Genomic DNA, 47,564 nt, shown 5'->3' with positions numbered 1-47,564 from the left:
CACGCCCTGAATTCTTCCCTCTCTGATCATGAGCTCCACAGATTCCAAAGCTAGGTAGGGGTTAACAGCAGCCGCACCATAACCAACAAGAGCGGCAATATGGTGCACCTCGCGAACATCGCCAGCTTCCACCACCAAGCCGACCATTGTGCGTCGACCGGTCCTTATCAAGTGATGATGTACTGCCGAAGTTAAAAGTAGTGAAGGGATTGGAGCTAAATCACGGTTGGAATCACGATCTGAAAGAACCAAGTAGGTGATGCCATCGGCAATTGCCTGATCAACTTCGGCGTAGATCTCAACAAGGCGCTTTTCTAGGCCAACGCTCCCCTCGGATAGCCGATAGAGACCTCTAACGACAAACGCCTCGCCGCCACCAGGCATTTCGTCGATGTGCTTGATTTTTGCAAGCTCGTCATTGCTTAGAGCTGGAAAATCAATAATCACCTGTTGTGCATGATTTGGCCCCGCACTCAAAAGATTTCTTTCTGGACCGATACCGGTAGCAAGCGAAGTAACAACCTGCTCGCGTATCGAATCCAGCGGCGGATTGGTTACCTGCGCAAACTGCTGAACAAAGTAGTCAAAAAGTAACCTTGGTCTATCAGAGATCGCAGCGATTGGCGTGTCAGAGCCCATTGCTCCAAGTGGTTCAGCCCCGTTTTTTGCCATTGGCATCAGTAGCACTCTGAGTTCCTCGTCAGTGAACCCAAAAGTTCTCTGACGACGGTTCACAGACGATGAGGTGTGTGCAATGTGCTCTCGTTCAGGCAGATCACGCAAGTTGATTCGGTTATCCGACAACCAACTATCCCAAGGCTCTGAAGACGCCACTTGGGACTTGATTTCCTCATCTTCAATGATTCGACCTTCAACGGTGTCGACTAAGAACATCTTCCCAGGCTGAAGCTTGCCCTTTCTGACAACCTTGGACGGATCGATGTCAACAACTCCCGCTTCGGATGCCAGAACAACCAATCCGTCTTCGGTGACCAGGTATCGACCTGGTCTAAGGCCGTTGCGATCGAGGGTCGCTCCAACCAGATCACCGTCAGTGAAGATAACTGCTGCTGGACCATCCCAAGGCTCCATCATCAATGAGTGATACTCGTAGAAACTCTTTCTAGCAGGATCAATTACCTGCTGAGACTCCCAAGCTTCAGGAATCATCATCATCATGGCGTGCGGTAGCGATCTTCCTGCCAAATACAAAAGTTCCAGAACCTCATCAAACGATGCGCTGTCGCTTGCTCCCTTGGTGATTACGGGCTTGAGTGATTCGATGTCACCGAGCACATCGGATTGCAATTGGGCTTCACGAGCCTTCATCCAATTGCGATTTCCCCGAATAGTGTTTATCTCACCATTGTGAGCAATCATTCGATATGGATGGGCAAGAGGCCAGGACGGAAAGGTGTTCGTCGAGAATCTGGAGTGAACAAGAGCGAGAGTAGAAACCATCCCTGGATCACTAAGCTCCGGAAAAAAGGGCTCTAGCTGAAGGGTTGTAACCATTCCTTTGTAAACAATTGTCTTACTCGAGAGCGAAGGGTGATAAACGCCAATGCTTTTCTCACTGGCTCTTCTCAGGCGATAGAGCTTTCGCTCTAGGTCCATGCCAGTAAGGCCCGAGACACTTTTTACAAACACTTGACCGATAAACGGCATTGCCTGCCTTGATAGCTCTCCTAGAACATCTGGATTTGTCGGAACATCGCGCCAGAACAAAACCTCTAGATCTTCTTGGTTAGCTAGCTCAGCAAACTTCTGACGTTCAGCGCTGCGTGTATCTACATCCTTGGACTCAAAAACAAGTCCAGCTCCATAGCTACCTGCTGGTGGCAGATTACTTCCAAGTTCCCGCCTAAAAAATGCATCAGGAATTTGAATTAGGATTCCAGCGCCATCACCTGTCCCAGCGTCGGAACCGATTGCACCCCGGTGGTCAAGGTTTCGAAGAGCACCGAGAGCTGTTTGAATAATGTCGTGGCCTGGAGTTCCCCTCAAGGTTGCAACAAGCGCAAGCCCGCAGGCATCCTTTTCGGATTCCTGCTGATACAAACCAGAGCTAGGCCAATTGGCAAAGCGCTCAAAGGGTGAAATGGGCATTGCGCGTTGTCTCCATTCGAAATATTGAAGGGACAACGCTGGCCCGCAAAACAGTTCTAAAACTGGAACCAGGCACTTGTGATGCCAAATTAGCCTTGTGGGGCTACTTCTCAGATACTAGCTTATCCTCTGGCTCTGCAGCAGAGTCATCTTTGCCTTTTGGCTCGCGACCTACAAGGTAGGAGGAGAGTTCAAGACCAGTGTGCTTACGATGAGAGATAACCATAACCGCAAGTCCTACGATGATCCCGACAATGGCTGACCAGATGTTGATTCGCAAACCCAGCACTATCTCGCTTGGGTCTATCCGGATGGCTTCGACCCAGACCCTGCCAACCGAGTAATAGATGAAGTAAAGACCAATCATTCGGCCCCAACGCAGGTTGAACCTCTTGTCAGCGGCGAGCAGGAGTGCCACTCCAATTAGCGACCAAATTGATTCGTATAAAAATGTTGGATGAAACAAGACACCCTCCGGCAAGCCAGCAGGGTATGCGGGGTTGCTGCTCGAAATCTCCAAGCCCCATGGAAGATCGGTCGGTAGCCCAAATAGCTCATTGTTAAAGTAGTTACCCCAGCGACCTATTGCTTGAGCAAGCAAAATGCCAGGAGCCACGGCGTCCAAATATGAAGTGAACTTGATTCCCGACTTTCTTGATCCAATATAGGCACCCACTGCACCAAACACTAAGGCCCCGTAGATTGCCAATCCGCCCTCCCAAATTCGAAATGGTGCAAGCAGGTCAGCGCCCTGATAAAAGTAGTCATTGGGATGAGTGATCACGTGGAAGAATCTTCCTCCCAGAATTCCAAATGGTATCGCCCAGAACGACACATCTAATGCAACTCCAGCCTCGACTCCCCTGGCCTTGAGTCTGGACTCAGTAAGCAAGAGAGCGATAATGATTCCAGTGAGGATAAAAAGTGCATAGAAATGAATCCTTAGAGGACCAAGCTCAATGTAGCTAATATCCGGTGATGCGATTGATGTCACAATGTGGAACAGATTCATCTCAGCTCTTTCCTTTTGCCAATTCTCTAACCTTAGCCGTTAGCCCAACAAGCCCCTTACTTGCGTAAGCGGCTATGAATGCGGAACCGACGATAGCTCCGTCCGCATAACTGTTCACTTGCCGAACCTGGTCCTCTGTTGAGATACCGATGCCAACGGCAGTGAGAGATTTTGGTGCGTTGCTGCGCACTCTAGAAACAACTTCCTTCGCCTTTGCGTCTAGATCCTCACGCGCACCAGTGATACCCATCGTAGAAACCGCATAGACAAAACCACGTGAGCTCTCGCTGGCATTGCCAACTCTCGAGTCGCTGGATGAGGGTGTGGCAAGAAAAACACGATCAAGATTTTGAGCATCGGTAGCGGAAATCCACTTGGTAGCCTCATCGGGTATCAAGTCAGGTGTGATTGCTCCAACCGCACCAGAATCGGCGAGATCGGAAGCAAACCGCTCCACTCCGTAAGCCAGCACTGGGTTCCAGTAGGTCATAACTAATACAGGGGCCTTGACCCTCGAAGTGATCTTTCTGATCGCTTCAAAGGCATTACTGAGTCGAAAACCATTCTCGAGCGCTTCTTCTGTTGCTTTTTGAATAACTATTCCATCCATAACTGGATCGCTATAGGGAATACCCAACTCAAGAACGTCTACCCCAGATTCACACATTGCAACCGCTGCCTCAATCGAGTCATCAAGTGTGGGGTAGCCCAGAGGGAAGTATCCAATCAAGGAGCCACCGCTTTGCTTGTTGGCCCGAAGAGTGTCCTCAGTTCTGCTCATCTAGACCAATCCGAAATACTTGGCCGCTGTTTCCATGTCCTTATCACCGCGGCCGCTGAGGTTCACAAGCACCTTGCTACCTGGTTTCAAAGTTGGCATCAATTGCGAAATACCGGCAAGCGCGTGGGCAGTTTCTATTGCGGGGATGATCCCCTCTGTTCGACTAAGAGTTCTAAGAGCCTCCATAGCCTCTGAATCGGTCACCGGAATATACTCAGCCCTGCCGATGTCCTTCAACCAAGAATGCTCTGGGCCAACGCCTGGATAGTCAAGACCCGCAGATATCGAATGTGATTCAAGAGTTTGACCATCTTCATCTTGCAGCAGGTAGCTCATTGCCCCGTGCAATACACCAGGTCGACCCGCACTTAGCGTAGCCGCATGCCTTCCGGTGGCAACCCCATCTCCAGCGGCTTCCATCCCAACAAGTCGAACGTCATCGTCTAAAAAGGCGTGGAAGATTCCAATTGCATTTGAGCCCCCGCCAACACAAGCAACAACTGCGTCCGGAAGCGAACCAGTTTCGTCAAGCATCTGCTGCCTAGCCTCGATGCCAATCACGGAATGGAAATCACGAACCATGGTTGGGAACGGATGGGGGCCAGCAACCGTACCAAGCAGGTAATGAGTGCCGTCTACGTTTGCCACCCAGTCACGCAAGGCTTCATTTATCGCATCTTTTAGAGTTCTACTACCAGTCTTGACTGCTATTACTTCTGCGCCAAGAAGTCGCATTCTGGCAACATTCAGGGATTGTCTAACAGTGTCGACCTCACCCATGTATACAACACACTCAAGGCCAAGTAATGCCGCCGCAGTTGCACTGGCCACACCGTGCTGGCCGGCTCCTGTTTCTGCAATGATCCTTCGTTTGCCCATTCTTTTTGCAAGCAAAGCTTGCCCAAGAACGTTATTGATCTTGTGTGAGCCGGTGTGGTTTAAATCTTCACGCTTGAGAAAAACTCGAATATCACCAAGGGTGGCAGCAAACTTTGGTGCCTCCGTAATTATCGAAGGACGGCCGGTATAGGTCTTGTGCAAGTGAGCCAACTCTTCGATAAACGAAGGATCCTTCTTGGCCTCTTGGTAGGTTCGGTCAAGCTCATCCAAGGCAGCAATAAGCGATTCAGGAACAAATCTCCCACCAAACTCACCAAAGTATGGTCCAACTTGATCCGCGAGTTTTTCTGACATCTATTAAGCCTACGACTTCTTCACTTCACTGAAAGAGCTAACGAGTTCCGAAGCGTTACCAGTTACTAAGGCCTCTCCCACCAATACGCAGTCCGCTCCATAGGAGGCATACTCTTGAACATCAGCTACGCTACGAACAGCCGATTCAGCAATCTTGATGGATCCATCGGGCACCAGCGAAGCCAATCGACCAAACAAGGATCGGTCGGTTTCAAAGGTGCCTAGATCCCTGGCATTGATTCCTATAAGTCTCGATTCAACTTCGCATGCACGCAGTACTTCTTGCTCTGAGTGAGTTTCAACAAGGGCGGCCATACCCAATTGCTCAGTAAAGACCTTGAGTCTAGACAATGTCTTTTGGTCCAGCCCGGCGACGATAAGCAGAACCATGTCCGCGCCATGAGCGCGAGCTTCGAGCACCTGGTACTCGTTTGCGATGAAATCCTTACGCAAAATAGGAACTCCAACTGCACCTCGAACCTCATCGAGGTCCTCCAGGCTTCCAAGAAAGCTCCTTGCCTCGGTCAAAACACTAACCGCAGCCGCTCCAGCTTCCTCATAAGACTTGGCAAGAGCTGCGGGGTCCTCAATCTTGGCAATGCTTCCGCGGGATGGACTAGCTCGCTTAATCTCTGCAATAACTCGGATGTTCGAAGGACTTAGCAGAAAAAGCTCGGCGTCGATTGCCTCTGGCGCCCTAAGGGCCAGCTTCTCAACTTGCTTAAGTGGAAAAAGTTCTTCGCGTTCAGCGGCGTCTCTAATTGCACCGGCGTAAAGATCAAAAAGCAATTAGTTCTTTGACTTCGATCCGCCAACACCAAAACCTGCACGCTTCAGATACCAACCAGCAATCGGTCCTAGGGCGGCCAGTCCGGCGCTAGCCCAAACTAGAAGAGCCTGGTCAAGCCAAAAAAAGAGCGTGCCGAGGGAAAACGCGACAATGACCACGGACACTGTTACCCACGCGGCAAGTGAATCCCCGTGACCTGGCTCGGCGCTATTTGCAGACATTACTTCTCCTCTTTGGCTTCAACTTTATCAGTTCAATTTTAGTTTTGGCTGCTCCAGAGGTCCTCGGGTAGCTGAGAATTTGACCTTGACGTCTTTGTCTTAAGACTCTTGTGAGGCAACAGAGCTAAAAATGCCAGAAGCACCGAGTTGAGAGCCGCGCATATAAGAAATAGCGTGGTGAAGACTCCTACCGTGCTTGAAACCACGAATTCAGAAGTCGAAAGCTCTTCCAACACACCGGTCTGAGATGCTAGCGCCCTCATAAGTGTCGCTTGGACCCGATCTTCCGAATTCAGCGCGATCTCAAAAATGGTCCAGATCATCAAAGGCAGTGAGGTTGCAGCAAGGACTCTGGTAACCATCGGTTTTACGAGCAGGCTAACCAGAGTTAACACAACTTGCAGCGCGATAAGTGTTCCAACAACTGGGAAAGCCATGAAGCCGTTGATGCTAATTACACCGCCACCAGCACTCTCCGAGACCTCGAAACTTTGCCAACTTTGGCCTGCTGTGATGGCTAGCAAAGCAAGGGAAACTAGCCAGCTAAGCAGAGCTTGCGTTTTTGTCACGAAAGCTTCCTCATAGTGTTTGCTATTGCAATTGCCTTGAGTGGTGCTGAGGCTTTGGAGATTGTCTCCTGGTTTTCAGATTCTGGAACGGAGTCTAGGACGATGCCTGCACCAGCTTGGACATAGCCCTTACCATCACGAAGGACAACAGTGCGAATAGCAATCGCCAAATCGGCATTACCGGAAAAGTCGAAGTAACCAACAACACCGCCAAAGAGTCCTCTATTGATTGGTTCTAGCTCATGGATAACGGAGAGAGCCATTGGTTTCGGGGCCCCTGATAAAGTTCCAGCTGGAAAAGTTGCCCTAACAACATCGACGGCAGAAGAGCCGGCCGAGATCTTTCCCTCAACTGTTGAAACCAAATGCATGATGTGGCTGTATCTTTCGACTGTCATGAACTCGGTGACAGAAACAGAATCTGGAGCACATACCTTCAATAGATCGTTGCGCGCAAGATCAACGAGCATAAGGTGCTCAGCTTGCTCCTTCTTGTCGGCTAGAAGGTCTTCTGCCAGTCTGCTGTCTTCCTCACCTGTTGCCCCTCTAGGTCTTGAGCCGGCAATGGGATGGAGTATGGCCGAATCCTGATTCACCTTCACCAAAGCCTCGGGTGATGATCCGACAACAGAAAATACACCAGTGGAGTCTTCAAGATTTAGTAAGTACATGTATGGGCTTGGATTCAGTGCCCTCAAGCTCCTGTAGACATCAAGCGCTGTTGCAGCAACATCCATCTCAAAACGCTGTGAAACCACTACTTGGAAGACGTCACCTAATTCAACTCGAGCCTTTGCCCTTTCGACCATCGATATGAACTCTTGATCGCTACTGCTCCGCTTGTACTCAAGTGGCGCATTGGTGTCGATTTCAGCAATGAACGGTAGTTGTGTCGAGAGCAGATCAGACTTCAGTTTCTGAATTCGCGCCACTGACTTCTCGTACTCTTGCCCGATGTCGGTAGAGTCCGTCAAGTACAGGTTCGAAATTAGCTTCAAGGTTGAATCAGCGTGATCGACCACCACCAAATCCCTTAGTAATGAAAACGCCATTTCTGGAATCTGGTAGGACCCTGACTTTGGTGCTGGAAGAATCTCAATCTCATTGACAACACCCCAACTCAGAAAGCCCACCATTCCAGACACCAGTGGCGGTAGCCCTGGCGTCGGAGCTGCTCTAAAGAATTTCTGGATTGACTCGATTGCATCCAAGCCGCTGTTATCTGAAACCAAAGATGCAACCAAAGAGCTGATCTGACTTGGCTCTGCTTCAATCCAGCGAACAGCTGATCCTTCTTTTAGTAGCATCCCTAGATTTGAAACACCAATAAACGAATACCTTGACCAGACGCCTTGCTCCGCTGACTCAAGCAGAAATGTCCCGGTAGAGTCGCCAGCGAGTTTCTCGAAAATCGAAAGTGGGGTCTCACTGCCTGAAAACAGTGTGGTAACAAGTGGAATAACGCGGAATTGTTCCGAAAGCCTTTTTGCCTCTTCAAGCGAAATCATGCAATGTCTCCGATGGCGGCACCTAGGTAACTAGGTATAAAACTTGGCAACACTAGATCGACTCAGCAAGTAACCGGAGCGCACCAATACGGTCATTTCTTTCTAACTCGGAAAACACAGCACTGCCAGCAACGAAAGTGTCGGCACCGGCTCGTGCTAGATCGGCTATGTTAGCTAACCCAACTCCCCCATCAATTTGTAGTGATACCTCAAGGCTGTGAGCATCTATGAAATCGCGGGCTTGCGTGATCTTAGGTATTACCGAGGCAATCAAACCCTGTCCTCCAAAGCCTGGTTCAACGGTCATGATAAGCAACATGTCGGACAATTCAACTAGCCCAGATACATCCTCAAACGCGGTTCCAGGCTTGATAGCGATGCCAACTTTTGAGCCAGAGCTTCTGATTTGCGATATGGCTTCTTTAGGGTTCGTGGCAGCTTCGAGGTGAAAGGTAACTGAAGACGCTCCAGTTTCTGCATATTTTCCAGCCCAATTCTCCGGATTTTCAATCATGAGATGAACATCTAGCGGAACCGTTGTAATCTCCTGCAAGCGCGCGACCACGGGAACACCAATGGTTAGATTGGGTACGAAATGACCGTCCATCACATCGACGTGAATAAGGTCGGAGCCTGATATTGTCCTTAGCTCAGCTTCAAGGTTTGCAAAATCAGCACTCAAAATGCTGGGCGCGATTCTCATCTTCACCCTACGAGTTTACCTTTTTGCGAAACAAGGCAATGAACATGGCGTCAGTTCCATGGATGTGTGGCCACAGCTGTGCAGTCCTAAACGAGACATCAAGACCCAGAGTCTGATTGATTTCATTCAGAATCACGTTTGCGGGCAGCAACTCTATGTCGCCCCCATACGCTGACTCTGCCCAGGACACCAGGGCGGTGGTTTCAGAAAGGTGGGGCGAGCAGGTCACGTAACCGAGCACGCCACCGGGCAACAGTGCATCCCAAGAAGCTTTGAAGAGATCTCTTTGCAGCTTTGAAAGCTCTGGGATGTCAGTTGCCCTTTTGCGCCAACGCGATTCTGGCCTTCTTCTGAGAGCGCCTAGTCCCGTGCAGGGGGCATCAAGCAGAATTCTCGAAAACCTTGCTCCCTCTTGGGCTACGTTGCGACCGTCCCCAATAGTGACCTTTACGTCTGAAATTGGATCCAGTGCTTGCTGCACAAGCTTGGCTCGATGTGCCGATACTTCGTTTGCTTCAAAAGCAACAAATCTTTGTTTTGCAACAGCTAACATCAGCGCGGCTTTTCCGCCTGGACCTGCGCAAAGATCTAACCACCTCGAGTCCTCAACTTTTACCTCGGCTGCTAATAGTGCAAGAACTGCAAGCTGAGAACCTTGGTCTTGGACCCTTACGTAACCGTTTTGTAGTTGCGGAACTCTAGATGGCGGCACGTTCAGCTCCAACCCAATCGGGCTCGCGGTACCCAGAGTTCCGTAATCCAATAAATCAGCCACGTTAGCAAATCCTGGAAGCGCGGCGACCGATACCTTGGCCGGAGTGTTATCCGCTATTAAGAGATTCTCAAGTGAATCAGCCAATCCTCGACCCTCAAGAGCGGCCTTCAATGACTTCACAATCCAAAGAGGATGAGAATGTTCAAATGAGAGCCTCTCTTCGCCTGAATTAGCAAGATGGCAAACCTTAGAAATCCACTCATCGCGAGATCTCTCCGATATTCGACGAAGAACTGCGTTCACGAATCCAACTGAAGACTTTGACGCTTTCACCTTGGCGAGATTGACCGACTCATTAATGGCTGCGTGGACAGGAACACGCATTCCAAGAATCTGGTGAGCCCCTAAGAGCAAAACAATTAGCGCATCTGCGTCGATGGTTCGGATTTCTCGGGAAGACGCTAACTCAATGATTTTTTCATAAAGCAACCTGTTTCTGAGTGTGCCAAAAGCTAGCTCTTGGATAAATCCTGCATCTCTTGAGTCCACTTTCGCATCGCCAAGTAACTTCGGTAACAAAAGGTTCGCATAAGAGTCATCTTCACTCACACGCCTTAGTAGCTCAAAAGCTATTGCACGCATTAGGGGAGTATCAGTTTCTCAACCCGCAAGCCTCTAAACCAATCTGCCCCTGACATCTGCTGCTTTCCCGCTGGTTGCACCAGCTCAAGAACCAACGATCCATGGTTGCAATCAACTAATAGCTCCTTTTCCACGATTCTCATTGTGGAAGGATCTGTGTTCGAATCTTGAAACTTCGCACGAATAATTCGGATTGTTGATCCGTTGAGCTCGAACCACGCCATCGGTTCTGGGTTCATGCCTCTAATCTTGTTCAGCTGCGTGAGTGCGTCACCGTTGAAATCTACTCTTGCAAGCTCTCGAGTAGGTTTTTTGGCAGTTGGATGCGATTCAGTAAAAATTTGTTGTTTCGCTTTCGACAGTTGGCTTTCATCGCCGAGAAGAACATCAGAGAGCAAATTGGAGCCGATTGCAGTTAGCTTGATAAGCAATGACCCCGCGGTATCAGCATCATCAATAACCTGTTCCACGCTTGTGAGAATCGGACCAGTGTCGATACCTGTGTCAAGACGAAACACGGTCACACCAGTTACCTTCTTTCCTTGCAGGATCGCGTGCTGAACCGGTGCCGGGCCAGGAAGTTCCGGAAGCAGTGAGTAATGAAGGTTCAACCATCCAAGCCTCGGAATCTCAAGTACGGGTTGCTGGAAAATCGCCCCATAGGCAACAACAACGCCAATGTCAGCGTTGAGACCACTTAGCCACTTAAGTGCATGCTCATCAATCGAGTTTGACTTTAAAGTTTCTAGTCCAAGCTCGCGCGCTTTCTGAGCAACGGCAGAAGGCGTAAGTTCACTGGATCGTCCAACGCGTGCATCTTTTCTGGTCAGGACGCCAATAATATGAACTCCCTCACTCACAAGGCGCTCTAATGTTTCAGCGGCATTTGGCGGGGTGCCTGCAAAAACCACTCTCGCTTTGGCAATCATGCTAAACAACATCTCCGTCACTCATCCGGACCTTCAAAGCCCTGACTGCTCTGCCCGAGGAGGCAACAACTGATTTACCGCGAGACAAACGAATTGCTTCGCCGCGAAGGTGCTTCGCTACCTCAACGGTATCCGAATAGTTGTACTTAACAATAAGACGCCACTCACTAGAATCATTTCCCTTAGCGTGTGGAGCTGGCCCCAGTACCTTAACTTTCCCAAAATCCGATAGGGATTCTGCCAGTTCAACAAGCATCGCCTGGGAGCCTGCGATACTGCCAAGTCGAAGAGCTGGAGGAAGCATAAGCTCCCTTCGCGATGCAAGCTCGTCTGACGAAATCTCAACCTGCTGCCACAGACAGAACTTCTGTGAAAGAGATCCAGAGACCCCAACAAGGACAGCTTCACCGTCGATGGCCAGTTTGGAAATCGCGTTTGACCAAAGTCTCACTGCATCTTCGGTTGCCCTTAGATTTTGTCTGGATAGGAGTGTTTGGGCATCAAGTATGACAACGGCTTGATAACCATCGGAAACAAATGGTTCGGCGCCAGCCGTTGCGACAACGAGATTCTTGCCAGGGGAAATTCGCAGAAGTCTATTGTCGCCAGTTGACTCAACCACCTTCGAGTTTGGAAACGAGCGGCCTAGCTCGGCAGCTGTTCTCGAGGAACCAGCTCTTCCCTTGCTGATTTCGAAAGAACCACATTCACAGGCACCTGCAGGGGAAAAGGCATTGCACCAGCGGCACTTTCTCACTCCACCGCCGTCGACCCAAACCGGACCAGCACAAATATGGCACGAGAGTTTTTTGTCGCAGGCCGCACAGAATAGAGCCGTCGACTCTCCCCTAGACGCCACTTGCACTAAAACTGAACCCGTTTCCAAGCCCTTTTTGATTGCTTTGAAAGCATGGGAGTCGACCCTAAATCCGGGTTCTGAAACCGAGATCTTTGGCCGCGGAAATGATTCCGAAGCTTCATTCAGGTAACCGGTTTCTACAAGTCTTTGTATGTCCGTGGATCTCGCGTGCGACAGGAAAACAAGTGAGCACTCCTGAATGCTCTGTCTCAACAGGGCGCTATCGCGGGTGTTGAGATACGGTGCCGATTGATCAGTAAAGCTACGGTCGCCATCATCAAAAATCACTATGGTGCCTAGGTGATGCGCTGGCGCGAGGATCACAGATCTAGAACCCACGATCACACGGGGTGTTTCATCCAACGCTCGAAGGTAAGCTTCATAAATCTTGGACTTTGGTTGCTCTTGAGAGAAGTTCGCTACAAATTCGTTCAGTTCGCAACATCCAAGCGCTTCCAGGAGTACTTCCTGATCTCGAAAGTCCGGGACAGCAAGAATTGTAGATTTCCCTGCACGCAGATTTTGAGCCGCTATTGAACACATGGAAACTACCCAGCTTGGGAAGCTACGGTTATCGGGGGCCACTCCAAGTGATGAGATTACGGGCCTTGCAAGAACCGCATGCTTGGAGCCCTGCCGCACAAGCTCTTGAGCCTGAACTTGTTTTAGTAGTGCGGCCGATTGCTCAGGGAACGGTGGCGCCTCAGTGGGCACGATGTGGGCTTTGAAGGCTCTGGGCATGTGCGGCGGAACAGCAAGTTTTAACATCTCCCCTATCGAAGATGCCGAACGCACCGCAAGCTCATGTAGAAAATCAAACAGCTCTGGTGAAAGTGCGGGCTTTGAACCAATTACTTCATGGACGCTTGATAGCTGTCCAGGGAAATCTGACGAGGTTTCGATCTGGAAAACAAAACCTTCGTAAGCCTTCGCAGCCTTGCCAAATGGTACTTTCACTCTTGAGCCAACCTGCATTACAGATACAAACTGGTCTGGGACTAGGTAATCAAACAGTTTGTCCAGCTGCGGAAGATTCGAAACTACGGCAACCTTCGCAATTACTGGCATAGCTATAGCTTCAGTGCAGAACGAAGTTCCTCTACTCGATTCAACTTCTCCCAAGTGAATTCAGGCAGTTCGCGTCCAAAGTGTCCGTATGCGGCAGTCATTTTGTAAATTGGCCTTAGTAAATCTAGTGACTCAACAATTGGACGGGGTCTCAAGTCAAAAATGTCCCTGATCGCCTTCTCGATTAGTTGAGTGTCAACCTTCTCGGTGCCGAAGGTTTCCAAGTAGATTCCAACTGGATTAGCAACACCAATTGCGTAGGCAACCTGCACTTCGGCACGATCGGCAGCTCCGGAAGCGACAACGTTCTTAGCGACCCACCTCATTGCATAAGCGGCAGAACGGTCAACCTTAGAGGGGTCTTTACCGCTGAAAGCACCACCACCGTGTCGAGACGCTCCACCATAGGTGTCTACGATGATTTTGCGGCCAGTTAGACCAGCATCTCCTTGCGGTCCACCGATAACGAACTTTCCGGTTGGGTTGATGAAAAGCTTTGCGTTTGCAAAATCAAGTCCAGATTCCGAAAGAATTGGATTCACTACCTGTTCGCGGATCGCAGCGTGTATCTCGGCTTGAGTTACCTTATCGTTGTGCTGTGAAGAGACAACTATGGCTTCGACTGTGCGAGGTGTTGAGCCTTCATAGCCGATTGTGACCTGGGTTTTTCCATCCGGTCTTAGAAAGTCAACTTGACCACTTTTTCTTACAGCGGCCAGTTTCTCCGAAAGCCTGTGGGCCAAAGCTATTGCGGTTGGCATGAAAGTGCTGGTCTCATTGCTTGCGTAACCAAACATTAGACCCTGGTCACCAGCACCCTGTAACTCATATGGGTCGGATGAACCGCCATCGCGAACTTCCAACCCGGAATCAACGCCCTGGGCGATGTCTGGAGACTGCTGACCGATCGAAACTGAAACACCACAGCTTGCACCATCAAAACCAATGCTCGAAGAGTTATACCCAATGTCAAGCACGGTCTTACGAACTATGGCAGGAATCTCAACGTATCCAGAGGTTGAAACTTCGCCGGCAACGTGCACCAAACCTGTTGTCACCATTGTCTCTACAGCGACCCGGGCATTAGGGTCCTCTGTCAGCATTGCATCAAGAATCGCATCTGAGATTTGATCACAGATTTTATCTGGATGGCCTTCAGTAACTGACTCAGACGTGAACTGACGCAAATTGCTCATTTGGATTCCCCTCTTGGTGACCTAACAACTTTACTGGAAACAATCTCCAAAACAGCCCTTGCAATCTCTAGCTTCGAACCCGAGAACCTAGTCGAATCGCTCTCAGAAACCAACAAAACCGAGTTCTGATCCGAGCCGAATACTTCGCCTGAGCTGATGCTGTTAGCAACAACAAAGTCGCACTTTTTTGAGAGGAGCTTTGTCTTGGCCAGAGACTCTAGATCATCTCCTGACTCCGCAGCAAAGGCGACAATCACCGCGTCTGATCCCGTGCTTCTGGTCCTGCCCGAGACAGCCGCGACGATGTCAGGATTTGCAGTCAGCGAGATTTCTATGTTCTCCCCAGTGACAGCCCTCTTTATTTTCTCGTCAGAGACAATGGTTGGGCTGTAATCGGCAACCGCTGCAGCCATAACCAGCAAATCAAAGCTGCCAATTGCATCATCAATGCTTTCGCTTAGATCAGATGCGCTGACCACATTCAAGTGATCCATTCCCTGAAGTAATGACTTATCGACGTTTGCTGCGATGACTTTAACGCTGGCACCCATTTCCAGTGCTGCTCTTGCGAAAGCAAGACCCTGCTTTCCAGAAGAGAAATTTCCAACAAAACGAGCAGGGTCAATTCGTTCTCTGGTTCCTCCAGTTGTAACAAGAACGCGAACGCCATCAAGTTTTTTCTCGCCTAGCAATGCGCTGGCCGTGGCTAGTATGCTTTCTGGCTCTGCGAGTCGACCAACACCAGTGTCTTCTCCTGTGAGCCTTCCAACACCAGGATCTACGATGTGCACGCCTCGATCTCTAAGGGTAGAGATGTTTTGCTGAGTGGCTGGGTTTTCCCACATCTCAGTATGCATGGCCGGGGCAAGAATCACTGGGCAGGATGCGGTGAGCACCGTTGTTGTCAAAAGATCATCCGCAATACCTGCCGTCACTTTTGCTAAAAAGGAGGCTGTTGCCGGAGCTACAACAATAAGATCCGCTGATTTTGCAAGAGCTACATGTTTTACACTCTCAACGTCAGTGAAAAGATCCGGATCTACAATTTGGACTTTGTTGTGAGATAGTGCTTCTAGGGTTGTCGTTCCGATGAACCGCGTGGCGTTAACTGTTGCTACCACTTGGACGCTGTGACCGGCCTCAGAGAAAAGCCGAACAAGAGCGGCGGATTTGTAGGCTGCGATACCGCCTGTTACACCAACGACTACGTTAGCCAATTGAGATTTGCCGTTTAGTCTAGATTTTTCTTGGTGAGAAGTCCCTGATCAACTTCATTGAGAGCAATCGTTAGAGGCTTCTCGTCGATTGTTACATCAACTAGCGGGCCAACGTTGCTAAAAAGAGATCCTTCGTGCAGTGAAGAGTAGTAATCGTTAATCTGACGTGCTCGCTTGGCGGCAAACATTACAAGCTCATACTTTGAATCAACACGGTCCATTAGGTTATCGATGGACGGAGACACAATACCTTCAAGCTTTTCTGACATGACAAACTTCCCTGCAATTAGTTGGATTTAACTAAGTCTACGACTTCTTTGGCGCATCTGGCTACCTCGTCATTTATTACCTGGAAATCAAAGGAATCCGCTTGGGAAAGCTCGGATTTAGCAGTTTCGAGCCTGCGTAGCTTATCTTCTGGGCTTTCTGTTCCCCTCTTGTGCATCCTCACCTCAAGCTCTTCAAAACTAGGCGGGTTTACAAAAAACAATAGCGCCTCCGGAAAAGACTTCTTGACTTGAAAAGCCCCCTGAACATCAATCTCAAGAACCACATTCTTCCCCTCAGCAAGGGCTTTTTCTACCGGCGACCGGGGAGTACCGTACCTGTGCTGCCCATGAACGGTGGCCCACTCCAATAGCTCATTTGATTGCTGCATCCTTGAAAACTCGTCTTCGCTTACGAATCGATATGATTGTCCTTCTATTTCACCAGGACGCGCACTTCTCGTGGTGGCTGAAACCGAAAGCTCAAAATTATCGTTTTGCTCAATGATGTGACTAGCAATTGTTCCCTTACCCACAGCAGACGGACCGGAAAGTACAACTAACTTTGCGTTCATCTTGCAAGTCCAATCTCTAATTCTGCTTTCGCACTCTGCACTCTTTCTCGCAGGCCAATCCTTGACTCCCCCGCCACAGATCTTGACACGCTGAAAATGGTTACGTCAGTGAGTTCACCAAAAATTGACCGTGCATTTGAAAGCCTTGCACCCTGAGCACCAAAACCTGGTGCGAGTATAGGGGTGTGAACCAGTTTCTCAGTGTAGACAGCCATATCAATTAGATTAGCCTGCGCCCCGATGACCAAACCAATAGAGCCCAGAGACTCCTTATTGAAGCCAGCCGCATATGAGGCTATGTTGCTTGCCACGGTTCGTTGATTATCAGAGATTGAAGACTGTAAAGCTTTTGCCTCGGGATTAGAAGTTGCCGCCAGAATAAACACACCCTTTGAATTGCTGGATGCAGATGCAATCGTGGCGTTAAGGGATTCTGAACCCAAGTATGGGGAAACGGTTATCGCGTCAGATACAAATGGTCCTTGGGACGAAAGCCATGCTCTTGCGTAGCCATCCATGGTGCTTCCAATGTCTCCGCGTTTGGCATCAGCTATAACAATTAGGCCACTTTCCGAGGCTCGAACTAGCACCCGCTCTAAAGCTGCATAGCCTTCAGAACCAAATTGTTCAAAGAATGAAACCTGGGGTTTCAAAATTCCAATCTCGTCATGGCAGCTATCCATGATCTCGATGCAGAACTGCTCGGCACCTGCAGCGTTCACGCTAAGTCCCCATTTTTTTAGCTGTTCGGCACTGGGGTCCATTCCCACGCAAAGCTGGCCACGGCTAGCAAATGTTTGAGCAAGGCGCGCTCCGAAGCTATTTGCCAAGAGCGTTCTTTCTATCCTGGGCATACTCTTGCAACGATCGAACTGCGAACGGACCTGCTATTACAGACTCAAAAGATCCGATAGCGGAGCTCAATTGTGCGATTGTCGTAAAGATTGGTTTGTCGGCCGCTGTAGTGGCCGCCCGAATTTCATAACCATCTCGTCTTGCCGCAGCACCGGTTGGAGTGTTCACTACAACATCTACTTGCCCAGCAGTAATCAGTTCAACAATTGTTGGACCGAGAGTTTCGGAAGGGCCTTGGCTGTGCTTGCGAACGGAAGTTGCCGTAACCCCATGCCTTTCAAGAATTCGCGCAGTTCCCTCTGTCGCGAGAATCTCAAAACCTAACTGAGCCAGTCTTCTAATCGCTAGAAGCATCTGTGGCTTGTCTCTGTCGGCAACCGACACAAAGATTTTGCCGGACTTGGGCAGGGCGCTACCAGCGGCAGCCTGTGACTTTGCGAATGCTGTAGGGAAATCAACATCGATACCCATAACCTCCCCGGTTGAACGCATCTCCGGACCAAGCAGAGAGTCAACATACTTACCCTCTGGAGTTGCAAACCGCTTGAAGGGAAGAACTGCTTCCTTGACCGAGATTGGATCCCCGGGCAACGAAACAACGCCGTCAACTGCTGGAAGATGACCTTCCGCACGCAGCTCCTTAATGGTTTTGCCAACCATGACTAAGGACGCCGCTTTGGCCAGAGTTATACCAAGAGCCTTGGAGACAAATGGCACTGTACGCGAGGCTCTAGGGTTCGCCTCCAAAACATAAAGCACATCCGCAGCGAGCCCAAACTGAACGTTAATCAATCCCTTTACGCCTACGCCCTTGGCAATCAACTCAGTTGCGTCCCGGACGCGCTTGATCTGAGATTCACTAAGTGTTATCGGAGGAAGTGTGCAACTCGAGTCACCAGAATGAATTCCAGCTTCCTCGATGTGCTCCATCACGCCACCAACATACAATTCCACACCGTCATACAAAGCATCAATATCTATCTCAATTGCATCATCGAGAAAGCGATCAACAAGTAGGGGGTGCTCCAAACCAACTATTGCCTGCCCCTCAATTCGCCCAAAGTATCCCGTCATGCCCTCGGCCTCGTAGACAATCTCCATTCCGCGACCTCCCAGAACATGAGATGGTCTAACCAACACCGGATAGCCGATATTCTGCGCAACGGCCTTAGCCTCTTCAAGGTTTGTTGCAGTTCCATTTGCTGGAGATAGCAAACCAGCTTGATCAAGAATCTTGGAGAATGCTCCCCTGTCTTCAGCCAAATCCAGGGATTCGGGTGTGGTGCCAAGAATTGGAACGCCTGCGTCTTTCAGTCCTTGAGCTAACCCGAGAGCAGTCTGACCTCCGAGCTGCACAATGACACCTACTATTTCTCCAGACTGCGATTCAGCGTGGATAACTTCCAGCACATCCTCAAGTGTCATTGGCTCAAAGTACAGCCGATCCGAAGTGTCGTAGTCAGTAGAAACGGTTTCCGGGTTGCAGTTGATCATTACAGTTTCATACCCTGCATCTGACAAAGCGAAACAAGCATGCACGCACGAGTAGTCAAACTCGACACCCTGGCCGATCCTGTTTGGACCAGAACCCAGGATGATCACTTTTCTTCTATCGCTTGCAACGACTTCTGTTTCTTGTTCATAGGTTGAGTAGTGATATGGCGTTAGCGCGGGAAATTCCCCTGCACAAGTGTCAACAGTCTTGAATACCGGCCTAAGACCTAGCCCATGGCGGATACTTCTAACGTCAAACTCACTCAATCTTCTGAGTTGAGCTATTTGCTGATCACTGAAGCCATGCATTTTTGCATTGCGAAGAGTCCCAAAGTCAAGGTCCTTAGCCGACCTAACAATCTCGGCAACTTCATTGATCAGTACAATCTGATCTAAAAACCATGGGTCGATTTTTGTTGCCTCAAACACTTCATCAATGGAAGCGCCCTTTAACAGTGCTTGTTGAACATCGACAATTCGACCATCAGTTGGCTTACTAATGATCTCGACAAGATCCTTAAGCGGTGTGGTGTTCTGGCCCCAATGGAAGGAAGATCCTCTCTTCTCAAGAGAACGAAGGGCCTTCTGAAGAGCCTGGCTAAAAGTTCGTCCAATAGCCATGGCCTCACCGACGGATTTCATGGTCGTTGTGAGAATGGAGTCAGCTGCGGGGAACTTCTCGAAAGCGAACCTTGGAACCTTTACTGCAACATAATCAAGTGTTGGCTCAAAACTAGCCGGTGTTACTCCGGTAATGTCGTTTGGAATCTCATCGAGCGTGTAACCAAGCGCTAGCTTTGCCGCTATCTTTGCAATCGGAAATCCTGTTGCCTTAGAGGCAAGTGCGGAAGATCTGGAGACTCTAGGGTTCATTTCGATAACAATTACACGCCCATCGACGGGGTTGACAGCAAACTGAATGTTGCATCCCCCGGTATCAACACCCACGGCTCGGATAATCTGAATTGAAATGTCTCTTAGGTTCTGAAATTCTCTGTCCGTCAAGGTAAGGGCGGGAGCTACCGTGATGGAATCTCCAGTATGCACCCCGACTGGATCAACGTTCTCAATCGAACAAACCACAACTGCGTTGTCGTTTTTATCTCGCATCAGTTCAAGTTCGTACTCTTTCCAACCGAGAATGGACTCCTCGAGCAATACCTCGCTGGTGGGGCTGGCCTGTAAACCAGCACCAGCGATTCTGACTAAATCTTCCTTGTTATATGCAAAACCGGAACCTAAGCCACCCATGGTAAACGAGGGACGCACAACCACCGGATAACCTAATTTCTTGGCAGCAGCTAAGGCTTCATCGATGCCATGGGCGATAAACGACTTGGCGACATCGGCTCCAGAGTCTAGAACGATTTGCTTGAACTCACTTCGATCCTCACCAGCACGAATAGCTGCAACGTTCGCCCCAATAAGCTCAACGGAGTACTTTTCCAACACTCCCAGCTCATGAAGTTTCATGGCTGCATTCAGAGCAGTTTGTCCGCCAAGTGTTGGCAAAATGGCGTCCGGTCGCTCTTTAGCGATAATCGCTTCAATTACTTCTGGCGTGATTGGCTCTACATAAGTCGCGTCTGCAAAATCCGGATCGGTCATAATTGTCGCTGGATTCGAGTTGACGAGAATTACCCTCACTCCTTCTTCTCGCAGCACACGACACGCCTGAGTCCCCGAGTAGTCAAATTCACAGGCTTGACCTATGACAATGGGCCCGCTACCGATAACTAGAACGCTCTTTAGATCCTCCCTTTTTGGCATTAGCTCAACGCCTTCCGGCTAGAGATCATGTCAACCAAGCGATCAAAAAGATGATGGGAGTCATGTGGCCCCGCTGCTGCTTCTGGATGGAACTGGACGGAATAAGCGCTTAGCTCTAGGCACTCAAGACCCTCAACGCAGTCGTCGTTTAGGTTCACATGTGAAACTCTAACTTTTCCAAAACCTGCAGGAGATTCAACAATTTCTCCATTCTCACCACCGGGAACCGAAACGGCGAAGCCGTGGTTGTGAGAAGAAACCTCAACCTTGCCAGTAGTTCTATCAAGAATGGGTTGGTTAATCCCTCGATGGCCAAAAGAAAGCTTGTAGGTATCAAAGCCAAGTGCCCGTCCAAGTAGTTGGTTTCCAAAGCAGATTCCAAAAAAAGGAATCCTTCGCTTGAGAATTTCTTGCAGTAGAGCTACCTGAGTGGCAGATGCTCTCGGATCTCCAGGCCCATTGGAGTAAAAAACAGCATCCGGGCTTGTTGCTAAAACTTGATCGAGATTGGTCGTAGCTGGCAACACCGACACCACAAGCCCACGATTAATCATCTGGGATATTGTGGTGCGCTTAATTCCAAGGTCGAGAATCGTGACTCGACCGACGTACTGACCCATGTGGGGCACCTCGTACGCATCTGGTGTTGTCACCACAGAGCTAAGCGATAGACCCTTCATCTCAGGGGCTTCCCGAACAATCTCAAGAAGCCTCTCGATGGATTGCTCCGACCTAGGACCCGAAAAAATTCCAGCGCGCATCGCGCCAAGTGAGCGAATGTGTCTAGTTAGAGCCCTTGTGTCGATGCCGCTAATTCCAACGATGAAATTGCCTTCAAGTTCTTCATCTAGGGATTTTTCTGAGCGGTAATTCGAGACAATCCTTGATGGTTCGCGCACCACGTATCCGGACACCCATATACGGTTTGATTCCTCGTCCATGCTGTTGACGCCGGTATTGCCTATATGCGGAGCTGTTTGGACAACAATCTGGCCAGCGTATGAAGGGTCAGTGAGAGTCTCCTGATATCCGGTCATGCCAGTAGCAAAGACAATTTCACCCAATGCCTGGCCAACAGCCCCATAAGAGTTTCCGTGGAAGACTTTCCCGTCCTCGAGAACCAACTTGGCTGGAATCATTTGACACCAACAATCAGTTTCGAGACTTTCAGGGCAATCTCATCTCTAGATTGAGAATTCGCAAACCTAAAATGTGTCTCAAGTTCCGTTGTGCCAAGCACCCAACGAAGTGAAAGAAGTCCATCTTTTTCAACAACTTTGTCAATAACACCCGAAGTTCTGGCAAGATCTACCAAGGCTGAAGAATCGATTCTGAAACTTCGCTCGCCGATTCGATAAACCTCAATCCCATGATCTGAAACATCTACGCGGGCCTTTCCAGCAAAACCGAGACCATGAGCAGATAAGCGATTCAGTGGTCGCCCAGCAAAAGTTGTTGCGACATAGAAGCCGTTTGCTCCAACGTTGCTGAACTCGGTGTACTCAGGAGTCGCTAGTACTAGGTCTTGCGCCCTCGATTTCTTGCGCCAAGTCACTCCTGCCCAAGAAATGACTCCTACAAGAACCGCGATGAATGTAAGGCCAACCTGATACAACTCAAACATCGGCCTCAGTCCCCCTTAGCGTCTGGTTCCTCAAAGTAAATTCTCCGTCATAAATTGTGTGGACCACACGACCCTTGAAATCCAGGCCCTGATATGGGTTGTTAGAGCTCTTGGAGTAAGTTCTTGCTTCTCCTACCCAAGCTTGCCCCAGATCAACCAGTGTGAGATTCGCAAGACTTCCTGGCAGCAAGTATTTTCCCTGACCATCCAGCCCCGAGATTCTTGCGGCATCAGTTGACATCACTTCTGCTAGACGCTCAAGATTGGAGGCCCCGGAATCAATCAGAACCTGTTGGGCTACCGAGTAGGCAAACTCGAGACCGATCATTCCAAAAGCGGCGCTGGCCCAATCGGTGTCCTTGGATTCTTTGGGGTGTGGAGCGTGATCGGTAGCGATCACGTCTATCGTTCCATCAACCAAGCCCTCCCGCAAAGCCAATACGTCATCTGCTTTTCTCAGAGGTGGATTAACTTTGTAGAGCGGATCGTAACTTTCCGCGAGCTCCTCGGTAAGTAACAAATGGTGAGCAGTGACCTCAGCTGTAACCTGGATGCCTTTGGACTTTGCCTCTCGAATCAACTCAACCGATCTTCTAGTAGACACGTGGCAAACATGCAATCCTGATTCGGTCAGCTCAGTAAGCATGATATCTCTGGCGATGATCGACTCCTCGGCTAGAGCTGGCCAGCCGGCCAAGCCAAGGCGAGAAGATATTGCACCCTCGTTCATCTGGGCGTTCTTGGTGAGTCTAGGGTCCTGAGCGTGCTGCGCAATTATTCCGCCAAAACCCTTGACGTATTCGAGTGCCCTGCGCATCAACAGTGGATCGTGAACACAATTACCATCATCACTGAAGATTCGAACACGAGCCGCCGAGTCGTGCATAGCACCAAGTTCAGCCAGTTGCTCTCCGGCAAGCCCCACGGTGACTGCACCAATTGGTTGGACATGTACTAGGCCGACTTGCTTACCGATTCGTAGCACTTGCTCAACTACACCGGCCGTATCGGCAACTGGAAATGTGTTGGCCATCGCATGAACCGCGGTATAGCCCCCGGCCGCGGCTGACATCGAACCAGTTCTTATCGTTTCGCTATTTTCGAACCCCGGTTCGCGAAGGTGAGTATGTAAATCAACGAACCCTGGCAGAACATGAAGCCCGGAGCAATCCACTAACTCGTGATCGATACCCTTGGTTATTGACGAGACTATTCGACCGCTTTCAACAACAACCTCAACCGAGTTCCCCTTTGTGTCTAGGGCATTTTGTAGAATGAAATTCATCGCTTCTCCCCTTTGTCGCCAGCCAGCAAATGAAACAAAACTGCCATCCTCACTGCGACCCCATTTTGAACTTGGTCTAGAATTCTTGACTTTGAACTATCAGCACTGGCTGCGTCTATCTCAAGTCCACGATTCATTGGTCCTGGGTGCAAGACAATTGATGAATCTGCAAGCCTTGAAAGCCTTTCGCTATTCATACCCCAAACCCTTGAGTACTCGCGCTCGGTGGGAAAGAATGAAGCTTCCATGCGCTCGGACTGAATTCTCAGCATCAAGACTGCATCAGGTACAAACTCATCAATCGCCTTATCTAGCGAATAAAAGATTCCGCCGCTTGGCTCCAAAGATCGGGGCACTAGGGTAGCTGGACCGCAAGTTGCTACTGTCGCACCAAGCGCTCTTAGCAGAATCAAATTCGAGCGAGCCACTCTCGAGTGGGAAATGTCGCCCACAATGAGAACCTTCTTTCCAGAAAGATCTGTTCCGATTGGTTTCTTTACTAGTGCTTGCCTTATGGTCATTGCATCCAAAAGGGCCTGTGTTGGGTGCTCGTGTGAACCGTCACCAGCATTGATCACAGCCGATCGAACCCAACCCGAGTGTGCCAATCTATGTGCTGATCCACTTGATCCGTGGCGAAGAACAATTGCGTCTGCCCCCATCGCCTCTAGAGTCTGAGCGGTGTCCTTCAAAGACTCGCCCTTGGAAACCGATGATCCTTTGGCGGCAAAGTTAATTACGTCTGCTGATAGGCGCTTTGCCGCTAGCTCGAAAGAAATTCTGGTTCGCGTTGAGTCTTCAAAGAACAGATTCACTACTGTCTTCCCCCGAAGAGTCGGTAGCTTCTTGATCTCGCGTTCGTTTACATCTGACATTTCATGCGCTAAATCAAGAACTTCGATGATCTGTGGCTTTGACAAATCTGAAGCTGAGAGTAAATTCTTCAATCTTCAATCACCACTTCGTCCACTCCATCTACCTCTTGAAGCTTCACAGAAATTCGCTCGGTCAACGCCGTTGGTAGGTTCTTGCCAACGTAATCGGCCCTAATCGGTAACTGGCGATGGCCCCGGTCCACCAGAACGGCAAGCCGGACCGCTGCTGGGCGGCCGTGATCATTGAGAGCGTCGAGGGCTGCGCGGATAGTTCTCCCGCTAAATAAGACATCATCGACCAAGACAACGGCTTTGCCAGAAACCCCGGAGGTGGGAATGTTGGTAATGCCGACCACCCGTGTTGGCTGATCTGATAGATCGTCTCGATACATGGTGACGTCGAGGGAGCCGACGGATACTTCGGTGGCAGAGTGCTCTTTAATGACTTGAGCAATACGTGTGGCTAGCTGAATACCTCTGGTTGGAATACCTAGCAACAATAGGTTTTCTACACCGCGATTTTGCTCAAGAATCTCGTGAGAGATGCGAGTGATAGCCCGACGAATGTCGTCAGAGCTCAAGACAGTGCGTTTTGACAACGCCCACCTCCTTCTTCGCCTCACAGGACGATCTTTAAAGGATGTTTACGGAAATCAGACTACATCATCTTGCGGTTTTTGTGCCAGCAATGGCGCCCAGCAAACCATTCACGAAAGCGCTGGAATCCTCTGTTGACAGCTCGGCGGCTAACTGGACAGCCTCGGAGATTGCCACACCGTCTGGCACATCTTCGTTGAACAAAATCTCCCAACAAGCCACCCGAAGAATTGCCCGATCGACAGCTGGCATACGCTCAACTGACCATTTATGAGAAAACGCTTCAATTCGATCGTCAATCTCGGCGAAATTGGAGGCAACTCCTTCGACAATTTGTCTCGCATAGCCAACAATTTCTTCCTGATTCTGCCGATCTAGCTGTTCACCAGCTGACACATCAAGAAGTAGTTCAGGATTGATTTTTCTTAGATCGGCTGCAAAAACGGCATCTAGTGCCATCTTGCGAGATTTTGTCCGGGAGCTCACTTGCTAGTCGGTAACTCGACCGAGGTACTCGCCGGTTCGGGTGTCTACTCTCACCTTGGTGTTCTGCTCAATAAACAGCGGAACCTGAATCTGCAGGCCTGTTTCAACCGTTGCGGGTTTGGTTCCACCGCTTGAACGATCACCCTGTAATCCAGGCTCAGTGAAAGTTATCTCTAAGACAACGGAGGCTGGTAGCTCAACGTAAATCGGATTACCCTCGTAGACAGCGACGATAGCCCCTTGGTTCTCGAGTAGGTAGTCCTTGGCCTCGCCAACGATTTCATTGGTCAAGCTCATCTGCTCGTAATTCTGATTGTCCATGAACACGTATCCGGAGCCGTCGTTATACAAATAATTCATTTCGCGCTTGTCAACATTTGCTGTCTCAACTTTTACACCAGCATTGAATGTTCTTTCAACAACCTTGCCAGTCAAGACATTTTTAAGCTTCGAACGCACGAATGCAGGTCCTTTGCCCGGTTTGACGTGCTGAAACTCGATAACGGTCCACAATTGTCCGTCGATGTTTAGAACTAGGCCGTTTTTCAGATCATTTGATGTTGCCATGGTCGTGCTCGCTCAATCCTTGTTTTGTTGGTTTACCTATGGAGTCTAGCGTTTAGGAAGTGAGCTGTCTAAGCGCCAACAGATATGAGTCAAAACCAAATCCGGCTATGACCCCTGTTGCTGCTGGCGAAACAACGCTGGTTTTACGAAACTCTTCTCTGGAATGTGGATTTGAGATGTGAACCTCAATTAGCTTCGCACCAGATTCGGTGTGGATTTTACAAGCATCGCCAATTGCATAGGAATAGTGCGTGAAAGCGGCGGGATTGAAAATAATGTCGGCCCCGGAATCTGTGGCCTCATGAAGCCAGGAAATTAATTCACTCTCACTATCGGACTGCTTCACGGTCAAGGAAACGCCAAGTTCGGATGCGTGTTTTTCTAACATGCTCACAAGAGTCGTGTAATCAAGAGTCCCGTAAATATCTGGCTCTCTGGATCCGAGGCGCTGCAGATTCGGCCCGTTAAGTACAACTATGGATTTCATGGGACTAGCCTACTGAGCAATCTCTTGAAAGGCAGTGAACAGAATCTCATCCGTCGGCGCGTGCATAACTCTTGGCTTTCCTAACTCGTCCAAAACTATAAAGCGCAAGTTTCCCGCTCGGGCCTTCTTGTCAATTCGCATGTTGGCAAGTAGTTGAGGCCACTTATCAGCCGGGTAGGAAACTGGAAGACCGAGACTGGTAAGAATTTCCCGGTGCCTTTGAACGTCGCCGCTTGATAGGCGACCGTTTAGCCTGGCCAGCTCCGCGGCAAACACCATTCCAATTGAGACTGCTGCACCGTGACGCCACTTATAGCGCTCCGCCAATTCAATGGCATGTCCTAGAGTATGTCCGTAGTTGAGGGTCTCGCGCAGACCCTGCTCGCGGAAGTCTTCCGCCACAACCATTGCCTTAACCTTGATAGCACGAGTGACAAGCTCGAGAAATAGGTCAGACGATGGATCGGTTGCCTCAGCGGAATCTTTTTCAATAAGTTCGAGAATTTGAGTGTCACTAATGAACCCGCACTTTACAACCTCTGCGAATCCAGCAATCAACTCATTTCGCGCCAGGGTAGCTAGGGTTTCTAGGTCTACCAAAACACCTTTCGGCGAATGAAAAACACCAACCAGGTTTTTTCCCTCGGCAGTGTTTACTCCTGTCTTGCCACCAATCGATGCGTCAACCATTGCAAGAACAGTGGTAGGAATTTGAATAATTCCAACACCTCTTAGCCAAGTCGCCGCAACGAAGCCGGCGAGGTCGGTGATGGCGCCGCCTCCAAAGCCAATGATCATGTCCGTTCTAGAAAATTCAGATTTTCCAAGGATTCCCCAGCAAAAAGCTGCAACCTCGATTCGCTTGGCATCCTCGCTATCGGGAACGCCCGCTAGTACAACTTCGAAGTCAGCTTCCATAAGAGAGTCTCTAAGAGCTTCAGCACTAACGGATAATCCGACTGGATGGACAATCAAGACTTTCTTTGCGCCAACAAGCATTGAGGGAACTTGATCGAGTAAATTCCTACCAATTACTACCTCGTAAGGCTCAGCTGCTCCAACCGAAATTCTTCTTAGCTCAGTCACTTTTGCCCCACGAGTGTTGAAATCTCGGAGACGATGGTTGCAAGAGATTTGCCACTGGTATCGACCTCATGGGTAGCCACTTCCTGATAAAACGGTTTCCTAGCTTCGTAAATACTTTTCCAACTATTCTCGCCGTCGCTTAGAAGCGGTCGGTTTCTTGTGCTTATTCGTGAAGCAATATGCTTACCGTCGGTCGCAAGGTAAACCACGTTGTGGGTTTTTAGTAGCTTGCGGTTTGATTCCATTGTTACAACACCGCCGCCAGTTGCCACAACCCCCGAGCCCTCTAGGCACTGAGCCAATACAGTGCTCTCGATCTCTCTGAAGCCAGGCTCGCCAAGGCGGTCAAAGAGCGAGGAGATAGAACCGTGTTCAGAAGCGATGATCTTGTCGGTATCTGCGAAGGATGTGTTTAGCTCCTTGGCAAGTTTCTTTCCGACGGTTGTCTTTCCCACACCCATCGGTCCAACCAGAACCAAAGGTTGCTTCATCAGCTACCAGCTGATTTCAAGACATCAGGAATGGATTCAAGATAAGAAACCATGTTCCGCTTAGTCTCTCTAACAGAGTCCCCTCCAAATTTTTCCAAGACAGCGTTTGCAACCACGAGCGCAACCATGGCCTCAGCTACTATTCCTGCCGCGGGAACTGCGCAGACATCCGAGCGCTGATGGTGAGCCTTGGCTGCCTCACCTGTTTGTACATCTATTGTTGCCAAGGCTTTGGGTACCGTTGAAATAGGTTTCATCGCGGCTCGCACACGGAGCACTTCACCGGTTGACATGCCGCCTTCGATGCCCCCGGCTCTACCGGTTGATCTTTTCACCAGGCCATCGGTGTCTCTTGATATTTCATCGTGAGCAACGGATCCTCTGCGACTGGCGGTAGTAAAGCCATCGCCAATCTCGACGCCCTTTATCGCCTGAATTCCCATAAGCGCGCCAGCAAGTTGAGAATCCAACTTGCGATCCCAATGAACATAACTTCCCAATCCAGGAGGTAATCCATACACAAGGGTTTCAACTACTCCCCCGAGAGTGTCTCCGCTTTTCTGGCAGTCTTCTATCTCTGAAACCATGGCCTCGGTGACCTGCTTACTAAAACAACGCACCGGGTTCTCATCAAGAGTAGATACGTCAGCTGGTGTTGGAAGCTGCTCATCCTCATATTTAACTGATCCGATAGCCACAGTGTGAGTAACTAGTTTGATTCCCAGCTGGGAAAGAAATCTCGCAGCGACTTCTCCCAAAGCAACTCTCGCGGCCGTCTCTCTCGCAGATGCGCGCTCTAGTACCGGACGAGAGTCCAAGAAGCCATATTTTTGCATACCAGTGAAGTCGGCGTGGCCTGGACGAGGTCTAGTCAGTGGCTCAGCGCGTGCACCCGATAGATCTTGTTCAGACACTGGATCTGCAGACATCACCTGTTCCCACTTGGGCCACTCAGTGTTTTGAATGGTGATAGCAATTGGCCCGCCCTGCGACAAACCATGCCTCACACCGCCGCTTAGTTGAACTTGATCCTGTTCAAACTTCATGCGGGCACCTCGACCAAAGCCAAGTCTTCGCCTAGCTAGTGCATCCTGCACATCGCTGGTAGTAATTTCAATTCCTGCGGGCATTCCTTCAACAATCGCAACTAGCTCAGGGCCATGCGATTCTCCAGCGGTTAACCAGCGCAACATACTTTAGATTCTCTCACAGTTGGTCTATTTGAACCCAGATTGTTCTGCTGCAGCCGAGATCATTGATTCGTAGAGATCTTGCTCGATAACCGGAACCGAATGTCCCCTTGATTCAGCAAAGAGTCTCACCTGTTCAATCGCTTGCCAAACAAGCAACTCGAGGCCGGAAATGGTCTTTCCTCCCCAGGCCCTAGAGGCCAGGGATGGCCAAGGATCGTAGGCTACGTCAAACAGAATCCCGCGATTAGCTGTCGTAACAGCTCCGAGCTGATCCCAGAGTTCAGTGAAGGCCGCTGCTGGGACAGTCGAAACAACCAAGTCAGCGCCAACTAAAGAAGAAGGTTCAGGATCCACTATTTCAGAAGTAAGGCCAAGGCTATCTAGATATAGGGTGAAATCAAGAATCGAGATTGGAGTTCTTCCAACAACCGAAAGCTTCGCTGCGGGGAACACCCTTGAAATCGCTAGAGCTGCCGATCTTGCTGTTGCACCTGAGCCAAGAATTGTTATGGATTGGGCTTTTGGAACCTGATTGAAGCACTTTACGAATCCGATTACATCGGTGTTGTGCCCAACCCAACCATTCGAAGATCTAACCAGGGTGTTCACAACACCTGTTTTCTCGGCTTCAGGCGAATGGGAATCTGCCAAATCAAACGCTTCGTACTTCAGTGGCATGGTGACACTCAGTCCAGAAAAAGTTTGCTCCGCCATCACAGCCCTGAGTCCGCCTAGCGAAACCTCAATTCTTTCGTAGCTAAAATCCAAACCCAGGAGTGAGTATGCGGCTTTGTGAATAACAGGGGAAAGACTGTGCTTGATTGGAGACCCAACAACACAGAATTTACTCGTCATACCAGTCCGGATTCTCTGTCTCCCACTTTCGAAGCAACGGAATCCATGACTCGTGCTCAGCTAGAGTCTCCGAGAACTTAGTCTCACCGGTAGCAAGATTAATAGTCACGAAGAACAGCCAGTCTCCAGCGGCGGGATTCAAGGTTGCGTCAATAGCTAGCTCACCTGGGGAGCTGATTGGTCCAGGCGGCAAACCGCGCACCAAATAAGTGTTGTATCCATAGGAAATCTGCTCTTGCGTAGAAGCTTCTGACATATCTGTTCCGTCATAGCTATAAGTAATAGTCGGATCGGTTTCCAAGCGCATGTCGATGGCGACCCGGTTGGCAAAGACCCTAGCCACCTTATAAAAGTCTGGCTCCTGCTTTGCCTCACGCTGCGTTATTGAAGCAAGAGTTAGCAATTCGTGCCAATCCTCTTTGACAACCCCTGCTTCCGTGAGAGCAGTCTCCATCCGCGTAACCATTATTGATATGACATCTACAGCAGTCACCCTTAAATCAAAGCTGTACGTGTCCGGAAACAAGTAGCCCTCTATTGTTGGGGCTTCTTCTGGGATTCCGTACGCAGACAAATCTTCGGCTGCCAACCAAAGTTCCTCAACTGGAATGTTGGTGATTCTGGATACCTCATTGAAAATCTGGGCCGCGCGATAGCCTTCTGGGATTGTCACCTGAAAACTGAGAATGTTCGACTGATCGGTAACCGCAGTCAAAGCTGACTCATTACTCATTTGAAGCTTCAGAGTGAAGCTACCGGGATAGAAAATTGGATTTCGCTCGAGAAGTACTCGGTAAAACGAGTCAACATCTCTGATAACCCCGGCTTCGAAAAGTTTGTTGGCTACGATAAGACCATCCTCACCAGCTTCTATTCGTACGATTACTTCACCCACACCGGTTCCTTGATAATCCAAAGCTGTTAATTTCTGATACTGACCTCGTATCCAATCAAAATTTGCGACTACAGCAATGCCACCAACCAGAGCTAGAACTAAAGCGCCAATAAGAAGTTTTGAACCCCTTGATATACCAACAGACACCGATCTACGCCCCAACAGAATCACTGACCAAATGTCCTGGAGCCAAGCCTGAACTCTTTTCGAAACTAAGCGCAGTTTCTAGAATTTCAACAGCACTTGCGCTGTCGATAATCGACTTGCTGTCTTTTGCGCTGACGCCAGAAGCTCGAAGTTTAGCGGTAGCAGTGACAGTGGTGAGCCTCTCGTCAATCATTCGAACCGGAACCGCTATGGCTTTAGAAAGCTCCGAAGCGATTAGCCTCGCATCATTGGTTGAAGCGGTCTCCTTGCCACTTAGCGAAAGCGGGTCGCCCACATAAACTTCAATAACACCGTGTACATCTGCAAGTTCCGCAATCGAGGCAACAGTGTCCGATGCGCTGGATAATCTTGCAACCGCTGCTAAAGGTGAGGACAAAATTGCTTCACTATCGCAAATCGCGAGGCCGATTCGCACCTTGCCGACATCGACTGCTAACCTCCGGCCAGTTCGCATTTAGGAGCCCAACTCCTTTTCGATAGCAGCAATTGCTTCTTTGAGCTTTGAAGTTTCAGGGCCCCCGCCTTGAGCGATGTTGTCTTTGCCACCACCGCCACCACCCAAAATTCCAGAGGCCACCTTTACTAGGGTCCCGCTGGAAACGCCAAGCTCTCTTGCTTTACTGGATGTTGCAACAATTAAGGCAATCTTGCTATCTACTAGAGCCGTAACCGCAACGATCGAAGCCTTACTCTCTAGCGCTTGAGAAAGACCTGTCGCGATCTCGCGAACTTGATCGACGGAGAGATCTTCACCGGCCGCGTAATGCAAGAAGTCAAACTTTCCGACCGTTTTTACAGATTTGACCACTTCTGGAATCCGAGAACGGAAACTATCAAGTGCTAGAGATGCTAGCTTCTTCTCAGCTTTTTTGAGCTGCTCAAGAGTTTGTCTAACCTTGGCTACCAATTCTTGTTTAGGGACTTTAAGGGACTCAAGAATTTGCCCAACTATTTGAGCCTCGGCGGACAGAGCTTGAAAAGCTTCAAATCCAACAAGCGCTTCGAGTCGGCGTGAACCAGATCCAACCGATGCCTCGCCGAGAATTGACACTAACCCCACTTGAGACGATCGAGACACGTGAGTACCACCACAAAGCTCCCTTGACCAAGGACCGCCAATTTGAATCACTCGAACTAGTTCGTCATAGGTTTCTCCGAAAAGGGCGATGGCCCCACTGGCTTTTGCTTCCTCTACGCTCATGAACTCCGCCTGGACCGCAAGGTCTTGACGAATAGCTAGATTTGCAACCTCTTCGATTTCAGTTATTGAAGATTGGCTTAATGACTCGTTCCAGGAAAAATCAAGACGCATATAACCTGGCTTGTTGTAAGAGCCAGACTGAAGTGCGCTTGGGCCCAGCACTTGACGTAAAGCGGCGTGCATAACGTGTGTTGCCGAGTGCGCCTGCGCTGCTCCTAGTCTCCAGTCAGCCGAAACTTGCGCCGAGACTTTAGATCCAACACCGACTTCACCACTTCGGACTGTAACGCTGTGAGAAACAAGTCCCTTTACTGGTTTCTGAACATCCAGAACCTCGAGAGATAGGCCCTCTGCGAAAATGAATCCGGAGTCACTGTCCTGGCCACCAGACTCTGCATAAAAAGAAGTTTCGTCGAGAATCACCTCAGCAACGTCGCCTTGCTTGATGCTCGAAACTACCGCCCCGTCGCGAATAAGGCCCACAACTTTTGCGCTAGTTACTAGCTCCTCGTAACCGGTGAATTTTGTGGATCCAAGGGCGCGGAATTCTCCGTAAACCGAAAGATCGGCATTACCCGAACGCTTTGTCTTTGCGTCGTCCTTCGCGCGCTGGCGTTGAACATTCATAAGAACATTAAACTCCTCGCGATCTAGAGATAAACCTTGTTCCTCGGCGATTTCAAAGGTTAGATCAACAGGAAAACCGTATGTGTCATGCAGTAGAAATGAGCTTTCTCCACTGATGTTGCTCTTGCCTGCTTTCTTAGCTTTGGCAATTTCTTCGTCCAACACTAGGAGTCCGGCGTTTAGGGTGCGAAGGAAGGCTTCTTCCTCAGCTACGGCAATTCGTAAGATGCGAGCAAAGTCCGTGTCTAGCTCAGGGTAGCTAGCCTTCATCGAGTCTTTGGATCGGGTGAATAGCTCCGCGAACACAGGTTTTTCAACGCCCAATAAGCGCATTGCACGAACAACTCTTCTGAGTAATCGGCGGACGACGTAGCCGCGTGCATCATTTGCTGGAACTACCCCATCACCAATAAGCATTAACGCGGAGCGAACGTGATCTGCAACCACCCTGAGGCGAACATCATCGGATTCATTAGCGCCGTAGGTTTTACCCGCGAGCTTTGCTGCCAGATCTAGAACTGGCTTGACCTCATCAATCTCGTACAAGTTGTCAACGCCTTGCATGATGAATGCAACTCGCTCGAGCCCCATACCCGTGTCGATGTTCTTTGAAGGTAATTCACCAAGAATTTCGAAACCATCTTTGCCATCGCCTGCACCTCGTTGGTACTGCATGAAAACTAGGTTCCAGATTTCTATAAAGCGATTCTCGTCGGCTTCAGGTCCACCATCAACGCCATAGTCTGGTCCACGATCAAAATAGATTTCGGAACATGGTCCTGCAGGCCCAGGTTGCCCAGTCGACCAGTAGTTGTCCTTCATTCCACGTTTTTGAATACGCTCCAATGGAATGTCAGCTTCTTCGCGCCATAGCTTGATGGACTCGTCGTCATCTTTGTAAACAGTTACCCAGAGCTTCTCTGGGTCAAAACCCAATCCCCCTTTCGACTGCGGGGATGTTAGAAACTCCCAAGCGTAAGATATAGCCTCACGTTTGAAGTAATCGCCGAAAGAGAAGTTTCCATTCATCTGGAAGAACGTTCCGTGCCTAGTTGTCTTACCAACCTCATCGATGTCGAGGGTGCGAACGCACTTTTGCACGCTTGTAGCTCTCTTGTATGGAGCTGGAACTAAACCAGTCATGTAAGGGATAAATGGCACCATCCCGGCAACGGTGAACATGAGAGTCGGGTCTTCAGATATCAGAGAAGCCGACGGCACAATCTCATGATCTTTACTGGCGAAGTAATCGAGCCAGCGGCGACGTATCTCGGCCGTAAGCAAAGTTACCTACTTGCCAGCGGGCTTTGATTTAGCTGCGGGCTTCTTCGCAGATGAGCGCGAGGTTTTCTTCGCACGTGGCTTTGCTGTCGACTTGGAAGAACCCTTGCCTGCAGTCTTTGTTAGTTCGGTCTCGCGATCCTTGTAGCCTTCTGCTACGGCGTCCGCAAATTCTTGCAAAGAAGCCTTTGCTTCTTCATAAGCTTTGCGAGCCTGAGGATTCTCCTCGATTTGCTTAGCAACGACGACACCAATAGCGACACCAGCTATTAACCAGAAAAGTTTGTTCATTTCTACTTCCTCTTTCCGACTAATTTGCGCACAATATCAGCAAAGCCTGCAATCTTTGCCATTGGTCCACCTATTGAAGATGAGAAAATTGCAACCATTGAGGCAAAGCTCTTGGTGACCTGCGCAACGTCGGAGGAAATCCCATCAAACTTCTTAAGCTGTCGATTCGTCTCTTCCAAAGTTACGGTAAGTTCACTAACTAGAGGCGTTAGCTCATCGGTCATTTGAACCAAAGATTCACCGCTTCTATCAATCAGCTTTCCAAGCTTCAAAATCGGAACTGCCAGAAAAAGCACAAGTAAAACAAATCCACCCGCGGCTATTAGGCTCGCAATTTCTGATGGTGACATGGCGACCTCCCTAAGCGATTCAACTATCTTGCGGCGTAGTACTCAACAACGAGCTGAACTTCACAAGTGACAGGCACTTCTGAACGCAATGGTCGTCTGTTAAGTGTGATCTGAAGCTTCTCTAGCTCAACGGCTAGGTAACCAGGAAGTGGTGGAAGAACATCCACGTGTCCACCAGCAGCTGCCACCTGGAACGGTTCAGTCTTCTCACTCTTCTCGGCAACGTGAACTAGTTGACCGGGCTTGACGCGGAATGAAGGCCTGTCGACTCGCTGGCCGTCTACAAGAATATGTCTGTGCACGACCAACTGACGCGACTGAGCAATTGTGCGGGCAAAGCCTGCACGAAGAAGAATTGCGTCGAGTCTCATCTCTAGAAGCTCTACAAGGTTTTCACCGGTCAATCCAGTGGCACGCTTAGCCTCTTCAAAAGTCTTTTTAAGCTGAGCCTCACGAATGCCGTATTGAGCCCTTAGTCTCTGCTTTTCACGCAGACGAACGGCGAAGTCGCTGTCGGCTTTTCTTTTGGTGCGTCCGTGCTCACCTGGAGCGTAAGGGCGCTTTTCAAGATACTTGGCGGCTTTTGGTGTTAGCGCTAGTCCTAGTGCTCGGGACAGACGAGTTTTACTGCGGGTACGCGATGTCTTAGACACAGCTTCCTTTCAAGTTAGGCAAACAAAGAATGAAACGACAGAGGTTCGTTCCCGTGTGCCCAGAAAGGTCTGCTAAATGACTCTTGTCTATTTGGTTAATCCCTTGCAGCCGCGCTCAGGATTCAAATTGGCAACCTTGGTAGTTTAGCACCGCAACTAGCGGCCCATCAAGCCCTATTGCCTCGAATAATTCGCTTCAGCGCTGTCCAGCGATCCACGAGACCCTTCTCGAAGCCTGAGCTCTTTGGGGTGAAATACTCTGGTACACCCTGAACATAGACCTGGTTCACTACCGAATTCGGGTCATCGTGGGGATACCTATACTCCTCTTCCGTCTCCCCCTTAGATAGGTAATTACTTCGAAGGCTGGCAGGAATAGTCGGGGCAAAGCCATTTTTTACATCAGCGATGGCTTGGTTGATTGCCAAATATGCAGAGTTCGACTTTGGGGCTAGAGCGAGATACACAGTTGCCTCCGCCAAAGGAATTCTGCCCTCTGGCATTCCAATTAACGCGACGCTCTCGTGGGCCGCCACTGCAATAGAAAGTGCTGTGGGGTCGGCTAGGCCGATGTCTTCAGAGGCCAGCAAGATAAGCCTTCTAGCAATAAACCTGGGATCCTCTCCGCCTTCGAGCATGCGAGCTAGATAGTGAATCGCGGCATCCGCGTCAGAGCCACGGACACTTTTAATAAACGCACTTATGGTGTCGTAGTGCTGATCGCCATCACGGTCGTAGCGAACCAGAGCTGATTCCAAGCTCGCACCCACATCTTCCAATCCGATCCCCGCAGGGGTGGAATCTGATAACTCCAGAACCCTAGAAGCCGCAGCCTCTAAAACGGTAAGAGCCCTTCTAGCGTCACCGCCAGAAACCTCGACAATTCTTTTTAGGGCAGCATCTTCAATTTCCACTTTGGAGCCAAGTCCACGGGGTTCGACTATCGCCTTCTTTATAAGGTCGGCGACGGCATCCTGCGATAGCGGCTCCAATCGCACCAGCAATGATCTGGAGAGTAGCGGTGCTATTACGGCGAAGGAAGGGTTTTCAGTGGTAGCTGCAATGAGCAAAATCCCACCGCTTTCAACCGACGGCAACAAAGCGTCCTGTTGAGCTTTGGAGAATCTATGAATTTCGTCAAGAAATACAATCGTTGTTACACCGTAAGTTTCTTGGTCTAGGCGAGCTTTCTCAATTACTTCGCGAAGTTCTTTCACCCCAGTAGACACCGCCGATAGCTCAACAAACCTTCGCCCGGATGAAGTCGCGACTGCTTTGGCGATTGAGGTTTTACCTGTGCCGGGTGGACCCCAAATCAGGATTGATGTGTGAGAAGAGTTAGCGGATTCAGCCTTAGCAAGAATTTGCAAGGGAGATCCAGATAATAAAGCCTTTTCCTGACCGATAACTTCAGCTAGAGTCCTGGGACGCATCCTGGCAGCTAACGGGGCTCCCCCCGAAAACAGTGATTGGCTCATAAGCACAAGGCTATTAGAAAGCCCTTGAAAAGCTTTGTAAACTCTCTAATGAACCCAAATAGGAAGTTGAACAACCTTGACTAAAACGCCAATCGGGAAATCTTCAGACCGAGAAAGACTTGCAAGATTTTCCGCCAAGCAAGAACTGGAAGCCAGTAAGGCGACTCGAAGAAAAATAGATAACCGTCTTGCCGTTGTTGTTTCAGTTCTAGCCATCGCTCTAGCAGTGGGTTCCCAGCTGACTTACACTGCGCTCAAGCCTGAGCCAGAAGCAATAATTCCGGAGGTAACTCCTACCGAACCATCGGCTCCGATTCCTGATCTTTCGATTGCTGAGGGCAGAACGTGGACAGGCACCATGCAAGTTGGCGATGCAAACCTGGAAATTGAACTCGACGGTGCACTAGCACCGCAGGCCGTTGCGAGCTTTATAGATCTTGCGGGTAAGGATTTCTTTAGCGGGATAACTTGCCATCGGCTAACTACCGGTGGCATTTTCGTGCTCCAATGCGGACAATCGAGCAATACCCCAGATGGTGGTCCTGGCTACAATTTTGGTCCGATTGAGAATGCTCCAGCGGATAACTTGTACGTAAAAGGAACCCTTGCGATGGCCCGAGTTGGTTCCTCGGCACTGGGGGCAGAGGAAGCGGCTGCCAGCATGGGTAGTCAATTCTTCATTGTCTATCAGGACTCGACAATAGGTGCAGATGAGGCAGGCGGATACACAGTATTTGGCAAGATCAATGGCGGACTAGAAGATCTGCAGTCAGTTATTGATGCCGGCGTCGATGGAGGCGGGGTCGATGGCCCTCCAGCCCTGGAAACTAAGCTTGGCGCAATCGAACTAAGATAATTACTTACCACTAGCCCGCAGGAGCAAACCGGTGACACAAACAGTAAACAGCCACGGCCGAGTAGACGAAGACAACAACGTCTACGTGTTCGACAATGGCTCGGAGCGCAAGGTTGGTCAATATCCGGGTGTCCCAATGCAGGAGGCGCTGGCCTACTTCGAGCGCAAGTTTGCTGAGCTAGAAGGCAACGTAAGAATTCTCGAGCAACGAGTAAAAGGTAAAGCCGACGCAGCCAGCATCTCAAAAGCCGCTCAAAAACTATCCTCGGATCTAGCCGAGCCTGCCGCAGTCGGCAATATTCAAGAACTGCGAGAGCGGGTCGCTAGCATCACTCCAAGCATCGAACAGATGAAAAAAGACAAGACTGAAGCTTCCGGGAAAGCTATTGCGCAGACACTTGCTACCAGACGAGAAATTGCTGCCAAAGCTCAGGCGCTTGCCGACAAAGACCCGAAGAAGACACAGTGGAAAGCCGCTTCTGCGCAGATGAATGAGCTGTTCGAGAAGTGGCAGCAATCCCAGAAGGCCGCGCCAAAAATCTCACGCAAGGACTCGGAGCCGATCTGGAAGAGCTTCTCTCAGGCGAGAACCAAGTTTGAAGCCAACAAGCGCGCATTCTTCTCTGCTCTTTCAGCTGAGAGTAAGAATGTTCGCGTCAAGAAAACAGCCCTTGTCACACAAGCAGAAGCACTGGTTGCCAAAGGTGCTGACTCAGCGACGGAGTATCGCAAGCTTTTGGATCAGTGGAAGCTAGCCGGGCGATCTCAAGGAACACAAGATGACCTGCTCTGGGACAAATTCAAAGCTGCTGGCGACAGTATCTACGCAGTTCGCAAGGAAGTTATTGCTAAAGAGTCAGGCGAATTCAAGGCGAACTACGAAGCCAAGCTGCTAATAATTGCGGAGGCAGAGAAGCTTGACCCAATAGCGAACCTTTCAGAAGCTAAAAAGCAGCTGCTATTGATTCAAGCTCGTTATGAGAAAGCCGGCAAGGTTCCAAAGGACAAGATTCGCGAGACCGATGACCGAATGCGTGCGGTTGAGAAGAAAATCAAGGAAGCGGAACAAGAGAATTGGCGTAAATCGGATCCGGCTGCAATTGAGCGAACTAGCGGAGTTCTTTCTCAGCTTGAACAGTCAATTGCAAAACTAGAGAAGGAATTGGAAGCCGCCGAGCTGGCAGGCGATAGCTCAAAGATTCAACAGGCTAAGGACGCACTAGAGGCTAGAAGAAGCTGGCTCACAGTAGTCAAGCAAAACTAAAACTAGCTACTGCGAAACTCGATATACGTCGTAAACTGCTTCAATTCGCTTCACTGCAGCTAGTAAATGATCCAGCGCAGCGGGGTCACCCATCTCAAACACAAATCTACTGAGCGCAACCCGGTCGGTTCTGGTAGATACCGAGGCCGACAAGATGTTCACGTGGTGCTCACTGAGCACCCTTGTTACGTCACTGAGTAGTCCAGAGCGGTCGAGTGCCTCAACTTGGATTTGCACCAGGAACATTCTCTTAGACGATGGTGCCCAAGAAACATCAACCAGTCGCTCTGACTCAAGCTTAAGAGAGGTTGCGTTTTTGCAATCATCACGATGGACTGAAACACCACTACCTCGGGTGACAAATCCCATAATCTTGTCCCCAGGAACCGGCGTGCAGCAACGAGCCAGCTTCACCATCACGTCAGCATCACCCTTGACCAAAACACCCGAGTCGCCCTCGTTTACGCGTCGCGGGGATTTGGTTGCAACTGGCAACTCAAATTCACTGTCGCTTTCTTGGTCGGAACTCGAACTTACCGTCAAGCGATCGATTATCGATTGAGCAGATAGATGACCTTCGCCAAGGGCGGCATACAAAGCACTTACGTCCTGTAAACCTAGGTCGCCAACTAACTTGGCGAGCGAGTCCAAAGACATTAGCTGCTGTAATGGCAGTCCAAGCTTTCGCATTGCCTTGGTGAGATTTTCCTTGCCTAGCTCAATTGCGTCCTCGCGCCGTTCCTGGGAAAAGTGGTGCTTTATCTTTGCGCGAGCTCGTGGTGAGGCAACAAAATTCAGCCAGTCCTTAGAAGGCGAAGCGTCTAATGACTTAGAGGTAAGTACCTCTACGACGTCCCCAGAATTTAGAGTGCTATCTAGAGGGCTGATTCGTCCGTTTACCTTTGCACCGACAGTCCTATCTCCAACTTCGGTGTGCACTGCGTACGCAAAGTCAACTGCCGTCGCTCCAGAGGGCAACCCGATGACTTTACCCTTTGGCGTAAAGACATAGACCTCTTTGGCTCCGATTTCAAACCTGAGTGCGTCTAGAAACTCCCCCGGGTCTTGCGTTTCGGCTTGCCAGTCGGATAGGTGCTTGAGCCAAACCAAATCGTCTTGTGTTGTAGTTTGAGACTTCCCCGCCTGCTCTTTATACATCCAGTGGGCGGCAACACCGTACTGAGCCCGCTGATCCATTTCAGCGGTTCTAATTTGTATCTCAACGGTACGTCCCTCGGGACCGATGACTGTCGTATGAAGTGATTGATAAAGATTGAACTTGGGCATTGCAATGTAATCCTTGAAACGTCCTGGAACCGGATTCCATCTGGCGTGAATAGCACCTAGCACGGCGTAGCAATCTCTAACAGACTGAACGAGAACGCGAATACCAACCAGATCGTAGATTTCATCGAACTCGCGACCGCGAACCACCATTTTTTGGTAAATGCTGTAGTACTGCTTTGGTCGTCCAGCTACCTTGCCTTTGACTTTTTCAGCCTTAAGGTCTGCTTCTATCGCGCCAATTACTTCTTCTAAGTACTGCTCGCGCATTGGGGTCCGCTGGGTCACTAGGTTTACTATTTCCTCATAAACCTTCGGGTACAAAATCTCAAAGGACAGATCCTCTAGTTCGAGCTTGACTGTGCTTATACCTAAACGGTGGGCTAAGGGCGCGTAAATCTCAAGCGTTTCCTGCGCCTTGCGCTTGGCGGAATCCTCGGAAACGAACTTCCAAGTTCTGGCATTGTGTAATCTATCGGCAAGTTTGATCACCAAAACCCTGATGTCCTTAGACATTGCGACAACCATCTTGCGAACTGTCTCTGCTTGGGCGCTATCTCCGAACTTGATCCTGTCCAGCTTTGTGACGCCATCAACCAACATGGCTACCTCATCGCCGAAATCACTTCGAAGTTTTTCCAGAGAATAGGGAGTGTCTTCGACGGTGTCATGCAGTAAAGCCGCGGCAATTGTGGTGGCACCAATTCCAAGATCGGCAAGAATTTGGGCTACCGCAACAGGGTGAGAAATGTAGGGCTCACCTGATTTTCTCAGCTGCTCCGAATGCGCCTTTTCAGCGGCAACGAATGCCTTCTCGACCAAGCCAAGATCGGCCTTTGGGTGATTGGCTTTGAGTGACTTGATAACCTGCTGGAGCTCTTGGGTATAGGAAGGCTGTTTTGAGAAAATGCGCGGCAGACGCGACCTGATTGAACTGGAGTCTAAGTCAGTCATGCTCTTGCCCTTCCAGGCTCAAGCCTACTCTTGCGAACGGAATAGCTCTATTTTTTTGTTTTGAACCTAGGTTCGCTCTCGCGCAGGTGAACATAAACCGGAGAAGCTATAAAGATCGAAGAGTATGTACCAACAATCATTCCGATGAACAACGCCAGTGCGATATCGCGCAAGGTGCCAACTCCTAGGACGAATGCTCCAATGAACAAAATGGCTGCCACTGGCAAAATCGCAACCACAGACGTGTTGATCGACCTAACCAGAGTCTGGTTGACCGCAAGATTCACCTGAGAGGCGAAAGTTGTGTCCTCTGAGAACTCCACACCAAGGGTATTCTCACGAACCTTGTCAAAAACCACCACAGTGTCATACAGCGAGTAACCGAGAATTGTGAGAAGTCCGATAACAGCGGCGGGAGTAACTTCAAATCCGGTGAGGGCATAGATTCCGGCGGTGATTACAACGTCGTGGGCTAAGGCTGCCAGGGCCGCAATTGACATCTTGAACGTCCGGAAGTAAAAAGCCATAAGGACTGATACCAGTATCAGAAACACAATCAGGCCATTTAGGGCCTTGGATGTCACATCAGCTCCCCAGTTAGCCCCAATAAATGATGAGGTTACAGACCCGGAAGAAAGTCCATAGGCATTCGCCAAAGCAATTCGAATCTCTTCGGTAGTCACATCATCTAGCTGCTCGGTTTGTATTCTTACCGAATCAACACCAACAGAAGTAACAATAGGCTGCGTCTCTGGATCAACTGATTGGACTGCGTCTCTTGCCACCTGCTGAGAAGTGTCCCCCACTCCATCGATACGGAACTCGCTGCCGCCTCGAAACTCAATACCAAAATTGAATCCGCCACGGGCTACCGGAGCAACGATTGCAACAATCACCAGAACAATGGCAATCCCATACCAAAGCTTTCGACGGCCTACAACGTCGATTGAAACTCTTCCACTGTAAAGATCGTTACCGAATTCTCTGAACTTTGACATTAGTTGCCACCTGACTTGTCTGCTTCTTCGAGTGCGGCCTGTGCTTTTCGTTCGGCAATGGTTTGCCTCGTGGCGGCTTCTTTGGAAACCTTCAAGGCTTTTCCTTGGCTCAACGTTGGAGTTACTCTAAATTGACCTCGGCCAACGTATCCCGAAGCCTTCAACGCCTTGGAGTCAAAGCCTGACCAAGGATGACCCGAGCTAAAGAACTTGGTGCGCGCAAGTAGCCGCAGAAGTGGGTGCGTGAAGAAAAACACGACAATCAAGTCAACAATTGTTGTGAGTCCCAAAGTGAACGCAAAACCACGAACGTTACCGACAGTCAAAAGAAACAGAGTTGTGGCAGCTGTGAAGCTAACTGCATCTGAAGCCAGAATTGTTCGAATTGACCTCTTCCAAGCGTTTTCAACCGCAACCTCAAGGTTTCTTCCTTCACGAATCTCATCACGGACTCGCTCGAAGTAAACGATAAAGGAGTCAACCGTAATACCGATGGCGACAATGAGTCCAGCGACACCAGCCATCGACAATCGGTATCCCTGTCTCCAGGAAAGGAATGCAATCAACAAATACACCAAGACGGCGGCAACCAGAAGCGATCCAACGGTGACAATCGCCAATCCTCGATACTGGAACGCGGAATAGATGACTACGAGAATCAAACCAACCAAACCGGCCAGCAGACCGCTGGTTAATTGATCTTGACCTAAGGTTGCCGAAATGTTCTCCTGGCTTTGAACCTCAAATCCAATTGGCAGAGATCCATATTTCAGCTGATCAGCAAGAACTTTAGAGGAATCGCGATCGAAGCTCCCGGTGATCTGGGCCGAGCCATTAGTAATGACTGCCTGGGTGGTAGGGGCGGTGATGACAAATCCATCCAATGTGATCGCGAATTGGTTCCTCGGCTGCTCTAGTGGGAACAATCTTTGAGTTACTGTCGAGAAACCCACGGTTCCAACTTCATCGAACTCAAGGTTCACAGCCCAGGTGTTGGTCGAAGCACCAGTAGAGGATGTGACCGTTCCGTTTGATGCGTCGGAGATGTTTGCTCCATCGACTTCAACAGGACCAAGAATGAACTTCGACAATCCGTTTACGTCACAGGTAACCAAGGGAACAGTTGGATCATCGATCTGGCCTGGCTCTCTGAATACGGAGGCACAATCAAGATCATCAAATTCTTTTTGGATTTCTGGTGTGATCCAATTTAAATCACTGCCGTCAGTTGGCGCAGCGGATGGCGCTTCTGCTGCTGGTGTTTCTTCTGGCGCAGGCGACTCTGTTGCGTCTGGGTCAGAAGTCTCCGAACCATCAACCGCGGCAGTTGGTGTGCCGGCACTAGTAACCAAAACAGGTCGAAACTCCAATTTGGCGGAAGCCTTGATTAGCGCGAGTGTGTTCTCGTCAGGGATTCCTGGGATGGAAACGATGATGTTTGTATCACCCTGGGTAATCACCTGAGATTCGCTAACACCACTGGCATCAACACGCTGGCGAATAATTGAAACCGCTTGATCTAATTGCTCGGTCGTTACAGCTTGGCCATCCAGCAACAGCGGAGAAAGAATGATTTGAGTTCCACCCTGAAGATCAAGGGCCAACTTAGGAGTGAAGCTAGCGTTCTCGTCGGTAGTTGACCCGAAGCCGATAAGTCCGGCGAGTCCGAAAATGATTACTAGTAACCAAATCAGGGATTTGCGTGCCGATTTTACGGTGTTGCTAGCTGCCAACTGTGTGCTCCCCTATTACTTTCCGGAATTGGCTTTAGGGGCCTTTGGCTTTTTTGCAGCTGTACTAGAAGTCTTAGTAGCCGATGTGGCCTTCGGAGCTTGATCTATTCTGCTCACTGCCCCAATTGCAACAGTTAACTTCTGGCCTGGAGCTGTTTCGAGTTCGACTCGATCATCTTTAACGCTCAAAATCTTTCCAAAAATGCCACTGGTTAGCATTACCGCCGCACCCTTCGCAACTTCCGAGCGGAGCTTTTCAGCAGTCTTCTTGCGGTTACGTCCAGAGATAAAAATCCAAACACCCAAGAAAGTCAGGGCAAGGAAGAAAAATAAGGTGTCCGACATGAGGGCCTAACGTCAAAAAACGCGCTTTTGCGCGTGGCTAATTATAACTTAACCCTTAGTGGGCCAGTTAACTGAATTCACTGGCTCCCAGGTGCCGATAGGCCAAAGAAGTCGCTTGGCGACCCTTGCTGGTCCTTTGAATTAGGCCTTCCCGAAGGAGGTAGGGTTCAACAACCGATTCGATGGTGTCAGGCTCTTCTCCAATGGCCACAGCAAGTGTGGATAGCCCAACGGGCTTACCTTGAAACTTCACAATTAGCGCCTCGAGTATTTGCTTATCCAACCGATCCAAACCAAGTGAATCTACTTCGTAAAGCTCAAGTGCCTTTTTGGCAACGTCGGCTGTAATTACACCGGCGCCATCAACCAAAGCAAAATCACGAACCCTCCGAAGAAGCCTGTTGGCGACTCGTGGGGTACCTCTAGATCTAGAGGCAATCAACTCGATGGCCTCAGTCTCAGCTGAAAGTGTTAGCTGCTTGGCTGCGCGAACCAAAACCGTAGCCAAATCCTCGTGGCCGTAAAACTCAAGGTTGGCGGTGTATCCAAAACGGTCACGCAATGGATTTGGCAACATCCCAGACCTTGTCGTTGCTCCCACCAGAGTAAACGGTTCCAAATCTAGAGAAATAGAAGATGCACCAACACCTTTTCCAACCATCACGTCGACCCGAAAATCTTCCATCGCGAGATATAGCAATTCCTCTGCAGGTCTAGCCATTCTGTGAATCTCGTCAATAAACAACACCTCACCAGCGGAAAGCGAAGAAAGAATTGCCGCGAGGTCCCCCGCATGCTGGATTGTTGGACCGCTGGTAATTCGAAGTCCTGATCCAATCTCGGAAGCGACAATCATCGCAAGAGTTGTTTTACCTAGCCCTGGAGGACCAGCCAGCAAGATGTGATCTGGTGCACGATTTTGTAACGACGCAGCTTTTAGAAGAAGCCCCAGTTGCTTTGAGACATTATCTTGGCCTACAAACTCCGCAAGAGTTGTCGGCCTTAGTGCAGACTCAAACGCCAAATCACTTTCTGAAAGAGCAGGGCTCAAGATATCGTTCACTTGGAGCCAGACTTTGCAAGATGCTGAAGTGCAAGCTTCAAAATGTCTTGGTCCGACATATTTGGACTCGAAACCTTGCGGACTGTAATTGTTGCTTCTTTCTCGCTGTAACCAAGTCCTACAAGAGCGTCCACGCTTGCCCTAGCTTTTCCAGAGCTAGCTGACGTGCTCGAGCCACCAGAAATCTTTCCAGCTAATGAGAGGGCTATTAGCTTCGCAGTTTTTACTCCTACTCCGGACACTGACCTGAAAACCGCATCGGATTCACTGGCAACTGCGTCGGCAATCTCCGCGACGGAGAGTGAAGTCAGAATGGAAAGTGCTGATTTCGGACCAACTCCATTTACGGATCTGAGAAGATCGAAAGTCTCCAGCTCCATAGCATCTAGAAATCCATAGAGTGTGAGGGAGTCCTCGCGGACCACAAGCACCGTCTGGAGAGTCGCGTTCTGACCGATAGCTATTGTTGAAGCGATTCGATTGGTGGTGTGCACGAGCAGCCCAACGCCACCAACTTCTAGGGTGACCGCGCCAAGCGTGCTTGCTAACACTTTTCCTGACACTGAGGCAATCACGAACTTAGCCTAACTAGCGATTGGATTTGCCTCTTGCTGATTTCACTGCGGAGTGCCACTTCTGTTGAGCTTTGGTGTAGCTCGCGGAGCTATTTGATCCTCTGTAGCCCTGACAGATGGCGATAGCCAGAGCGTCCGCGGCGTCCGCCGGCTTGGGGACCTCATCAAGGCCGAGAAGCTTTGCAACCATCGCACCTACCTGAACTTTGCCCGCTCGACCAGACCCCGTAACCGCGGCCTTGACCTCGGTAGGGGTATGCATGGCCATCGGAATCTTGTACTTATGAGCCAAGAAGATAGCGACCCCGGCAACTTGGGCAGTACCCATAACTGAAGACAGGTTCTGTTGCGAAAAGACTCGTTCAATGGCAATCACATCGGGCTTGAACTTAGAAATCAAAGTCTCGAGCTCGGTTCCAATCGCGCCAATTCTTGAGTCAAGCTCTGCAGTTTTTGGAGACTGAATCACTCCTACGAATACCAATGTGGTCTTTCGGGACTTGCCAAGATCAATAACGCCAACACCACAGCGAGTAAGGCCAGGGTCAACTCCCAGGATTCTGGTCACGCTTAGGCTTCTAGCTCCGCTAGCACTTCTGGGGACATATCGAAGTTTGAATAAACGCTTTGAACTTCGTCGGAGTCTTCTAGTGCCTCAATTAGTTTGATTACAGTTCGGGCAGTATCGACGTCTACTTGGATTGAAGCGGCCGGGACGAACTCAACATCCGCGCTGTCATAGTCCAGACCCGCGCTCTGTAACGCGGACCGAACGGAGACCATTTTGGAAGGGTCAGTTGTTAGTACAAAACTGGAGTCTCTAGCTTCGATGTCTTCCAGTCCGTGCTCCAAACCCGCCTCCAGGATTTGATCTTCGCTAACTGAATCCGAGCGCTCAATCGTGATTACTCCCTTACGGCTAAAAAGATAGGAAACGCTTCCTGGATCAGCCATTGTTCCACCGTTACGGCTTACGGCCAATCGCACATCGGCTGCTGCGCGATTCTTATTGTCGGTCAAACACTCGATGAGAATCGCAATTCCATTTGGGCCATAGCCTTCGTAGAAAATTGTCTGATATTCAACAGCGTCAGCATCTTGACCTGATCCGCGCTTGATTGCGCGCTCGATGTTGTCGTTAGGCAGGGAGCTCTTTCGCCCCTTCTGCACAGCGTCATACAGAGTGGGGTTACCGTCCATGTCCGGACCACCGGTTCGAGTGGCAACCTCAATGTTCTTGATCAGCTTGGCGAAAAGTTTTGCACGGCGCGAGTCAATGATCGCCTTTTTGTGCTTGGTGGTGGCCCACTTGGAATGACCGGACATTTTTCTCCTTGAATACTTTCGCTATGAATTCTAAATCAGAACTATTGGGGTGAACTTGCCATCTTCAAAAAGTACTCGTGGACAAAGGTTTCGCCAGTGATCTCGGGGTGAAACGATGTTGCCAACATGTTCTGCTGCCTAACTGCAACCACTCTCCCATCGCTTAGCTTCGAGAGGACCTTTACAGCCTCCCCCACTCTTTC

General features: G+C 49.8%; 48 protein-coding genes. 2 read left to right on the top strand and 46 right to left on the bottom strand.

Annotation, left to right across the window (positions count from 1 at the left end):
* The 37 genes from AC9UES_RS02275 to AC9UES_RS02095 form a co-directional block, all read right to left on the bottom strand.
* The coding region (locus AC9UES_RS02275; RefSeq protein WP_509526385.1) for a glutamate synthase central domain-containing protein at positions 1-2,109 on the bottom strand (2,109 nt) is incomplete at its 3' end.
* A gap of 103 nt (positions 2,110-2,212) precedes the next feature.
* Complete coding sequence (gene lgt / locus AC9UES_RS02270) at positions 2,213-3,121, bottom strand: prolipoprotein diacylglyceryl transferase (RefSeq protein ID WP_509526383.1); 909 nt, start codon at positions 3,119-3,121, stop codon at positions 2,213-2,215.
* Between the two features lies 1 nt (position 3,122).
* Positions 3,123-3,902 carry a tryptophan synthase subunit alpha gene (gene trpA / locus AC9UES_RS02265; RefSeq protein WP_509526380.1) on the bottom strand — a complete coding sequence of 260 codons (780 nt, stop codon included), beginning with the start codon at positions 3,900-3,902 and terminating at the stop codon, positions 3,123-3,125.
* The gene (gene trpB, locus AC9UES_RS02260) at positions 3,903-5,096 is read right to left on the bottom strand and encodes a tryptophan synthase subunit beta (RefSeq protein ID WP_509526377.1); all 1,194 of its coding nucleotides are present in this window, start codon (positions 5,094-5,096) and stop codon (positions 3,903-3,905) included. It lies immediately after the preceding gene.
* Between the two features lie 9 nt (positions 5,097-5,105).
* Positions 5,106-5,885: an indole-3-glycerol phosphate synthase TrpC gene (gene trpC, locus AC9UES_RS02255; protein WP_509526374.1), complete on the bottom strand. Its 780-nt coding sequence runs from the start codon at positions 5,883-5,885 to the stop codon at positions 5,106-5,108.
* Positions 5,886-6,107 (bottom strand): DUF6704 family protein, encoded by a 222-nt coding sequence (locus tag AC9UES_RS02250; protein ID WP_509526371.1) that lies wholly within the window; start codon positions 6,105-6,107, stop codon positions 5,886-5,888.
* 38 nt (positions 6,108-6,145) lie between these two features.
* Positions 6,146-6,676 carry a hypothetical protein gene (locus AC9UES_RS02245; RefSeq protein ID WP_509526368.1) on the bottom strand — a complete coding sequence of 177 codons (531 nt, stop codon included), beginning with the start codon at positions 6,674-6,676 and terminating at the stop codon, positions 6,146-6,148.
* Positions 6,673-8,184, bottom strand: coding sequence for a chorismate-binding protein (locus AC9UES_RS02240; RefSeq protein WP_509526365.1), 1,512 nt, complete (start codon positions 8,182-8,184; stop codon positions 6,673-6,675). The genes AC9UES_RS02245 and AC9UES_RS02240 overlap by 4 nt, the downstream gene beginning before the upstream one ends.
* Before the next feature lie 52 nt (positions 8,185-8,236).
* Complete coding sequence (gene rpe / locus AC9UES_RS02235) at positions 8,237-8,887, bottom strand: ribulose-phosphate 3-epimerase (RefSeq protein ID WP_509526363.1); 651 nt, start codon at positions 8,885-8,887, stop codon at positions 8,237-8,239.
* A gap of 7 nt (positions 8,888-8,894) precedes the next feature.
* The gene (locus AC9UES_RS02230; RefSeq protein WP_509526361.1) at positions 8,895-10,244 is read right to left on the bottom strand and encodes an RsmB/NOP family class I SAM-dependent RNA methyltransferase; all 1,350 of its coding nucleotides are present in this window, start codon (positions 10,242-10,244) and stop codon (positions 8,895-8,897) included.
* Complete coding sequence (fmt, locus tag AC9UES_RS02225) at positions 10,244-11,173, bottom strand: methionyl-tRNA formyltransferase (protein WP_509526358.1); 930 nt, start codon at positions 11,171-11,173, stop codon at positions 10,244-10,246. The genes AC9UES_RS02230 and fmt overlap by 1 nt, the downstream gene beginning before the upstream one ends.
* Position 11,174: 1 nt before the next feature.
* Positions 11,175-13,100, bottom strand: a complete 1,926-nt coding sequence (locus AC9UES_RS02220; protein ID WP_509526355.1) for a primosomal protein N' family DNA-binding protein — start codon at positions 13,098-13,100, stop codon at positions 11,175-11,177.
* Positions 13,101-13,102: 2 nt separating this feature from the next.
* Complete coding sequence (gene metK, locus AC9UES_RS02215) at positions 13,103-14,296, bottom strand: methionine adenosyltransferase (protein WP_509526352.1); 1,194 nt, start codon at positions 14,294-14,296, stop codon at positions 13,103-13,105.
* Positions 14,293-15,513, bottom strand: a complete 1,221-nt coding sequence (coaBC, locus tag AC9UES_RS02210) for a bifunctional phosphopantothenoylcysteine decarboxylase/phosphopantothenate--cysteine ligase CoaBC (protein WP_509526349.1) — start codon at positions 15,511-15,513, stop codon at positions 14,293-14,295. The genes metK and coaBC overlap by 4 nt, the downstream gene beginning before the upstream one ends.
* Before the next feature lie 14 nt (positions 15,514-15,527).
* Positions 15,528-15,782 carry a DNA-directed RNA polymerase subunit omega gene (rpoZ, locus tag AC9UES_RS02205; RefSeq protein WP_509524188.1) on the bottom strand — a complete coding sequence of 85 codons (255 nt, stop codon included), beginning with the start codon at positions 15,780-15,782 and terminating at the stop codon, positions 15,528-15,530.
* A 17-nt stretch (positions 15,783-15,799) separates the two neighbouring features.
* Positions 15,800-16,354 (bottom strand): guanylate kinase, encoded by a 555-nt coding sequence (gene gmk, locus AC9UES_RS02200; protein ID WP_509526346.1) that lies wholly within the window; start codon positions 16,352-16,354, stop codon positions 15,800-15,802.
* Positions 16,351-17,184: an orotidine-5'-phosphate decarboxylase gene (pyrF, locus tag AC9UES_RS02195; protein WP_509526343.1), complete on the bottom strand. Its 834-nt coding sequence runs from the start codon at positions 17,182-17,184 to the stop codon at positions 16,351-16,353. The genes gmk and pyrF overlap by 4 nt, the downstream gene beginning before the upstream one ends.
* The gene (gene carB / locus AC9UES_RS02190; protein ID WP_509526341.1) at positions 17,174-20,473 is read right to left on the bottom strand and encodes a carbamoyl-phosphate synthase large subunit; all 3,300 of its coding nucleotides are present in this window, start codon (positions 20,471-20,473) and stop codon (positions 17,174-17,176) included. The genes pyrF and carB overlap by 11 nt, the downstream gene beginning before the upstream one ends.
* A complete protein-coding gene (carA, locus tag AC9UES_RS02185; protein ID WP_509526338.1) occupies positions 20,473-21,612 on the bottom strand; it encodes a glutamine-hydrolyzing carbamoyl-phosphate synthase small subunit in 1,140 nt (379 codons plus the stop codon). The genes carB and carA overlap by 1 nt, the downstream gene beginning before the upstream one ends.
* Positions 21,609-22,097 (bottom strand): PH-like domain-containing protein, encoded by a 489-nt coding sequence (locus AC9UES_RS02180; protein WP_509526336.1) that lies wholly within the window; start codon positions 22,095-22,097, stop codon positions 21,609-21,611. The genes carA and AC9UES_RS02180 overlap by 4 nt, the downstream gene beginning before the upstream one ends.
* The gene (locus AC9UES_RS02175) at positions 22,090-23,382 is read right to left on the bottom strand and encodes a dihydroorotase (protein ID WP_509526334.1); all 1,293 of its coding nucleotides are present in this window, start codon (positions 23,380-23,382) and stop codon (positions 22,090-22,092) included. The genes AC9UES_RS02180 and AC9UES_RS02175 overlap by 8 nt, the downstream gene beginning before the upstream one ends.
* Entirely contained in the window at positions 23,379-24,329 is a 951-nt protein-coding gene (locus AC9UES_RS02170) for an aspartate carbamoyltransferase catalytic subunit (RefSeq protein ID WP_509526331.1), read from the bottom strand. Before AC9UES_RS02170 ends, AC9UES_RS02175 begins: the two co-directional genes overlap by 4 nt.
* A complete protein-coding gene (gene pyrR / locus AC9UES_RS02165) occupies positions 24,326-24,880 on the bottom strand; it encodes a bifunctional pyr operon transcriptional regulator/uracil phosphoribosyltransferase PyrR (protein ID WP_509526329.1) in 555 nt (184 codons plus the stop codon). The genes AC9UES_RS02170 and pyrR overlap by 4 nt, the downstream gene beginning before the upstream one ends.
* A gap of 40 nt (positions 24,881-24,920) precedes the next feature.
* A complete protein-coding gene (gene nusB / locus AC9UES_RS02160; protein WP_509526327.1) occupies positions 24,921-25,340 on the bottom strand; it encodes a transcription antitermination factor NusB in 420 nt (139 codons plus the stop codon).
* A 3-nt stretch (positions 25,341-25,343) separates the two neighbouring features.
* Positions 25,344-25,907, bottom strand: coding sequence for an elongation factor P (gene efp, locus AC9UES_RS02155; RefSeq protein WP_509526324.1), 564 nt, complete (start codon positions 25,905-25,907; stop codon positions 25,344-25,346).
* A gap of 52 nt (positions 25,908-25,959) precedes the next feature.
* A complete protein-coding gene (locus tag AC9UES_RS02150) occupies positions 25,960-26,394 on the bottom strand; it encodes a type II 3-dehydroquinate dehydratase (RefSeq protein WP_509526322.1) in 435 nt (144 codons plus the stop codon).
* Between the two features lie 9 nt (positions 26,395-26,403).
* A complete protein-coding gene (aroB, locus tag AC9UES_RS02145; RefSeq protein ID WP_509526319.1) occupies positions 26,404-27,480 on the bottom strand; it encodes a 3-dehydroquinate synthase in 1,077 nt (358 codons plus the stop codon).
* Positions 27,477-27,971 (bottom strand): shikimate kinase, encoded by a 495-nt coding sequence (locus tag AC9UES_RS02140; protein ID WP_509526317.1) that lies wholly within the window; start codon positions 27,969-27,971, stop codon positions 27,477-27,479. The genes aroB and AC9UES_RS02140 overlap by 4 nt, the downstream gene beginning before the upstream one ends.
* Positions 27,971-29,164 carry a chorismate synthase gene (gene aroC / locus AC9UES_RS02135; RefSeq protein ID WP_509526314.1) on the bottom strand — a complete coding sequence of 398 codons (1,194 nt, stop codon included), beginning with the start codon at positions 29,162-29,164 and terminating at the stop codon, positions 27,971-27,973. Before aroC ends, AC9UES_RS02140 begins: the two co-directional genes overlap by 1 nt.
* Before the next feature lie 24 nt (positions 29,165-29,188).
* On the bottom strand, positions 29,189-30,019 hold the full coding sequence (locus AC9UES_RS02130; RefSeq protein ID WP_509526312.1) for a shikimate dehydrogenase: 831 nt from the start codon (positions 30,017-30,019) through the stop codon (positions 29,189-29,191).
* A complete protein-coding gene (mltG, locus tag AC9UES_RS02125; protein WP_509526310.1) occupies positions 30,009-31,061 on the bottom strand; it encodes an endolytic transglycosylase MltG in 1,053 nt (350 codons plus the stop codon). The genes AC9UES_RS02130 and mltG overlap by 11 nt, the downstream gene beginning before the upstream one ends.
* Positions 31,062-31,065: 4 nt before the next feature.
* On the bottom strand, positions 31,066-31,536 hold the full coding sequence (gene ruvX, locus AC9UES_RS02120; RefSeq protein WP_509526307.1) for a Holliday junction resolvase RuvX: 471 nt from the start codon (positions 31,534-31,536) through the stop codon (positions 31,066-31,068).
* Positions 31,537-34,194 (bottom strand): alanine--tRNA ligase, encoded by a 2,658-nt coding sequence (alaS, locus tag AC9UES_RS02115; protein ID WP_509526305.1) that lies wholly within the window; start codon positions 34,192-34,194, stop codon positions 31,537-31,539.
* Between the two features lie 6 nt (positions 34,195-34,200).
* The gene (locus AC9UES_RS02110) at positions 34,201-34,482 is read right to left on the bottom strand and encodes a hypothetical protein (protein WP_509526303.1); all 282 of its coding nucleotides are present in this window, start codon (positions 34,480-34,482) and stop codon (positions 34,201-34,203) included.
* A gap of 2 nt (positions 34,483-34,484) precedes the next feature.
* Positions 34,485-34,832: a DUF948 domain-containing protein gene (locus AC9UES_RS02105; protein ID WP_509526301.1), complete on the bottom strand. Its 348-nt coding sequence runs from the start codon at positions 34,830-34,832 to the stop codon at positions 34,485-34,487.
* 23 nt (positions 34,833-34,855) lie between these two features.
* The gene (gene rpsD, locus AC9UES_RS02100; RefSeq protein ID WP_509526299.1) at positions 34,856-35,485 is read right to left on the bottom strand and encodes a 30S ribosomal protein S4; all 630 of its coding nucleotides are present in this window, start codon (positions 35,483-35,485) and stop codon (positions 34,856-34,858) included.
* A gap of 167 nt (positions 35,486-35,652) precedes the next feature.
* A complete protein-coding gene (locus AC9UES_RS02095; RefSeq protein ID WP_509526296.1) occupies positions 35,653-36,963 on the bottom strand; it encodes a replication-associated recombination protein A in 1,311 nt (436 codons plus the stop codon).
* Between the two features lie 76 nt (positions 36,964-37,039).
* On the opposite strand from AC9UES_RS02095, the gene AC9UES_RS02090 reads away from it, so the two are divergent.
* Both AC9UES_RS02090 and AC9UES_RS02085 read left to right on the top strand, forming a co-directional pair.
* Entirely contained in the window at positions 37,040-37,819 is a 780-nt protein-coding gene (locus AC9UES_RS02090) for a peptidylprolyl isomerase (RefSeq protein ID WP_509526293.1), read from the top strand.
* 31 nt (positions 37,820-37,850) lie between these two features.
* A complete protein-coding gene (locus tag AC9UES_RS02085; protein ID WP_509526291.1) occupies positions 37,851-39,083 on the top strand; it encodes a DUF349 domain-containing protein in 1,233 nt (410 codons plus the stop codon).
* A 6-nt stretch (positions 39,084-39,089) separates the two neighbouring features.
* Here AC9UES_RS02085 and AC9UES_RS02080 read toward each other — a convergent pair whose 3' ends face one another.
* The 9 genes from AC9UES_RS02080 to AC9UES_RS02040 form a co-directional block, all read right to left on the bottom strand.
* A complete protein-coding gene (locus tag AC9UES_RS02080; RefSeq protein WP_509526288.1) occupies positions 39,090-41,321 on the bottom strand; it encodes a RelA/SpoT family protein in 2,232 nt (743 codons plus the stop codon).
* A 47-nt stretch (positions 41,322-41,368) separates the two neighbouring features.
* Positions 41,369-42,319, bottom strand: coding sequence for a protein translocase subunit SecF (gene secF, locus AC9UES_RS02075; protein WP_509526285.1), 951 nt, complete (start codon positions 42,317-42,319; stop codon positions 41,369-41,371).
* Positions 42,319-44,052, bottom strand: coding sequence for a protein translocase subunit SecD (secD, locus tag AC9UES_RS02070; RefSeq protein ID WP_509526283.1), 1,734 nt, complete (start codon positions 44,050-44,052; stop codon positions 42,319-42,321). Before secD ends, secF begins: the two co-directional genes overlap by 1 nt.
* Positions 44,053-44,067: 15 nt before the next feature.
* Positions 44,068-44,397: a preprotein translocase subunit YajC gene (gene yajC, locus AC9UES_RS02065; protein ID WP_509526281.1), complete on the bottom strand. Its 330-nt coding sequence runs from the start codon at positions 44,395-44,397 to the stop codon at positions 44,068-44,070.
* A 67-nt stretch (positions 44,398-44,464) separates the two neighbouring features.
* Positions 44,465-45,460, bottom strand: coding sequence for a Holliday junction branch migration DNA helicase RuvB (gene ruvB, locus AC9UES_RS02060; protein ID WP_509526389.1), 996 nt, complete (start codon positions 45,458-45,460; stop codon positions 44,465-44,467).
* The gene (gene ruvA, locus AC9UES_RS02055) at positions 45,457-46,035 is read right to left on the bottom strand and encodes a Holliday junction branch migration protein RuvA (RefSeq protein ID WP_509526278.1); all 579 of its coding nucleotides are present in this window, start codon (positions 46,033-46,035) and stop codon (positions 45,457-45,459) included. The genes ruvB and ruvA overlap by 4 nt, the downstream gene beginning before the upstream one ends.
* Before the next feature lie 13 nt (positions 46,036-46,048).
* Complete coding sequence (ruvC, locus tag AC9UES_RS02050) at positions 46,049-46,603, bottom strand: crossover junction endodeoxyribonuclease RuvC (protein ID WP_509526276.1); 555 nt, start codon at positions 46,601-46,603, stop codon at positions 46,049-46,051.
* A 2-nt stretch (positions 46,604-46,605) separates the two neighbouring features.
* Positions 46,606-47,361: a YebC/PmpR family DNA-binding transcriptional regulator gene (locus tag AC9UES_RS02045; RefSeq protein WP_509526273.1), complete on the bottom strand. Its 756-nt coding sequence runs from the start codon at positions 47,359-47,361 to the stop codon at positions 46,606-46,608.
* Positions 47,362-47,402: 41 nt separating this feature from the next.
* A complete protein-coding gene (locus tag AC9UES_RS02040; RefSeq protein ID WP_509526387.1) occupies positions 47,403-47,558 on the bottom strand; it encodes a hypothetical protein in 156 nt (51 codons plus the stop codon).
* Between the last annotated feature and the right edge of the window lie 6 nt (positions 47,559-47,564).

Source organism: Rhodoluna sp., assembly GCF_044232805.1.
GTDB lineage: Bacteria > Actinomycetota > Actinomycetes > Actinomycetales > Microbacteriaceae > Rhodoluna.
The sequence above is the reverse complement of the archived record's forward strand: the minus strand, read 5'-3'. Positions and strand labels throughout refer to the sequence as shown.

Excerpts from the sequence above, each read along its gene's own strand:
- carB (WP_509526341.1), bottom strand. The coding sequence starts at position 20,473 with ATGCCAAAAAGGGAGGATCTAAAGAGCGTTCTAGTTATCGGTAGCGGG.
- AC9UES_RS02130 (WP_509526312.1), bottom strand. The coding sequence starts at position 30,019 with ATGACGAGTAAATTCTGTGTTGTTGGGTCTCCAATCAAGCACAGTCTT.
- AC9UES_RS02175 (WP_509526334.1), bottom strand. The coding sequence starts at position 23,382 with ATGAATTTCATTCTACAAAATGCCCTAGACACAAAGGGGAACTCGGTT.
- AC9UES_RS02250 (WP_509526371.1), bottom strand. The coding sequence starts at position 6,107 with ATGTCTGCAAATAGCGCCGAGCCAGGTCACGGGGATTCACTTGCCGCG.
- rpoZ (WP_509524188.1), bottom strand. The coding sequence starts at position 15,782 with ATGTCAGAAAAGCTTGAAGGTATTGTGTCTCCGTCCATCGATAACCTA.
- gmk (WP_509526346.1), bottom strand. The coding sequence starts at position 16,354 with ATGAACGCAAAGTTAGTTGTACTTTCCGGTCCGTCTGCTGTGGGTAAG.
- AC9UES_RS02045 (WP_509526273.1), bottom strand. The coding sequence starts at position 47,361 with ATGTCCGGTCATTCCAAGTGGGCCACCACCAAGCACAAAAAGGCGATC.
- lgt (WP_509526383.1), bottom strand. The coding sequence starts at position 3,121 with ATGAATCTGTTCCACATTGTGACATCAATCGCATCACCGGATATTAGC.
- yajC (WP_509526281.1), bottom strand. The coding sequence starts at position 44,397 with ATGTCGGACACCTTATTTTTCTTCCTTGCCCTGACTTTCTTGGGTGTT.
- AC9UES_RS02150 (WP_509526322.1), bottom strand. The coding sequence starts at position 26,394 with ATGAAATCCATAGTTGTACTTAACGGGCCGAATCTGCAGCGCCTCGGA.
- carA (WP_509526338.1), bottom strand. The coding sequence starts at position 21,612 with ATGATTCCAGCCAAGTTGGTTCTCGAGGACGGGAAAGTCTTCCACGGA.
- ruvX (WP_509526307.1), bottom strand. The coding sequence starts at position 31,536 with ATGCGAACTGGCCGGAGGTTAGCAGTCGATGTCGGCAAGGTGCGAATC.
- trpA (WP_509526380.1), bottom strand. The coding sequence starts at position 3,902 with ATGAGCAGAACTGAGGACACTCTTCGGGCCAACAAGCAAAGCGGTGGC.
- efp (WP_509526324.1), bottom strand. The coding sequence starts at position 25,907 with ATGGCAACATCAAATGATCTGAAAAACGGCCTAGTTCTAAACATCGAC.
- AC9UES_RS02105 (WP_509526301.1), bottom strand. The coding sequence starts at position 34,832 with ATGTCACCATCAGAAATTGCGAGCCTAATAGCCGCGGGTGGATTTGTT.
- AC9UES_RS02110 (WP_509526303.1), bottom strand. The coding sequence starts at position 34,482 with ATGAACAAACTTTTCTGGTTAATAGCTGGTGTCGCTATTGGTGTCGTC.
- AC9UES_RS02240 (WP_509526365.1), bottom strand. The coding sequence starts at position 8,184 with ATGATTTCGCTTGAAGAGGCAAAAAGGCTTTCGGAACAATTCCGCGTT.
- AC9UES_RS02080 (WP_509526288.1), bottom strand. The coding sequence starts at position 41,321 with ATGACTGACTTAGACTCCAGTTCAATCAGGTCGCGTCTGCCGCGCATT.
- fmt (WP_509526358.1), bottom strand. The coding sequence starts at position 11,173 with ATGATTGCCAAAGCGAGAGTGGTTTTTGCAGGCACCCCGCCAAATGCC.
- metK (WP_509526352.1), bottom strand. The coding sequence starts at position 14,296 with ATGAGCAATTTGCGTCAGTTCACGTCTGAGTCAGTTACTGAAGGCCAT.
- trpB (WP_509526377.1), bottom strand. The coding sequence starts at position 5,096 with ATGTCAGAAAAACTCGCGGATCAAGTTGGACCATACTTTGGTGAGTTT.
- aroC (WP_509526314.1), bottom strand. The coding sequence starts at position 29,164 with ATGTTGCGCTGGTTAACCGCTGGAGAATCGCATGGCCCTGAGCTAGTT.
- rpe (WP_509526363.1), bottom strand. The coding sequence starts at position 8,887 with ATGAGAATCGCGCCCAGCATTTTGAGTGCTGATTTTGCAAACCTTGAA.
- AC9UES_RS02230 (WP_509526361.1), bottom strand. The coding sequence starts at position 10,244 with ATGCGTGCAATAGCTTTTGAGCTACTAAGGCGTGTGAGTGAAGATGAC.
- AC9UES_RS02180 (WP_509526336.1), bottom strand. The coding sequence starts at position 22,097 with ATGTTTGAGTTGTATCAGGTTGGCCTTACATTCATCGCGGTTCTTGTA.
- secF (WP_509526285.1), bottom strand. The coding sequence starts at position 42,319 with ATGTCAAAGTTCAGAGAATTCGGTAACGATCTTTACAGTGGAAGAGTT.
- AC9UES_RS02140 (WP_509526317.1), bottom strand. The coding sequence starts at position 27,971 with ATGAAGCAACCTTTGGTTCTGGTTGGACCGATGGGTGTGGGAAAGACA.
- AC9UES_RS02220 (WP_509526355.1), bottom strand. The coding sequence starts at position 13,100 with ATGCCAGTAATTGCGAAGGTTGCCGTAGTTTCGAATCTTCCGCAGCTG.
- AC9UES_RS02095 (WP_509526296.1), bottom strand. The coding sequence starts at position 36,963 with ATGAGCCAATCACTGTTTTCGGGGGGAGCCCCGTTAGCTGCCAGGATG.